This is a genomic window from Lentzea sp. NPDC058450, from assembly GCF_042721395.1.
Lineage (GTDB): Bacteria > Actinomycetota > Actinomycetes > Mycobacteriales > Pseudonocardiaceae > Lentzea.
Genome location: NZ_JBHXLO010000006.1, coordinates 281,806 through 327,677, shown reverse-complemented (window position 1 = coordinate 327,677; position 45,872 = coordinate 281,806). Strand labels below are relative to the sequence as shown.

Below are 45,872 nucleotides of genomic sequence, written 5' to 3'. Positions count from 1 at the left end.
TCTCGGGGCGGGGGCGCCGGGGTCTTCGCCGGCGGGGGGGCCTCCGTCGTCCGACGCGCCCGGGGGGGCCGAGCCCGGGGGGCGCGCTTCTCTCCCCTCTTACTGGCCGGCGCGACTTCCGTCGGCCTTGGTAGCCCACCACTTTCCGCCAACGCCCTGCCCGTTGGCTTCACCGCAGATCTTGTCCCCTGCGAACAGGTACTGCGGCCACCCCGCGATGGTGAGCTGCTTCTTCCCGTCCCGCTCGATCGTCCCCACGAGCGAGGCGTCCACGCCCTGCACCTGGAAGCCCTCGTCGACGAAGGCGGGCGGCCATTGCGTCGCACACTGGTCGAGGCAGTTGCTCTTCGACGGGTCGGCGCTGTCGTCGTCGAACCGGTAGAGCGTCATGCCGTCCTTGTCGGTGGCGACGACACCGAGGTTGCCGACGGTCGCGCTGGTGAGTGCGATCGCCTTGTTCTGCTGGGCCTTCTTGCCGTCGGTGGCCGTGGCGAACCACTTCGCGACCGTGACGCCCTTGGCCTCACCTGGCTTGGTGTCGTTCTTGAACGTGTACTGCGGCCAGTTCGCGACCGTCAGCTGCTTCTTGCCGTCGGCGCGGGTGATCGTGCCGAGCAGCTTCGAGTCGATGCCCTTCACGCGGGGCGTGTCGCCGTCGACGATCACCGGCGGCCAGGCCTCGGCACAGCCACCGTCGCAAGTGGACGCCGGCGGCTGGGCCGTGTCGCCGTCGAACCGGTAGAGCGTGAGGCCCGCGTTGTTGGTCAGCACCGCGCCGAGCCCCGTGACGACACCGGTGCGAGCCGTGAGCTGGGTGCGCGCGCCGTCCTTGGCGGTGGCGAACCACTTGCCCTGCAGGCCCTGGCCCTTGGTCTCACCCGGCTTGGTGTCCTTGGCGAACCGGTACTGCGGCATGCCGTCGACGGTGAGCTGGCGGCTGCCGTCCTTGCGGACGATCGAGCCGACGAGCGTGCGGTCGACGCCTTCGAGGGCGAAGTCCTCGCCGGACACCGTGGCGGGAGGCCAGGTAGCGGCGCATTCACCGTCGCAAGTGGACTCGTTCGGCTTGTCGCCGTCGAAGCGGTAGAGGGTGAAGCCCTGGTCGTCGGTGATGATCTCGCCGAGGTCCTGGATGCCGGCGGTCCTGAGCGCCACCGCCCCCTGCGGTTGTTGCTGTGCGACCGGCTTCGTCTCCGGTGTGGCCGCGCAGGCGGTCAGTGCGATCAACCCCAGCGCGACGACCGCAACGGTCTTGCGGATCATCATGAACCTCCTGGCTCGTGCCCTCCAACGCCACTCACACGTAGGGGCAGCCAGAACGGTTCAATCTTTTTTCTCAGAACATCGCACGCTTGAGCGCGGGCACGGCCGCGGCGGTCCTGAGCACGGTCTTGAAGATCGTCCGCGCGACCGGTCCACCGTCCGCGAACTGGCGTGCCGCCTTCAACGAGTCGCGCACGGCCGCGAAGCCGTAGTCGTACATCTCCTTCTCGTAGCGGGCGATCGCGTCACCGCCCTCGGCGATGCAGCGCGCCAGGAGTCGCGCGTCCTTCAGCGCGATGTTCGCCCCGATGCCCCGCATGGGCGTCATCGCGTGGATGGCGTCGCCGAGCACCGTGACGTTCGTGGGCCGCCAGCGGTCGATCGGCTTCGACGACCGAAGCCTCCACTCGCTGACCGTCTCCCGCGGCGACGCCTCGACGATCCTGGTCAGGTCCGGGCTCCACTTCGCGATCCGGCGCAGCACCTCGGCCTTCAGGTCCTGTCCACCGTGGACGGTCATGTCGGCCGCCGCGTAGGCCCACATCAGGTAGGGACGCACGTTGTCGAACAACAGGTCGTCCTCGTCCGTGACGCCCAGCCCGTCGTGCGCGGCGAGGAACATGCCGGCCCTGGTGGTCGGGATGATCGTGTTGGCGCGGTCGACGAGCTCGCGAGGCACCCAGTCGTTGTCGTCGAGGAACAGCTTGCCCGCGATCGCCGTGACACCGATCTTCTCCGTGCCGGCGTGCGGGAGGTACTGCTGCCGCACCCGTGACCTGATGCCGTCCGCGCCCACCAGCAGGTCGCACGACTCGATGGAGCCGTCCTCGAAGTGCAGCTTGATGTCGTCGCCCTGCTCGTAGCGCTCGAACCGCCGGCCGAACCGCACGTCCAGGCCGTCGAGCAACACCTGCCGGAGCGTGATCCTGCTGGCCGAGTAGTGCTTCTCCTCCTCCGGGTCGAGCACGAGCAACGGCCGCAGCCGCTGGTCCAGGAACCCGAACCCGTTGCCGCCCGACCCCGCTCCCTGCTCGAACCGCTCCCAGCTCGCCGCCGGCAAGCACTCCCTCAACGCCGCCGCGCCGTCCGGGTTGATGTGCACCCGGTACCCCTGCAGACGGTCCGTGCGCGACAGATCGCGCTCGTACACCGCCACGTCCACGCCGGCCTTGCGCAACCCGTGCGCCAGGCACAGCCCGCCGATTCCCCCACCGATCACCGCGATTCGCATGACCTGAAGTTTCAACCGCACGGTTGATTAAGTCAACCCAATGGTTGATAAAGCCGGTCGGCTACCGTGTCGACGTGGATCAACGCCGCTCTCCCAGCGCCTCGGAGCGCAAGCGCGACCCGGAACGCACGCGGGCCCTGCTCCTCGAAGCGGCCGCGGCGGAGTTCGGCGCGAAGGGCTACGCCGCCACGCGCACCACGGACATCGCGGCGCGGGCAGGCGTGAACAAGCAGCTGATCTCGTACTACTTCGGCGGCAAGGAAGGCCTGTACAAGGAGCTCGCGACGAGCTGGCACGGCTCGGCGGAGGAACTGGCGAGCCGCAGCCAGTCACTCGACGAGGTCGTGTCCGGGTTCGTGATGACGACGCTCACCGACCACGGCCGCATGTGGGCGTGGGCGAACCTCGCCGGGGACAGCCCGCCCACCGACGAGGAGTTCTTCCAGCGCCAGGTCGAGGAGATGCGCAAGCGTCAGGAGGCCGGCGAACTGCCCGCCGGGATGGAGCCCGCGTTCCTGCTGCTGGCCCTGATGGCGGCGGCGTCAGCGCCGTTGACGTTGCGGCAGAGCGCGGGCCAGATCACCGGTCAGGACCCCGCGACGCCCGAGTTCGCCGCGAAGTACGCGGAACAGCTCGGGATTCTGGTGAGGCACCTGTCCGGCCGCTGACAGCTCAGGACTCGCGGCGGGCGGCCGCCTTGGCTTCGAGGACCTGCTTCAGGCCCTTGAAGCCGCCGCGCATCATCATGTCGTGGTTGCCGCGGAAGAACGGCTTGGCGATCAGCACCAGCCGGCGCAGCAACGCCTTGTTGACCACGACCTCCTGGTCGAACATGAGGTCGGTGCCGCCGTCGCGGCCGGTGATCTCCCAGCTCGCGTAGCCCTCGAGATCGCCCGACAACGTCGCGCGCAACAGGCCTGCCTGCTGGTTCCTGATGCTGTGCTTCACCTGGACGACGAGGGCGAACGGCAGGAACGACCGGCAGTAGAGCACGCCGGACTCGTCATCGATCTTCGTGGCCTTGCGGATCTCACGCCACCACAGCGGGTAGTTCGCGATGTCCGACAGAACCTCGTACACGAGGTCCGGAGGCGCGTCGACGTGCCACACGCTGCGGAAGCGATAGCGGTTGAGTGACACGGCCGCCATCATCCCGGATCCCTCGTCAGAGTGACAGGTCCTGGGCAAAAGTCACAGCGGACCGGGAATTCCTCACCGCGTGTCATATGGCTCTAGTGGGACTCAAGCGCCCCACTAGGCCACACGGGTTCACTTGTCGACTAGATGAGGAAGCCGTTCCAGGGTCCGCACCCAGCTGACAGCCGCGACGCGACGGAGTGCCTGCTCCGACGAGTCGAGCGCCTCGACGAGGCTGAAGGGGTACACCACGGGCTCCCCGCGCGACGCCTGAAGGGCGCGCTCGCGGTGGGCCAGCGCATCGAGTGGAATCATCACCCTGCTGCCGACACCTCCTCGTTTTCGAGCACCTGCAGCAAGAACTGCCCCGTGTAGCTCTCCTTGACCTGCGAGACCTGCTCGGGCGTGCCCTCTGCTACGACCATACCTCCGCCTGAGCCCCCTTCGGGACCCATGTCGACGATCCAGTCGGACGTCTTGATGACGTCGAGGTTGTGCTCGATGACGATGACGCTGTTCCCCTTGTCCACCAGGCCGTTGATGACGCCCAGCAGCTTGCGGATGTCCTCGAAGTGCAGGCCCGTGGTGGGCTCGTCGAGGATGTACACCGTCTTGCCCGTCGAGCGCTTCTGCAGCTCCGACGCGAGCTTCACGCGCTGCGCCTCACCACCGGAGAGCGTCGGCGCCGGCTGGCCGAGCCGCACGTAGCCCAGACCGACCTCGACCAGCGTCTTCAGGTGGCGGTAGATCGCGTTGATGGGCTCGAAGAACGTGGCCGCCTCCTCGATCGGCATGTCGAGGATCTCGGAGATCGTCTTGCCCTTGTAGTGCACTTCCAGCGTCTCGCGGTTGTACCGCGCGCCCTTGCAGACCTCGCAGGGCACATACACGTCCGGCAGGAAGTTCATCTCGATCTTGATCGTGCCGTCGCCGGCGCACGCCTCGCAGCGGCCGCCCTTGACGTTGAACGAGAAGCGGCCCGGCTGGTAGCCGCGGACCTTCGCCTCCGTGGTCGCCGCGAACAGCTTGCGGACGTGGTCGAACACGCCGGTGTAGGTGGCCGGGTTCGACCGCGGGGTGCGGCCGATCGGCGACTGGTCGACCCGCACCAGCTTGTCGACCTCGTTCAGGCCGTTGATGCGGGTGTGGCGGCCCGGCACCTGGCGCGCGCCGTTGAGCTTGTTCGCGAGGACCGTCGCGAGGATGTCGTTGACCAGCGTCGACTTGCCCGAGCCGGACACGCCCGTGACCGAGGTGAGGGTGCCGAGCGGGAACGACACGTCGATGCCACGCAGGTTGTGCTCGCGCGCGCCGACGACCGTGAGCTGGCGCTTCTTGTCGATCTTGCGGCGCTTCGCGGGCATCGGGATCGACTTGCGGCCCGACAGGTACGCGCCGGTGATCGACTCCTTGTTGCTCAGCAGCTTCTTGTACGGGCCGCTGTGCACGACCTTGCCGCCGTGCTCACCGGCGCCGGGGCCGATGTCGACCACCCAGTCCGACGTGCGGATGGTGTCCTCGTCGTGCTCGACGACGATCAGCGTGTTGCCGAGGTCGCGCAGCCTCGTCAGCGTCTCGATCAGGCGGTGGTTGTCGCGCTGGTGCAGGCCGATCGACGGTTCGTCCAGCACGTACAGCACGCCGACCAGGCCCGAGCCGATCTGGGTGGCGAGCCGGATGCGCTGCGCCTCGCCGCCGGACAACGTGCCGGACGCGCGGTCGAGCGACAGGTAGTCGAGGCCGACGTCCAGCAGGAAGTGCAGGCGGGCCTGGATCTCCTTGAGCACGGCGCCCGCGATCATCGACTCGCGCTTGGCGAGCTTGAGGCCGTCAAGGAACTCCGAGCACTCGGAGACGCTCATCGCGCAGACCTCGGCGATGGAGCGGTCGCCCTTCTTGCCGTGGTGCAGCGTGACGGCGAGGATCTCGGGCTTCAGGCGGGTACCGGAGCACGCGGGGCACGGGACCTCGCGCATGTAGCCCTCGTACTTCTCCCGCATGTACTCGGACTCGGTCTGCTCCTGGCGCCGTTCGAGGAACGGGATGACGCCCTCGTAGTTGGCGTAGTAGGAGCGCTCACGGCCGTAGCGGTTCTTGTAGCGGACGTGCACCTGCTCGTCGATGCCGTGCAGGATCGCCTTCTGCGCCTTGGCGGGCAGGTGCCGCCACTGCGTGTCCATGCGGTAGCCGATGGTCTCGCCGAGCGACTGGAGCAGGCGGATGAAGTACTCCGCGGTCTGCCCGCCGGCCCACGGCGCGATGGCGCCCTCTTCGAGGCTCAGCTCGTCGTCCGGGACCACGAGCTCCGGGTCAACCTCCTTCTTGACGCCGATGCCCGTGCAGACCACGCACGCGCCGTAGGGCGAGTTGAAGGAGAACGACCGCGGCTCCAGGTCCTCGATCGCGAGCGGGTGGCCGTTGGGGCACGCCAGGTTCTCGGAGAAGCCCCTGATCCGCTTCGGGTCCGTCTCCGGGAGGTCGACGAACTCGAGCTCGACCAGGCCGTCCGCGAGCCGCAGGGCCGTCTCGACCGAGTCGGTGAGGCGCTGCTTCTGCGCGGCCTTGACGCTCAGGCGGTCGATGACGACCGCGATGTGGTGCTTCTCCTGCTTCTTGAGCTTGGGCACCTCGGCGAGCGTGTAGACGACACCGTCGACCTTCGCGCGCGAGTAGCCCTGCGTCTGCAGGTTCTGGAACAGGTCGACGTACTCGCCCTTGCGCCCGCGGATGACCGGGGCGAGCACCTGGAACTTGGTGCCCTGCTCCATGGCGAGCACCTGGTCGACGATCTCCTGCGGCGTCTGCTTGCCGATCGCCTCGCCGCACTGCGGGCAGTGCGGCTTGCCGGCGCGGGCGTAGAGCAGGCGCAGGTAGTCGTAGACCTCGGTGATCGTGCCGACGGTCGAACGGGGGTTGCGGCTCGTCGACTTCTGGTCGATCGAGACAGCGGGTGAGAGGCCTTCGATGAAGTCGACGTCGGGCTTGTCCATCTGCCCGAGGAACTGGCGTGCGTACGCGGAGAGCGACTCGACGTAGCGCCGCTGGCCCTCGGCGAAGATGGTGTCGAAAGCCAGGCTCGACTTGCCGGAGCCGGACAGCCCCGTGAAGACGATCAGGCTGTCCCTCGGCAGGTCGAGATCGACGCCGCGCAGGTTGTGCTCGCGGGCGCCGCGAACAACAAGACGGTCTGCCACTGGGGTCCCTTCGGCTGCGATTGGCGGGTCACTCACGCCACACTCTTCCGAACAAGCGTTCGAAGAGTACTAGCATCGGATTGGAGGCTGCGACCGACCCGCCGACCATGCTAGGACGCACCCCTGACAAAAACGGTTCGGGTCGCTATCGCATTCCCCTGAGCTGGGATTACCCATAGGCTGGTCACTTCGATCAGAAGCCTCAACGTCGGGGAGAGGCAGCACATGACCTACACGCCGTCCACTGAGCAGACGTCCGTACCCGCCCCGCGAGGTGTGCCCGACCGGCACATCACCGCGGTGCGCGAGGCGACGGACGTGCTCTACGAGGTCGTCGAGGAGCTGGACGAGGCCGCCGTGCGCGGCGCGTCGCTGCTCCCCGGATGGACCCGCGGACACGTCATCACACACCTGGCGCGCAACGCGGACGCGCTGGTGAACCTGCTCACCTGGGCGCGCACCGGGGTCGAGCACCAGGCCTACGCCTCGCGGGCGGACCGCGACGCGGACATCGAGGAGGGGTCGCACCGGCTGCTGCAGGTGATCAAGGCCGACCTCGACTCCGCGTGCCAGCGGTTCGAGGTCGCGTGCCGCGAGTTCCCGCAGCACGCGTGGCGTTCGGAGGTCACCGCGCCCAAGGGCCAGACGATCCTCGCGTCCACCGTGCCGTTGTTCCGGCTGCGGGAGATCTGGATCCACCTGATCGACCTGAACGCTGGCGTCGGGTTCGACGACCTGCCCGCGGCGTTCGTGGAGGAGTTCCTCGACGACGCCGTGCGGCAGTTCGAGGGCAGGGTCGATCCGTTCGAGATCGAGGTGACCCTGCCCGGCGGCGGTCAGCGCAGGTGGGCCGTGAACGGTCCGGCGAGCCGCAGTTCGGTGAGCGGGTCCGCGAGTGCCGTCCTGGCGTGGCTGACGGGCCGTTCCGACGGTGCGGGCCTGCGCGGTGAGCTGCCGGAACTGCCCGACTGGATCTGAGTGAGCAGCCTGTAGGCGGGCTTCTCGACGAACTTCGTCATCGCCCAGCCGAGCACGAACGCCGAGGTGAGGAAGCCCGCGAGGAGCCACCAGGACCGCAGCCCAACGGCGTGCATGCGGTCCATCACCACGGTGCCGATCTGCTGGTGCACGAGGTAGACCCCGTACGAGATGCCCGCGAGCCACGTGATCGGCCGTGCGATCGGGCTGAAGAACACCCAGTCGGGTCCGGCGGCCGCCGCGCACACCATCAGTAGCAGTACGGCGAAGCCGAGCGTCGATCCGTACTCGGTCGTGTGAATCGCCTGCGCGATCAGGGTGGCCGTGAGGAGCGCGGCGAGGTGCGGGGTCTTCAGCCGGTCCTTGTGCCACAGCCAGATCGCGATGCCGGCGGCGAACAGCTGCGCCCTGTGCAGCGCGAACCCGTTGTAGACGACGAACAACGTGTGCGAGTGGTCCAGCAACGGCCTGAGCAGCAGCGGCGTGACGATGAGCGCCCACAGGAAGACGCGCAGCTGCGTGCCTCTCAGGAACTTCACCAGCACCGCTCCCGCGATGAACGCCGCGATCTGCACCGGCACCGTCCAGTAGGCGAAGTCGACGATGTTGACGTCCGGCATCCACTGGTTGATCAGCAGCAGGTTGTAGACGACGTCCCTGCCGTCGAGCTGGCTCCACCCCTCCGGTGCGATCCATCTCTGCACCGCGTAGGTGAGCAGCACCGCCGCCATGTACGCGGGCAGCAGTCTGGCGAGTCTTCTCCACAGGAACTGCCCTGGCTTGCCGCTGTTGAGCGAGGCACAGGCGAAGAAAGCCGAGACGACCATCAGCGTGCTGGCGCCCATCGACATCGGAAACGTGAACGGCAGCGGCCCGAGATCGGGGTGGCTGCTGACGCTCGTGAGCGTGGCGTGGTGGAGCAACACGCACCCGATGGCGACGACGCGGAGGACGTCCCAGCTGACCCTGCGGGCCTTCTGGGGCTTCTGTCGTTGCGCTGGAATCACGAGAGGCGGGGACCTGTTCGTTGATGCGTTCGGAGTACTGCGGGCTCGGAGCTTGATCCTTACTTACCCTATGAGTGAGACCTGTATGCAACCTGAAGGTGTGCGTCTCGCCGCATCGAGCGACTACCGTCTGCCACCGTGGACGTACACGAGAACTACACCGGTCACGTCGATCCAGACGGCCCCGCCGCCCGCCGCACGCTGGCCGCGCTGACCATCACGAAGATCTCCGTCGGCCCGATGGACAACAACGCCTACCTGCTGGTTTGCCGGTCCACGAACGAAGCGTTGCTGATCGACGCGGCCAACGACTACGAGCGTCTCTCCGACCTGCTGGGCCACCTCCCGGAGCGCCCGAGGCTGCGCACGATCGTGACCACGCACCAGCACGCCGATCACTGGCAGGCACTGGGCGCCCTGGCCGGAGCGCACGGCTCGAACACCGCGGCCCACGAACTGGACGCGGCGGTCCTCCCGGTCCCCCCGGACGTCCTCGTGGACCACGGCGACACCATCAACGTGGGAGAAGTCCCGCTGTCGATCATCCACCTGCGGGGCCACACGCCGGGCTCGATCGCCGTCCTCTACGACGACCCGGACGGCCACCAGCACCTCTTCACCGGAGATTCACTCTTTCCGGGTGGTGTGGGCAAAACCACGTCGGCGGACAACTTCGCGTCGCTCATCAACGACGTGGAGGACCGCCTGTTCGCCGTCCTGCCCGACGACACCTGGTTCTACCCGGGCCACGGCGACGACTCGACGCTGGGCAAGGAGCGCCCGTCGCTCGCGGAGTGGCGTTCACGCGGCTGGTGAGCCCGGCCGCTCGGGGAGCCTGACGACGCGGGCTCCCCATCGGACCGCGACCAGGGCCAGTGCGGCGAGCACGAGCAGCACGACCCACACCGAGACGTAGTACCCCTCGGGGAACTGGGTCGGGCTCTTCTCGTAGGCGAGCCACGGCTGGATCAGCTGGCGGAACCCCAGCAGGAAGCCGGTCAGCAACGGCACGAGTGCGACGGGCAGCGCGCGGAGGTCCGCGAGCGCGGGAGTGGCGGCGGCGACCGCGCAGGTCATGGCGAGCACGCCGAGCACGATGATCAGCTCGCCGAGGCCGCGCTGCGTCAGGTCGACGTACTGGCCGGTGACGTCGACGACGAGTCCCATGATCGCGGCGAGTGCGGCACAGGCGCCGGCACCCACCGCGGCCTCGTGGCCGGACCACGCGGCGACGATCCCGGCGGCCAGGCCCACCAGGGCCGCCGGCGCGGACACCACGACCCCGCCCGCGCTGAAGTAGAGCCCGAAGTTGAGCGGGGCGGAGACGGCGAGCAGGACGACACCGGCGGTCGCCGTCCCGAGGAACGCTCCCCTGCCCAGCACGAGGGTCAGCACCACCGCGCAGAGCAGCACCGCGACGCCCGCTCCCGCCCTGGCGAGCGGCAGCACCAGGTACGGCAGCAACAGCAGACCGGTGCCGAGGAGCACGAGCGGCAGCAACGCCGCCAAGGTTCCCGCGACCGCCGCCCGCGTGCTGACGCGGTCGGATCGCGGAGCTCTGCCGGTGCGCACGGCGTGGACCGCGAGAACGGCCCCGAGCACCCCGAGTCCCGCCAGCGCGAACACGACGGGTGGCGGCACGATCCTGCTGTTCAGCCAGTCCAGCCCGAGGAACAGCGTGGCCAGCAACGGGACCACGACGACCGTCGCGGCCAGCGCGGCGTCACGGGTGACCGCGAGCGCGCCGAGGACGATCAGCACCGCCCCGGCGGCGCCCACCGCGTCGATGATGGCCGACGTGCCCGGCCGCAGACTGAAGAAGTGCGCCTGCGACTCGACCGAGGCGATCAGGACCCCGGTGGTGCCCGCCAGGAGCAGCCATTGCCAGTGCCTCGTGAGCCACACGCCGGCGATCACCGTGAGCAGCGGGACGCCCAGCGTCGCGAAGGAGTACTTGCTGACCCCGAAGTGCGCGCCGTACTGCGCCAGGAGGTCGTACTTCGCGACGGTGAAGAGCGAGAGGAGAGCCAGCGCCACCGGGCCCCAGAGCCACGCGGGCTCGTGGCGTACGTTCTGCACGGCGCGCAAACTAGCGCGGCCCGCACCCCGTCCGTGCCGGTTTCGGGATCAGTTGACCACGTCCAGCAGGTCCAGGTAGCCGGTGGTCGTGCGCCACAACGCGTCCGAGTGCGGGGTGAGCTTGCCGGGGCTCCAGCGGTGGTCGGTGTACTCCTGGTTCGCGCGGCGCAGCGCCCGCAGGCTCACGTCGAGCTCGTCGGCGACGCGCCTCCTGAGCTCGTCCGGCTCCGGCGCGGCGGTCCTGACCAGCTCGGCCGTGCCGTCGCCGACGGCGACGAGCGCCTCCTCGTTGACGCCGTCGGCGGCACTCCAGACCAGCGCCGGGCGTTCGATGCGGTGGTTCCACACCGGTGCGTCCCGGGAGCGCCAGCGTGCATCGAACGGGTTGCGCGACAGCCTGGTCGAGTTGGCCCAGTGCTCGGCGCCCACCGGTTCGGTCAGCCACGGCACGTCGTCGACCGGCAGGTCGGTGACCAGGGCGACCTGGATGACGTCGACGTCGCGCGGCACGTCGACCAGGCCGCCGAAGACCCACAGCTCGACCACCTGGAACCGGAAGAAGCCGGTGGACAGCCCGCCGCACTTCTCGGCGAGCTCGGTCAGGTGGTGCACCGCACGGGACCATTTCACGGGGTGGATCATGCCTGACCGGGTGGCGGAGGCGTTGGCGCGGCTCGACGCCGTGGAGCCGGTGCTGTGTGCGTTCCACGAGGTGTTCCGCGAGCCCCGTGTCGAGGTCGACCCCTCGCTGCCGTTCGCGGGCATGCCCATCGCGGTGAAACGCGGCGAACGGCGAAGCCACCGTGACGCACTCACGGCCAGAGGGTGTGTGCCGATCGGACTGACCACCACGCCCGATGGCAGCACCCCCTGGCAGACGTGGGGCCGCAACTCTCGTGGCCTTACACGCAATCCGTGGAACCTCGACCGCACGCCAGGCGGTTCGTCCGCGGGATCCGCGGTGGCCGTGGCGGCGGGCGTGGTGCCGCTCGCGACGGGCGTGGACGGCGCCGGCTCGATCCGCATCCCGGCGGCGTGGTGCGGCGTGTACGGGCTGAAGACCACGTCGTCCGAACGCGCGGCGGTCGGCGTCTTCACCCGCGACCCGGACCTGCTCGCCACCTACCTGGACATCACCGAGACCCCGACGCCCACCACCGTCTGGTCCACCGACCTCGGGTTCGCCGAGGTGGACGACGAGCAGGCGTCGATCGCCTGGAGCGCCGCCTCCGCGCTGAACCCGCGTCCGGCCGACCTCGTGCTGCGCGACCCCGCCGCCGACTGGTTCACCGGGCGGTGCGGCCCGAACCCGGCGCTGGACGCGCTGTTCGAGACCGCCGACGTCCTGCTGACCCCCACCACCCCCGGCCCACCGCACGGCCACGACGGCCCCGGCGAGCGCATCAACACCGCACTGACCTGGGCGTTCAACCTCAGCGGACATCCGGCGATCAGCATCCCCGCCGGGTTCGACGCGGACGGCCTGCCGGTCGGGGTGCAGGCCGTGGCGCGGCACGGCCGGGAGGCTGATCTGGTCGCCGTCGCCCGGTCGATCGGCAAGGTCGAAATGCCACCCGATCGTGTGCTTTGACCCCATTCCACCACGCTGACCTGGTCACGTGCGGTGTCCTCGTCCCCCGAAGGAGGGGACTCGAATGGCGCGAAGAATCGGTGGAGCGGGCGGCGGGTCGGATCCCGGCAGCAAGGCGGGCGTGGTGGTGGTCGCCGGCGCGCTGGCGCTGTCGGTCGCCGCGGGTGGCGGCTTGTCCGGCGGTGGCGCGGCGATCGAGTCGACGGGCGTGAACCTCGCCAAGGCCAGGTCCGATGGCAAGAAGTCCGCCCGCAACGGTGATGTGGACGGCGCCTGGCGTCAGCTGAACATGCGCACGCTGAGACGCACGGCCAAACCGGCGCTTGAGTGCGTGTCGCACTCCCACGGCCAAGTGCGCGACCACCTCGCCCGCAACCCCTGCAAGTCACTCGACCGCACCCTGTTCGCTGTCGGAGACGACAACAACAACGTCGCCGTCGTGTCCGTAGCGTGGGTTGGTTTCAAGAACCGGAGCGACGCCGCCGCGTTCAAGAAGCTGATCGACGTCCACGGCACCGGGGACGTCATCCCACTGGCCACGCCGCTGCTCGACATGGCCGACATCAGCTTCAGCGGCCTGCACTACGCGTCCCGCTCGGACGGCACCACGATCGTGATCGCCGAGACGGAGCCGGCATCCGGCCGGGTGAGCGGCGAGACCCTGGACGCCATCGCCGACATCGCGAGCTGGCTGCCGCGTTAGGCCGCCACGGCGCGCACGGAACGCAACGCCGAAGCCCACGCCACCAGCTCGTCGAGCATCGCGTGCAACGTCTCGTGGTGCTCCGGTTCCCCCTGCAGGTCCCCACGCCCGAACGCGACCTGTGTGCGCACGGTCGCCACCTTCAGTTCGGCCAGCACGAGCCGTAGCTGTTCCACGGCACGCAACCCGCCCGTGCCACCGACGCCCACGAAGCCCGCGGCCTTGTCGTTCCACTCCGCGTACAGGTAGTCGAGCGCGTTCTTCAGTGCCGCGGAGAACGAGTGGTTGTACTCGGGCGTGATGAACACGAAGCCGTCGTACGACGCGATGACGGACGACCACTCGCGTGTGTGTGCGTGCGCGTACTCCCCGAACAGTGCGGGCACGGGCTCGTCGAGCAACGGCAGGTTCACCTCCGCGAGGTCGATGAGGTCGAACGACGCGTCACCACGGGTGCCGGCGACGTTCATGACCCACCGCGCCACCTCCTCCGAACGACGGCCAGGACGGGTGCTTCCCAAGATCACTGCGATGCGCATGCCGCCAAAGTACAACGATCGCTGTACTTAGTGCAACGCTCGTTGCACTAAGCTGCGGACCATGCGACCGGACAAGCGGCAGGCGATCCTGCACGGGGCGTTGAACGTGTTCGCGCGCGACGGCTACTCGCGGGCGAGCATCGACGCCATCGCGAAGGAGGCCGAGGTGTCGACCCGCACGCTCTACAACCACTTCGCGGACAAGGCCGACCTCTTCCGCCACGTCATCCAGGCCAGCGCCGACGCGGCCGCGCGCGAGCAGATCGCGATCATCGAGCGGCACTTCCACAAGGTCACGAACCTGGAGAAGGACCTCACTGCGTTCGGCAGGGCCATGTGCACCGAGCTCGGCAACGCCACGCACTTCGCGCTGGTCCGGCAGATCAACGCCGAGCTCGGCCACATCCCCGACGACGCGATCGAGGCGTGGCAGGAGACCGGGCCGCGCAAGGTCCGCGCCACGCTCGCGCACGAGCTCGCCCGGCTCGGGTTCAAGGACTCGGCGCGCGCCGCGGTGCACCTGATGATGCTCACGATGACCGGCGATCCGAGCATCCGAGGCTCACGACCGAGTGATGACGACATCAGAGCAGGGGTGCGCGTGTTCCTGCACGGGCAGGATGTCGAGAAACGGCGCGAGGCGACGACATAGGGCTATGGACACTCGTATCGACGACTACATCGCAACGTTGCCCGAGTGGCAGCAGGACGTCTGCCGCCAGGTGCGCGCGCTCGTACACGAGGCCGACCCGGACGTCGAGGAGACCATCAAGTTCACGAACCGGCCGTACTTCGTGCTGGACGGCAACATCTGCGCGTTGCTCGGCACCAAGGACCACGTGAACGTGATGCTGTACGACAAGGCGATCGTGCCGGACCCGCACAACATCATCACGAGCGGCCACGGCAACAAGACCGCGCGCATGATCTCCGTCTACCGCGACCAGCCGATCAACGCGCCGGCGCTCGTCGAGATGTTCCGCCACATCATCGCGAACAACCGTCAGCGCAGGAGTGTCAGAGGCCGTCGGTAGCCTCAGCACGCATGGAGGTCGAGATCTACACCGACGGCGCGTGCAGCCCCAATCCCGGACCGGGTGGCTGGGGTGCCGTGCTGCGCTACGGCGAGCACGAGAAGGACATGTACGGCGGTGACATCGGCCCGACGACGAACAACCGCATGGAACTGATGGCGCCCATCATGGCGTTGGAGAGCCTCACGCGCCCGTCCGTCGTGAAGCTCTGGACGGACAGCACCTACGTGCGGAACGGCATCACGTCGTGGGTGCACGGCTGGAAGGCCAACGGCTGGCTCACGAAGGCCCGTGAGCCCGTCAAGAACGCGGACCTGTGGCGCCGCCTGGAAGAGGCCGCCAACCGGCACGACGTCGAGTGGCACTGGGTCAAGGGCCACGCGGGTCACCCGGAGAACGAACGCGCGGACCGCCTCGCCGTGCGCGGCGTCGAGGAGGTCACGGGCCGCACGGTCGAGCAACCCGGCGCGAAGCCGAAGAAGCCCGCGAAGCCCAGGCAGGCGCGCGAACTGAGCGGTGAGGCGTGCGGCGCGCCCACGAAGAAGGGCACGCCCTGCCCGATCACCGCGGGCACCAACGGCCTGTGCCACATCCACGACCCGGCGTTGCAGTGCGGCGCGCTGACCAAGAAGGGGTCGCCCTGCACCATCGCGACGGGAGGCGGCCGCTGCGAGCACCACCAGGAAGCGCTCGAACTGTTCAGCTGAGCGGACCGGCGTAGCGTCCCCGCCATGCTCCCCGAATCCGCCAGATCAGTGCTGGAGTCGAACGCGCTGGGCCACCTCGTGACGCTCGGCCCGGACGGCTCCCCGCAGGTCACCATCGTCTGGGTGGGGCTCGACGGCGACGAGATCGTCTCCGGCCACCTCGCGTCGCACCAGAAGGTCCGCAACATCCGCAACGACGGGCGCGTCGTGCTCTCGATCGAGACGCCCATCGTCAACGACCACGGCCTGCAGGAGTACCTGGTCGTCTACGGCACGGCCCGCATCACCGAGGGCGGGGCGCCGGAACTGCTCCAGCGCCTCGCGCACACGTACCTCGGCCCGGACGTGAAGTTCCCGGCGATGGACAACCCGCCGCCAGGGTTCGTCACGCGCATCAGCGTCGACCGCGTGGCGGGCGTCGGCCCCTGGGCGTCATAGGGCCTCGTAGCAGGAGTGGACCGCGGGCTGGCCCGTGTAGTTGGGGCCGGCCCGGTCGTCGGCGCCGAGGTAGGCGAACGGCAGCCGCGGCGTGCCAGGCCCCTCGTAGCCGACCAGCCGCCGCCGGCTGTCGTAGGTGAACCCGTTGTCGCGCAACGCCGTGGTCAACTCGCGTCCGAACGGGCTGCCGTCGGGGCGACGCACGCCGGCGACGTCGAAGTTCGCCGCGAACCGGCCGCCGGGCGCGAGCCACGACGCCACCCGCTCGAGCAGGCCGAGCTTGTCGCCGACGTAGTGCAGGCCGTGCACACAGGTCACCAGGTCGACCGGCCCGGCGGGCGCCCACTGGTCCACGGGCGCGACGACGAAGCTCAGCCCGTCCCGCGCGGGCACGTGCCGGTCGACCAGGTCCACCCCGATGATCGTCAGGTCCGGACGCGCCGCCTCGGCCAGCGCCTTTCCGCTGCCACAGCACAGATCCACCCACACCCCGGACGCCGGCGGCAGCTCCACCCCGAGCTCACGGCCGTAGCTCGCCAGGCCGCGTTCGCGGTTCATCGCGCAGTTCGCGACGACCGACGAGCCCCACAGCGCCTCGTCGTCGAGCAGGCTCACCCGAGCACCTTCGCGAGGCGCGCCATGCCTTCCGCGATCTCGTCCACCGTGTTGGAGGTGAACGACATCCGCAGCGTGGAGTGGTCCGGCGTCGTCGCGAAGAACGGCGCACCGGGCACGAACGCGACGTCGTGCCGTAGCGCTTCCTTCAGCAGCACGGCGCTGTCCACGTCGCCGGGCAGTCGCAGCCACACGAACATGCCACCGTCCGGATCGCTCCACGTCGTGCCGTCGGGCACGGCGGACGGCAGTGCGGCGATCATCGCGTCCCGGCGCAGACCGTACTCGGCGCGCAGACGGGTGATGTGGGCGTCGAGGTCGTTGTGCGCCAGGTACGAGGCCGCGGCGGCCTGGTCCACTGTGGACGTGTGGAGGTCGGCGGCCTGCTTGACGATCGTCAGCGTGCGCAGCAGGTCGGCGGGCGCACGCAGCCAGCCCAGGCGCATGCCGGGCGCGCCGACCTTCGAGAAGCTGCCCAGGTAGATGGTCGTGTCGCTGATCGATGCGAGCGCGGGCACGGCGGAGCCGCGGTAGCGGAGTTCGCCGTAGGGGTCGTCCTCCACGATCCACAGGTCGCGCGCGGCGGCGATGTCGGCGATCTCCGCACGGCGCGCCGCGGTGAGCGTGCGGCCGGTCGGGTTCGCGAAAGTCGGCACCAGGTAGAGCAATGCGGGCTTCTCCGCCGCCACGACCTCGCGCAGAGAGGACGGAACCAGTCCGTCCGCGTCACTCGCGACGGGCACGACGCGGGCACCGGTCATCTGGAAGCACTGGAGCGCGGCGAGGTACGTCGGTTCCTCGACCGCCACCACGGCGCCGGGGCCGAGCATCGCGGTGGCCACGAGGGCCAGAGCCTGCTGGGAGCCGGTGGTGATCAGGACGTCCGGGGTGGGCAGGCCGCGGCCCGTCAGACGGGCGGAGATGAGCGCGCGAAGTGCCGGATTTCCTTCCGTGGGCGCGTATTGCAGCACGGACCGGTCACGCAGGGCGAGGTCGTAGGCGGCACGCACACCGTCCAGGTCGAACAGTTCGGGGGCGGGAAGCCCACCGGCGAAGGAGATCACCTCGGGGCGGGACGTCAGCGCGAGCAGGTCGCGCACCGGAGAACTGGCCACGGGGAGGGTGCGGTGCATGAACCGCACGGTAGTCGGGGCCGCCCAGAAAGTGGACGCCGTTTCCCGACCCTTGGTATGACTTGGCGCTTATATGCCGCTGTAGCTATATTGCCAACATGGCATCTACATTCGCTGTGCTGGCGGATCCGAGCCGCCGGGAGATCCTCGACCTGCTGCGCGAACGCGAGCGGCCGGTCGGTGACCTCGTCGGTCGGCTGACCCTCACCCAGCCGACCGTCTCGAAGCACCTCAAGGTGTTGCGGGAGGCGGGCCTGGTCGAGGTGCGCGTGGACGCGCAGAAGCGCTTCTACCGGGTGTCGCCGGGGCCGCTGGCGGAGATCGACTCCTGGCTCGCGCCGTACCGGCGGATGTGGGAAAAGAGCCTGGACGCACTGGAACGCCGACTCGACGAGATCGAAGGGGACTGACCCGTGGACGCCGAACTGCAGATGATCGAAGGCAAGCCCGTGCTGCGCTTCGAGCGCGCGCTGCGGCACTCGCCGGAGAAGGTCTGGCGGGTCGTCACCGAACCCGCCGAGATGAAGCACTGGTTCCCCGCCGAGGTCGAGATCGAAGGCAGGAAGCTGCGCTTCACGTTCCCCGACGCGGCCCCGGTGGACGCCGACGGCGGCGAGGGCGAACTGCTGGAATCCGACCCGCCGAAGGTGTTCGCCTTCCGCTGGGCGGGCGATGTGCTGCGCTTCGAGATCCTGCCGCGCGACGAGGGCTGCCTGCTGGTCTTCACCGCCGTCGTGAGCAGCAAGCTCTCGGTGGGCCGCGACGTCCCGGGCTGGATCACCTGCCTCGACGCCCTGGTGGCCCACGCCGACGGCACCGAGTTCGAGCCACCGACTGAGTGGCTCTCCCGCATCGAGCACTACATCAGGGAGTTCGGGCTCGACGAGGGCACCGACGAACCCGAGGGTGTGCGCTTCGTGCGGGACCTGGTGTGGGCGCCGCTGGACGACGTCTGGCAACTCCTCACCGAAGGCACCGAGGACGGCGTGCCCGTCCGAGCCGCGCACCCCGGCCTCACGCCGGGCGAAGTCGTCACGGCGGAGGCGCCGCGCGTGCTGGAGTACGAGTGGCTGCGGGAAGGCGAGCCGCAGGGCAAGGTGCGCTGGGAGTTCGACCACGTCCCGTTGCAGGGCACCACGGTGACGCTGACGCAGGAGAACGCGCACGGCCCCGAGGCGCTCGCGGCGTGGCACGTGCACCTGGAGCTGTTCTTCGCGGCCACGCAGGGCGAGATCCACTGCCCGTGGCCCGCGGAGAGGGAAGAGGAACTGGCCAAGCGCTACGCCGACCGCTGATCACCAGAACACCGGACCCCGGACGCGGCCGTCGCGCAACGGCCGCGCCGCCGGGGTCATGCGTGTTGCACTCGGTCGACCAGGCAGGCCCAGTCGGGCACGCAGCGCCTGCCCAGGCGTTTCGCCGCGCGGAGTTCGTGGGCGAGCACGGCCAGGCGGCGGTCGCGCGGGTCGGGCGCGAGGTCTTCCAGCCGTTGCACGTCGGCCGTGCTGAGGCGGAAGCCGACGAGCTTGGTCGAGTCGATCCTCGCGATCGTCCACCAGCAGGTGGCGGCCGCGTAGTCGCAGCCCAGCGTTCTGAACTGCGCCTCGGCAACGAGGAGGTCGCGCAGCGCCTCCGGTTTCTCGCGGGTGGCCAGAAAAAGGTCGGCGCGGACCTGGAGGGACCTGGCCACCACCTCGGGGTAGTCCGCGGTGGCGATGACGCTGGTGACGAACTCCTTGCCCTCGTTGTACTTCCGCGCCGCGAGGCACAGGCGTGCCTGCAGGACGGTGAGCCAGTGGTACGGCTCGGTGCCCGGGGTCAGGAGGCCCTCCGCTATGCCCGCGCTCTCCCAGGCGGCGGCGAGCAGGTCGCGTTCGCCGATCATCTCGTACAGCAGCAGCTGCTTCTCCGCGTGCAGCGAGGCGCACACCCCGACCTCCTCGCTGGTGGGTCCGCAGATGGAGCGGTAGAGCGTCGTCGCGAGGATCAGCAGGTGCTCGCAGTTGCGCAGGTAGAAATCGCGGTCGTACGGCATCGCCTCCATCGCCATGTGCAGGAAGACGCGGGCGTGGGCGCGCTGGCCGCGGGCGGCCGTGGTCAGGTCGCGGTACTTCTTCGCGATCTGCGTACCTTCCTCGGCCACGGACGCCGCCTGACTGAACCTGTGCTCCCGCAACAGGTGCCACGCCTTGCCGGAGACGAGGACCTTCGCCATCAGGGCGCCCTCCCCCTTCAACGGCAGCGTCGACGAGAGCGTCTTCAGGCACACCTGCGACAGCCTGCTGACCAGCGGGACGTCCCCGTGCGCCTTGGCGACGGCGACGACCGAGTCGAACGCCCTGGCGAGTTCGAGATCGCCCTCCCCCTGCTCCACCAGGTCGTGCGCGAGCCGGTAGGCCAGCTCGGACGACGGCGGCTTCGCCTCCAGAGCCGCCAGCATCACGCGACTTCGGTGCACCCCCTGTTCGACTTGCACGACTTCACCCCCGTTCGCCACGACTTCGAGCGCGCCGAGACTGCGCACCAGTTCCTCCTCGCCGTACAGCGTGCTGGGATCGAACCGGTGGATCACCAGCTGTTGCAGGACGGACGGCAGCGCGTTCGCTTCGACGTCGGGCGGCACCACCGGCACCACGGCGCAGCCGTTCGCGCCGCCGTGGTGGTAGATCTTCTGCCGCACCAGGTCCACCTCGTAGCGCACTCCCCTGCGCTCGAGGAAGTCGTTCGACAGCAACGCCTTCAGGTAGTCGTCCGACACGATCACGAGGACCGTTCGATCCCGGACCGCGGTCTCCATCCAGGCCTGAATGGACAGTGGATGGATGATCGTGAGATCGCCGTCCCACAGCACGTCGAACCCGCGAGAGCGCAACGCCCCCACCACCGCGGAGGCGGCCGGGCCTCCATCGCTACTGCTGTAGCTAACGAATATGGCCATCGCAGCGACCTCTCCCGTGATGGACAACGAGGGGGTGGGTGCGATTTCTGGTGTCACTGCACATGGTGCGCCTCCTGCGGGTGTGGTCGCGCGCCGGTCGGCGAAGACCGGTGTGGCGAGGAGCAATCACCCGAACGGGACCTGGATGGCGGCACTCATCAGGGGTCGAACGTCATAGGCTTGCCTACGGCGACATTGCCTCGCCTCATTGGACTGGGGTTCGGTTGTGGGTTGCCATCGGACGGGTGGCTGTTGGCGCAGCCACCCGCCCGGCCATTGCGATTCAGGCCCCTCCTAGCTCCTTGAGTCGTCGGTCGATCACGTCAGGCGTCTTCTCCGCCGGCAGCGCGAAGCCCTCCAGCTGGATGAAGTAGTTCAGGAACTCCTTGAGCTCCGGTCCGGACGTCAACAGCTCGTCACGGCCGGGATGTTCGAGCAGCAGAGCGAAGTCCTCCTCCCCTTCGGAGAACTCCAGGATCGAGAACGAGCCCTTCATCGCCGGGTGGATGCCGGCGGAGAAGGGCAGGATCTGGACGGTCACGTGGTCCAGCGCCGCGACCTCCCTGATCCGCACCAGTTGGCGGCGGAGGATGCCCTCGTTGCCGATCACCCGGTGCAGCACGGACTCATCCAGGATGATCGCGATCTCCGGACCATCCGGGTCCAGCACCGACTGGCGGTGCATGCGGATCTCGACGCCTCGTTCGACAACCGGATCCGGGTTTCCGTAGCTCTTGACCAGTGCGTGCGCGTAGTCCGGAGTCTGCAACAGTCCGGAAACCACGTTGAGCTGGCTCTGCCGGATGCGGACGGCGGCGGTCTCCAGCTCGACGAACTTCGCGAACTGCTCGGTGAACGAGCCCCGGTACTTCTCCATCCACGCCGACTTCGACTGCCGGATCGCCCTGGCCATGCTCACCAGTTCGGCGACCCGCCCGTCGTCACGCACCCCGTAGTGGAACAGGAGCGCCTGCACGTCAGTGACGGAGATCTTGTTCTCCCCCTTTTCGATCCTGATCAGTTTCGAAACAGACCAGTCCATCGCGTCGGCAACAACCTGCTGACTGAGGCCGAGCTCGTCCCGCGTCTGCTTCAACTCGTTGAGCAGGCGCTTCTGCAGCACCACGGGACTTTCCTTGCCAGGCAACGCCACTCCTCAATCTGCTACGTAGCAGAATGGTAACCCTCAATTGGAGGGGCTCCACAATGGTTGACCCCCATTTGACCACTTTCAGACGGAAAGGATGCAGAAAGCAGCCACGCAGATCAACTCGCGGACTCCGTCCGGGTGGACGACGTCACCCGTTCGGCGAACTCACGAACGAGCGAAGAGGAGGAACGCGTACCAGCCCGCCGGCGAGACCTTCAGGCGCTCACCGTCATGGTCCTTCGAGTCCCTCAGCCAGATGGCACGACCGTCACTTGCGAACTCGACGCAGTCATTGCTGGAAGTACCGCTGTACGTACTGCGTTTCCACGTGAGCTCCGCCGCCATCGTCGCCCTCCCGGCAAGGTCCCCGACCCGACAAGGCCACACCTGAGCCTAATTCCGGCAAGTTGATCGAGACACCGCCAGAGGTGCGCCATCCAGTAGACAGAAAAGAGCCAATTCAAGGACAAGCGCACGGAGAACCTGTTGATATGACATGGAATCAGAGCGTGGCGAAGCGGTCAACGCCCACGCCGCTGATCAGCAGGCGCTCCTTGCAGTTGCCCGTCAGGCGCTGGGTCCAGTCGACGAACCCGCCGTCGCCGATCTCCACTCCGTCGCGGAACACCTTGAAGCACAAGCCTTTGTAGTACCCGGTCCGCCGGGAAGGATCGGCAGGCAACGAACCTCGCACCACCTCGAACCGCGGATCCAGCACCGTCACGCGGAATTCCACGTCACCGCAGGCAACACGGAGGTACTCGACGTGCTCGGCGAAGTGCTCGCGTTCGAACGCCAGCGAGCCGCGGTCACGGCCGGCGGACACCGCGGCGAACAACGTGAAGTGCGCGAACCTCCCGGCACCGTTGAAGAGTTGCGCGCGGACCACCCGTTGCACCGCCGCGAGCCGCACGTCGTCCGTGCCGGTTTGCCGTCGCAGTGCGGCTTCCAGCGCGAGGGCGTTGGTCGGGTCGGCCGCTACCTCGGTGCCGCGCACGGTCGACACGACGTTGTTCTGGTCCATCTCGGCCACCGCGGAGCACGTGCCGAGCGGCGCCAGCGGGGCGAGGCCCAGCACCGAGAACGACGGCGGCAGCGCGGCCAGCAGCTGGTCCTCCGCCTTGCGCAGCACGGCGAACGGCACCTCGGCCGGCGCGACGAAGCGGTCGGAACGGTACTGCCGCAACACGTCCGGCCCCGACCGCGAACCGGCCCGCCGCCGGGCCAGCGCGAGCAGCAGGGTCGTGAGGTCGCTGCCGGACAGGCCGGAAAGACGGTCCAGCACCTCTTCGCCACCCACCGACCGCAGCACCCGCGCCAGAACGCTCATGCCTTCCATGATCCGCGCGACCGCCACCGGATTTCGGCGGGCACGCGAGTGGATCACCTAAGGTCGGCTCCATGACCGAGCAGAAGTCCGCGCAGGAGCTGGAAGGCGAGTTGTGGGGCCGCAAAGCCGCGCAACGAGCGGCGCTGGGCGCGCCGATGTCCATGCCCGCCTGGAAGACCGCGATCGAACACACCGGCATCTCGCGCGGCACGAGTGTGCTCGACCTCGCGTGCGGTAGCGGCGAGTTCTGTGCCGCCGCAACGGAAGCAGGCGCGACGGCGACCGGCATCGACATCTCGCCGGCCATGATCGCGCTGGCCCGGCAGGCGAGCACCGCGACGTTCGTCGAGCTCGCGCTCGGCCCGCTTCCCTGGCAGGACAACACCTTCGACGTCGTCACGGCGTTCAACGCGCTGTTCTTCGCGAAGGATCCCGACGAGGCGTTCGCCGAGGCGGTCAGGGTCAGCGGGGACTACGTGGTCGTGTGCGAGTGGCATCCCGAGCTGCCAAGCGATCTGCTCGTGGTCGGACGTGCCGTGCGCGGGGACAGCGGCCGCACGCGCGCGAAGTTGCCCGAGGCACAGGAGAGAATCACGATCGACATTCCGCAGCACCATCCCGACGAGGCCACGATGCTGCGCAGCTTCCTGAGCGTGGGCAGCTATCAGCGCATCATCGAAAGGGAGGGTGAGGAGGAAGTCGCGCGGAAAATCAAGGTCGCGGCCGAGCCGTACCGAACCGAGGACGGTGTTTACAGGTTCTCGAACAAGTACCTGATGTCGGTGTTCCGCAAAGGTCAGGCGGCGAGCACGTCGTAGCCCGCGTCGGTCAGCGCGGCGGGGCCGGGACGGGTGCTGATCAGGCCCGCGGTGCGCAGGCGGAGGCCCGCGAACTGGTCGGCGCAGCACAGTCCGTCGACGAGCAGGGCGGTTCCGGCGATCTCGCAACGGCCGTCCGCGACGGCTCTGAGAACGGCGCGGTCGCGGTGAGTCAGTGAGTCGGTCATCTTCTTCTCCTAGCGGTGAATCCTCTACTTACTAGTACGTCGAAGAAGAAGACTTCGGTTCGACATCATCGTCAGAGAATTCCGCGCGCACCCCCAGAAGGCGTACCGCCCGGCCGTGTTCGAAGCGGTCGAGGACGACCAGGGCTGCGGCCGCCAGCTCGTCGGCGGAGGAGGTCGGCGCGGGCAGCTTCATCAGCCGCACCTTGGTGAAGAACGGCACGAACCGCACCTTCACGCCCACCCGCACGACCGGGCGTCCCTCGGCCACGACGTCGAGAGCCACCTGGTGCGCCAGCGCCACGACCTCGCGCCGGATGTCCTCCAACGCCGAGAGGTCCTGCTGGAACGTCTTCTCGTGCGAACGGGACTTCACGACCCACGGCGTCGAGCTCACGACCGTGTCACCCGCACCGAGCGCGACGGTCCGGAAGTACGGGCCCATCCGCGGTCCGAACCGCGCGGCCAGGACGTCCGGGGACGCCGCCGCCAGGTCCGTCACGGTCTCCAGGCCCAGCTCGGCGAGCTTCTTCGACGTCTTCGCGCCGATCCCCCACAGCGCGGACGTCGGCCGGTGCCCCATCACCTCGACCCAGTTCGCCCTGGTCAGCTCGAACACCCCGGCGGGCTTGCCGAACTCGGTCGCGATCTTGGCGCGCAGCTTGTTGTCGCCGATGCCGACCGAGCAGTGCAGCCCGGTCGCCGCCAGCACCGACTCCTGCAGCGACCGCGCGAACGCCACGGGGTCGTCCACCGTCACGCCGACGAACGCCTCGTCCCACCCCATCACCTCGACGACCACGGGGAACGACCGCAGCACGGCCATGACGTCCGCCGACGCCGCCTCGTACAGGGCGTGGTCCACGGGGAGGTAGACGGCGTCCGGGAGCTTCTTGAACGCCGTGCGCAGCGGCAGGCCCGACCGCACGCCGAACTCCCGCGCCTCGTAGGACGCCGTGGCCACGACCGCGCGTTCGGTCGGGTCACCGTTGCCGCCCACCACCACGGGCTTGCCACGCAACGAGGGGTCGCGCAGCACCTCGACCGCCGCGATGAACTGGTCGAGGTCCACGTGCAGGACCCAGTCCGCCATGCTGGACAGTATGAAACGGTCGGCCGGAATCCTGCTGTTCAGAAACACGACCCAGCTCGAGGTGCTGCTCGGGCACATGGGCGGCCCGTTCTGGGCCCGCAAGGACGCCGGCGCGTGGTCCGTGCCGAAGGGCGAGTACACCGACGACGAGACGCCCGAGGCGGCCGCGCGCAGGGAGTTCGAGGAGGAGCTCGGCCTGCCGGTGCCGGACGGCGAGCTGATCCCGCTCGGCGAGGCCAAGGGCTCCGGCAAGGTCATCACGGTGTGGGCGCTCGAAGGCGACCTGGACCCCGAGGCGGTCACGCCCGGCACGTTCGAGATGGAGTGGCCGCCGAAGTCGGGGCAGAAGAAGACGTTCCCGGAAGTCGACCGGGTCGAGTGGTTCAGCGTGGAAGAGGCGAGCGCGAAGATCGTCTCCGCGCAACGCCCCTTCCTCGAGCGACTCACGGCCAGATAGAGCCGACCCACTCCGGGTGGTCGATGAACGGGTTCCGGTTCTTCTGGAACCGGTCGAAGATCAGCTGGTTGCGGTTGCGCTCGTTCGCGTCCGGCGGGTCCTGCTGGTTCCACTGCTTCAGCACCGAAAGCTTGCCGATGTAGGGCGCCGAGCCGTTGGCCACCGAGTTGTTGACCTCCAGGTTCACGTAGCCGTCGTTGCCCTCGTAGCGCACGGCCATGTAGAAGATCATCCGCGCGACGTCGCCCTTCACGGCGTTGCGCGGCTCGAACGAGTCGCCGTCGGCGAGGCTGCCCGGCGCCTGGGCCACGGCCGAACCACCGAGGTCGAAGTCCAGGTTGCCGCGGGCGGAGTTCACCGAGACGTCCTCCGCGCGCAGGTGGTGCACGTCGGTGCCAGGACCGGTGGCCGTGCCGAAGTCACCGTGGGACTTGGCCCAGACGTGCTCGCGGTTCCACTGGTCGGCGCCGCCGCCGTTGTCCGACTTCGGCATGGACCTGCCGCTGTAGAGCCCGATCACGTTGGACGAGTTGCCCGGGTCCTGGTCGGTGACCTTCAGCGCCTCCCAGACCGCGTCGTAGCTGAGCTTGGTCTGGTTGCGGATGATCGAGTTCAACGACGACTTCAGCGCCGCGCCCGTCTTGCCGCAGGCAGAGGCGTAGTAGGTCTCGCAGTTCGACGGACCGGACGTGGTGGTGGTCGTCGTCGGAGGCGTGGTCGTGGTGCTGGTCGGCGGCGTCGTGCCGGAGAACGCGAACGCCGTCGGCGAGGTCAGGCCGGCGTGCGAGAAGTACGCGCCGAGCGGACCGGTCACGTCGATCTTGCGGCCCTTGAGCGACGGGTTCGTCCTCAGGCCCCACTGCGTGCGGAACGACGTGGTGATCTGCACGTAGAGCATCCGCGAGGTGCTGGTCTCGGACGCCGAGTCCGCGAGCGCCAGCGCGTAGTCGTTCGGGTAGTTCGACGTCACGACGGTGTTCGTCGCCGTCGGCTGACCGACGACGTACCCCGACACCGTCGCGGTGCTCCCCTGCTGGGCGATCGCCTGGGCGACCGTGAGCGGTGCGGCTGCGACAGCGGCGGTCGACCCGTACAGGCCGACCGCCGCCAACAGAGCGATGACTAACGCAAGTGGACTCCACCGTGCCATGAGCACTCCCCGATCGTGTGGATGTTTCGCACACGATCGGTGTACATGGTCAACGCACGGTTAACGAGTGGTCACGGCACCAGGACGACCTTGCCCGTCGTCCGGCCCGAAGAGACGAGCTCGTGCGCCTTCGCGGCCTCCGCCAGCGGCACTGTGTGCTCGATCTGCACCTTGAGCTGCGGCAACGCGGCCAGATCGGCGCCGGAAGCGGCCACTCCCATGAACAACTCGAACCGGATGCCGAGCGCGGAAGCTCGGTCAACGTCAAAACCCGGGTTGCCGGGAATGATCGACACCAGCACGCCGCCCTGCTTCAGGACGCGCGCGGACCGCTCGGCGTACTCTCCCCCGATCGTGTCCAGCACGACGTCGACGGGCTCGATCTCGGTGAAGTCCTGGGTGCGGTAGTCGATGACCTCGTCCACGCCCAGCGAGCGCAGGAAGTCGTGCTTGCCGGCCGACGCCGTGCCGATCACGTACGCGCCGCGCGCCTTGGCGATCTGCACCGCCACGTGCCCGACGCCCCCGGCCGCCGCGTGCACCAGCACGCGCTGACCAGCGGAAACGCCACCCCGGCCGACGAGCGCCTGCCAGGCCGTCAGCGCCACCATCGGCGTCGCGCCCGCCTGCTCGACGGTCAGCCACGACGGACGGCGCACCACGTCGGCGGCGTTCAGCACGGCGTACTCGGCGTAGCCACCGCCGGTGCCCGGGAACGTGAGCAGGCCGTAGACCTCGTCACCGGCCCGGAACCCCTCGGCGTCCTGCTCGACGGTGCCCGCCACGTCCCAGCCCAGCGTGAACGGCGGCTCGCCCAGCGCGGGGAACCCGCCGGAGCGGATGTAGGTGTCGACCGGGTTCACGCCCGCCGCACCCACCTTGACCAGCACCTGACCAGGTCCGGCCACCGGCGTCGCCACCTCCGCGACCTCCAGCACGGACGCGTCGCCAACGGTCTTCTGCGTGATGACTCGCATGATGATGATCCCCTTCGAAGCTCTCGATGGACACCATCTTGCAGTTAGCGCCAACTTCCGGAAAGTAGGCACTAATTAGTGACTAACTCTCCCTCAGGTAGAGGTCCCGGAGCAAGGCGACCTCGGCGAGGTGGTGAATGACCTCGCGGTTGATGTGCAGCACCAGCGTCGCCATCGGTTCCTCGGCGAACGGCCCCTCGGCCGGCCCCACCGCCTTCGCGAGATCCGCCGTGCGCACCCCGGCCATCCACGTCTCGTAGGCCTCGTCGAGCTGCTTCAGCGCCTCGTCGGCGCTCTGCGCGAACGGCCAGGTCGCGTAGTCGGCGGGCGGGCCGCCGAAGTGCGACGCCGACCGCATCGCGAACACTCCCACCACGACGTGCGCCAGCCGCCACGCGATCGTGGTGACCGGTGCGGGCTCGGGCGGCGGGTACTGCCAGTCGATCTCGTTGCCCCGCACGGTCCACGTGTCGGCCACCGGCTCCCAGAAGTACTCGGCGTCGGTCAGGCCTGCGAGCCGCGGCCGCGCCGCCACGTTCCAGTGGAATTCGAGCTGGTCGGCCAACTGCTTGTTCCAGTCCATGCCCCCGACCGTAAATCCGTTTGCGGACAACCACCGCCCTGGAAACACTCCGGCCGTGGAGATTCGCCCCTCGCGCCCCGAAGACGTGGACCAGGTCGAGAAGCTCGTCGTCTCTCGCCACGACCCCAGCGACGGCGTCGACGCCCGCCTGCTGATGACCGACCCGGAGGCGGGGTGCGACTGGGTCGGGGTCGCCGACGACGGCGGCCGGATCGTCTCCACGGCCACACTGATGGACGAGACGCTGACGCTCGCGGGCCTCGACATCCCGGCCGGCCAGATCGAACAGGTCGCCACCGACACCGACTACGAGGGCCAGGGCCTGGTGCGGCAGCTGATGGGCTGGGCGCACGACAGGTCGGCCGAGCGCGGCCACCTGCTCCAGCTCGTGATGGGCGTCCCGTACTTCTACCGCCAGTTCGGCTACGCCTACTCGATCCCGGTCAGGCAGAACCGCGGCCTCGCCAGCCGGCCCGAACCCGTTGCGGGACACACGATCCGGCGCGCCACCGAGGCGGACATCCCCGCCCTGCAACGCCTTCAGGACGAGGCTCAGCGGAACGCGGACCTGCGCATGGGCCACACCACGCCGTGCTGGCGCTGGCTGCTGAACCGCACCGGCTCCATCACGTGGATCGCCGAACGCGCCGGCGTGCCGGTCGCCACGGGCCGCAGCACGCCCGAGGAAGAAGGCGACGTCGTGCTCGGCGAGCTCGCGGGCGACGACGACGGTGTCAAAGCGCTGGTGGCGCACCTGAACCCGGCCGAGGTCGGCGAACGCCACCCCGCACTGGAGCAGCACCTCGCGCCGGGGAACCCGGAGCTGGACCAGGTCATGGTCCGCATCCCCGGCGTCCCGGCCCTGCTGGAGCACCTGCGACCGGTCTTCGCCGAACGCCTGCGCGGGCACGAACCGGACGACGTCCTGCTCAGCTTCTACCGCTCACACGTCCGCTTCCGCTGGGACGGCGAGGAGCTCGGTCCGTCCGAGTGGGGCGGCACGATGCAGGGTCCCGGCGCGCAGGGCGGCGCGGGCATCGCCCCGGACCTGCTCGCGCCACTGCTGTTCGGCCCGCACGGCATGGACGGCCTGCGCCGGATCTTCCCCGACGTCTACCCCGGCCCCAAGAAGGACCTGATGCTGAAGCTGTTCCCGCCGGTCACGAGCGATCTGCTGACCTTCTACCTGCCGTAACCCAGAATAAACCGAGCGCTCGGTCTAGTATTGGGCGCATGACGACTGTGCAGGAGAGCGCGGCGGTCCGCTACGGCATCTGGGTCGCGTGCCCGGTCGCCGGCGCCGCCACGGCGTGGGGGCTCACGCTGGCAGCCGGGTGGATCACGACGCTGAAGTGGTTCCCGTTCCAGGGGATCTTCGAGACGGTGGCCGAGCTCCCGCAGCCGTGGGTGACACTCGGCGCGCTCGTCGTCGGCGCGGTCGCGGGCTTCATACTCGCGCTGGTCTGGGCGAGCGAGATGATGTCCGTCGAGGTCTCGGCCGGGCGGGTCACGCTGCGCAAGGACGACAAGACGTTCGACTTCGGCCGGGACGAGGTCGAGTCGGCGTTCGCGGACGGCAAGCAGCTCGTCCTGCTCTCCCGCGACGGCACCGAACTGGCCCGCGAGACGTCGGACCTGAGCAGGGCGCGGCTCGAACAGGCCTTCACCGAGCAGGGCTACCGGTGGCGGAGCGCCGACCCGTTCGCGGCCGAGTTCCGGATGTGGGTCGAGCACGCGCCCGACCTGCCGTCCGACGTGAACGCCCTGTTCACCGCCCGGCGGAAGGCCATCTCGAAGTACGAGACCGAGGAGGCCGCAGAATTGGCGCGGGAGATCCGCAAACGCGGTGTCGCCGTGCGGGACGAGAAGAAGAGGCAGTACTACAGGTGCGAACGGTAGATCCGGTCAAGCACGCGGAGAAGAAGCGGCACATCACCGACACCGCCGCGGGCCTCTTCGCCCAGAAGGGGTTCGAGCGGACGACCGTCGCGGACATCTGCAAGGCCGCGGAGATCAGCACGGGCAGCCTCTTCCACTACTTCCCCACCAAGCGGGCGATCTTCCGCGAGATCTTCGTGCAGGACGCCGAGGACAACGCGGCGATGTTCGCGAAGGCGCGCGCGCTCAGTCCGTGGGAGGGCGTGCTGCTGGTGGTCAACCACCTCTGCGAGCCCGCACTCGACCGGGCCGTCGCGGGGCTCGTGCTGGAGGTCGTCGCCCAGGCGAGCCGTGACCCCGAGCTGTGGGAACTGGTCGGCCGCAACGAGCAGGCGACCCGCGACGAACTGGCCGGGCTGTTCCAGCAGGCGCACGACGCGGGCCGGATCGTGCTGCCGGTGAGCGCCCTGGACGCCGCGAGCTGGGCGCAGGGGCTGGTCGACGCGCTGTTCGGCAGGCTGATCGACCCCGACTTCGACGCGGCCGCTCAGGTGAGCACCCTCCGGTTGATCCTTTCCCGATTCGTGGGTGCTGAAGCACCATGAGGGCATGGCTTACGACGTCGCAGCGGTCCGCGCCCACTTCCCCGCGTTGCGCGAGGGTGCCGCGCACTTCGACGGTCCCGGCGGCGCGCAGGTGCCCGACGTCGTCGCCGACGCGGTCAGGGACACGCTGACCTCGGCGGTGTCCAACCGAGGCAGCGTCACGGCCTCCGAACGCCGCGCCGAGGAGATCGTGCAGACCGCACGGCGCACGATGGCGGAGTTCCTCAACGCGGGCAGCATCGTGTTCGGCCGCAGCATGACGCAGCTGACGTACGACTTCGCCCGCACGCTGTCGAAGAACTGGCGGCCGGGCGACGAGATCATCGTGACCAGGATCGACCACGACGCGAACATCAGGCCGTGGGTGCAGGCCGCCGAGGCAGCGCGCGCGACGGTGCGTTGGGCGCCGTTCGACCGCACGACCGGTGAGCTGCCGGTCGAGGCGGTGACGAAGCTGCTCTCGGACCGCACCCGCGTCGTCGCGATCACGGCGGCGTCGAACCTGCTCGGCACCCGGCCGGACGTCGCCGAGATCGCACGGGCGGCGCACGAGATGGCGGCGTTCGTGTACGTCGACGGCGTGCACTACACGCCGCACGTGCCGGTGGACGTCGAGGCGTTGGACGCGGACTTCTTCGTGTGCTCGCCGTACAAGTTCCTCGGCCCGCACCTGGGCGTGCTGGCGGCGGCGCCGGAGCTGCTGGAGACGTTGCGGCCGGACAAGCTGCTGCCGTCGACCAACGCCGTGCCGGAACGGTTCGAGCTGGGCACGCTGCCGTACGAGCTGCTGGCCGGCACGACGGCGGCGGTGGAGTTCATGCGCTCGCTCGAAGGCCTGGAGGAGTACGAGCTCGGCCTGCGCGAGAAGATGGAGACCGGGCTGAAGGAGCTCGGTGTGCGGGTCTACAGCAAGGCGGCGGTGCGCACCCCGACCGTGCTGTTCTCCGTCGACGGACTGGACCCCGCCGAGGTGTACCGGCGGCTCGGGGCCGAGGGCGTGAACGCGCCGGCGGGCCACTTCTACGCGATCGAGTGCTCGCGCTGGCTCGGCCTGGGCGACAAGGGCGCGGTGCGGGCGGGCATCGGCCCGTACACCGACGAGTCCGATGTGGACCGGCTGCTCCAGGCCGTGGCCAGGCTCAGATGAACAGGACCAGCCCGACGTAGAGGGCACCGGCCAGCACGCTGATGTTGAGCCTGCGCGTGACGCGGTCGCCCTGGTGCTCGGCGATCAACGACCGGGCGCGGGCCCACATCACCTTCTCGCCGGCCTCGCGGTCCGGCAGGTGCGGTGTGGTCAGCACGTCGCCGTGCGGCCCGAACGCGAGCATGAGCTGCGGCCCGGACCGGCGCACGCCGTGCAGCTGCGCCCACGGCACGCGGTAGGTGAAGATGCCGGTGTAGAGCACGACGGCGTTGTGGTCGAGGCGCAGCATCGGCTGGAACCGCGTGACGGCCGACAGGACGCACTGCACGCCGATCAGCCCCAGCACCAGGAACTCCGGGTAGTACTTCAACGCGATCAACGCCCCGGCGGCGCCCAGGAGCAGCAGCACGCCCTCGACGCGGCGGCGGTCACCCGGCCAGATCGCGTGCGGCAGCTCCACCGGCGCACCGGCGGTGACCGGCACGCCCGGCAGGTGTGCACTGTGGACGGTGTGCCGCGGCCGCACCCGGTTCAGCGTGCTCGTCGCCACGACCTCGCCCTCGACCAGCACCGCGACCTGCCCGCCGTGGTGCCACTCCCCCGCGACGAGCACCTCGATGGGATCGTGCTGCAACGGCGGGTCCTCCTCGCCGCGCCACACCGCCCCGAACTGCTCGGTGTCGTGGTAGAGCGGTTCCTCCAGGCCGAGGTCGGCGAGCGTGGCGATGGTCGCGATGTCGTTCTTCTGGTACCGCAACAGGATCCGGCGCGGCCCGACCGGGTGCGCCTGCAGCCGGAGCGCCTTCACCGGCACCGTCCACAACGCGCGCCGCCGCCGTTCCCGCGCGGCCAGCATGATCGCGACGAACACCGCGGCACCGCCGAGGGTCAGCCACCACGTGACGTCCTCGGGTTCGTTCTCCATCCGCACCCACGAGCCGTCCGCGAGCACCGGCACGTCGTCGCCGACCCGGTAGGTCTCCGGCGCGAGCGGCTCGAACGAGGCCCGTTGCCGGTCCGGCAACTCCACCCACACCTCGTAGGTGTTCTTCACCTCGACGACCTCGGCCTGCACGCGGCTGGAGTTCGCGACGTGCCGCTCGATCTCGTCGTTGGTGAGGCTGTACTGCACGAACGTGAGGAACCCGAACAGCACCAGCAGCACCGCGACCACGCGCAGCACCCCGCGTTGCGGCGGCAGGTCCGGCAACGACACCAGCGCCGCGCCCGCCGCGTCGTGCTGGTCGGCCCGTGACCTCAGCGTCCACGCCGCCACCAGCGCACACGCGACGGCGTACGTCCCGAACGCCACGTTGGCCACCGCTGTGTCGCCGAGCGCGATGTCCAGCACACCGAACAAGACACCCATCGCACAGCCCGTGAGCACACGGCCGAACAGGAACAGCAACGGCGTGGCCAGCAACGGCACCACCGCGAGAGAGAACATCGGATCCGGCAAACACGGCTGCACGGCCGTGCACGGCGCCACGTTCGCACTCAGCGACACGTAGAGGGCGACCATCCACCCGACGACGAGGCCGGCCTTGGTCACCCACCACGGAACCGCGGCTGCCTGCCAGCGCTGCACGTCCACGGCAGGGATCATGACACGTCCATTGCTCCGAACGGCGCGATTCCCCCTCAGTAGAACGGGTATTCGCAGGTCACTACTCAGGAGGTGGACATGCTGGCCATCATCGCGGCGGTTTCCTTCGGCCTCGCGCTGATCCTCGATCTGGCGAAGACCGGACTCGGTGACGTGATCACCACGAACACGCTGATCGTGCTCGGCCTGCTGCTGCTGGCGCTGCACCTCGCCGGCGTCGGCACCGGCGCGCGCTCCTTCGGCTGGCGCAGGTCCCGCCGGTGAGACGTGGCCCCACCAGGTTCGCCTGGTGGGGCTCAGCCCATCCGCGTGATCTCGCCCGGCAACTCGTCCGCCACGGCCGTCCACTTCCCGTCCGGCCCCGCCTCGACGCGTTCGGCACCACCGCGCGGCACGATCACCCACAGCTGGTCCTTGCCGGACAGCCACACCACGCCCACGCCGTCGCCCTCGTAGACGCGGTCGTGCTCATAGGTCTTGCGGAACACCTCGCCGCCGTCGCGGTCGGTCACCCGCACCTCGCTGTCGTTCTCGGCGTGCGCGACGAAGTTCCCGCTGGGCGACGACTGCGGGTCACCGGGGCTCACGAACTGCTGCTCGCCGCTGCACGCGCCGAGGAACAGCACCGCCGCCAGCGCCAGCACCCTCGGGCGGGAAATGCCGTGCGTCATGCCGCCCAACCTAGCTAGCGTGCTCCGCCGTGTGGGATGTACTCGAAACCTTTTACGACTCCGTGCCCCGAGCGGGCGCCCGCGTCGAGGAGCACGGCGAGCTCGTGCTGTTCCTCCAGGCGGGCGACGGCTATCCGTACTACGCGCGGCCCCGGCTGCCGGGCGGGAATCCGAGCGTCGAGGACGTGCTGACCGTGCGGGCACGGCAGCGCGAACTAGGGGTGCCCGAGGCGCTCGAGTGGGTGCACGAGACGACCCCCGGGCTGCTCGACGTCGCCCGGCAGGCCGGCATGGAGGTGCTCCAAGCGCCGTTGCTGGTGCTCGATCCCGAGAAGCTGCCCGAACGGCATCCGCACGTGCGGGTGCTCGGCACGCGGCCGGTCGAGGTGACCGTCGTGGCGGAGCTCGCGTTCGGCTCACCGGGGACGGACGCGGGCGCGATCGGCGTGGAGGAACGGGACGCGGCGCTCGCGGCGGCGATCCCCGCGGACACCCGGCACCGGCACGCGGTGGCCGACCTGCCGGGCGAGGGCGTGCTGGCGGTGGGCACGGCGCAACGGGCGGGTGACGTCGTGGAGATCGCGGGCATCGGCACGTTGCCGGCGGCACGGCGACGTGGCCTCGGTGGTGCGGTCACGGCGGAACTGGCGCGCGACGCCCTGGAACGCGGCGCCGAGCTGGTGTTCCTGTCGGCGGGGAGCCTGGAGATCGCCCGCGTCTACGAACGCGTCGGCTTCCGTCGCGTCGGAACGGCCTGCATCGCGTCCGCCTAACGCTCGTCGCGCGGCATCGGAACGCGGTACAGGCAGCCGACGCACGGCATGCCGGAGGGCTGGGCGAGCAGTTCGGCCTCGCCCTCGTGGATGAGCTCACCGCAGTAGGCGGTCAACGCGGGCAGGGTGTCGTCTTCGGGCACGGGTACGAGGTGGCACGTGCGTTGTGTCTCTCCTACGACACCCGCACGCTTGCGGACCAGCAACACAGGCATGCTCATGCCTTCACCTCGGCGTCGTCCACCACACACACGACAGCGTGTGCGGTGGCGTAGAACTTGAGCCGGTACGGGCCCGCGTTCCTCTCTGCCACAGCCGCGCAGAACCTCTCGGAGCTGACCTCGTCCGGGCGCGGCGTTCGTTCGGCCAGGTCGATCACCCCTGGATCGTGCGGGCTTCCGAGCGGAATGGGGAGGGTTCCACACGATTTGCGGGTGCCGTATGCGGAACTCGCATACAGGACCTACCGCAGCCGTTCCGTCAGCTCGGCCATCGCCGGTGTCGTGGCCCACGGCACGAGCCGCGCGAGCTCGCTGAAGATCAGCTGGGAGCCCGTCACGCGGGCCAGGTCGAGCGCGACGAGCCCGAGTTCGGCGGCCCGGTCGACGTCCCCGCTGGCCGCGTGCGCGTACGCGAGGGTGGCCGTGTGCACGCCCTGCTCCCATTGGCAGACGCTGCCCCACCGCGGCATGAGCGCCGTGTACGCGTCGATGGCACGGCGGTGGTCCGCGAGGGCGACCATCGACGCGGCCCGTTGCATCTCGACGTGCAGTTCGGTGAAGCAGTAGCCGATCGAGTACTCGTCCGTGCGCACCCGTTCGACGTCCTGCACCAACGACTGTGCGAGGTCGAACCGCGTCATGCACGCGTCCAGACCCGCGCGCGCAAGGCCTCGTGCCTCCTGACGGACCGCCATCGCGCGCACGATCGCACTCACGCCCGTCTCTCGTTGGGCCGCACGCGCCAGGCCGATCACCCGGTCGTCGTCGCCGTCCACTTCGGCCAGTTGGCTCATCCGCACGTAGCAGTACGCGACGACGTCCCGGTCGTCCGCGGCCTGCCCCTGCTCCAGCGCACGGGACGTCCACGCGCCGGCGCTGCGCATGTCGCCGACCTCCTCGTAGAGCCAGCCGTAGAACTCCGCGTACATCGCGCCCGTGCCGAGCAACCGCCGCCGAACGTCCCCACGCGCGTTGCGGCGCAACGTGTCGATGACGTCGTACATACCGCGCACGGCGGGCATCAACGCACCGGTCGCACGCCAGTTGTGCGCGTCGTTGACGATCCTCCGCAGCACGAGCAACTGACTGACCGCGTCGTCGTCACTGTCCGCGTTGAACACAGCGGAGGCGCACAACGCCATCAACGCCTTGCCCTCCAGCCCGACCACGACGTCGCCGGACCGCATCGGCACCGTGCGGTCGGTGAGCCCGAGCAGGTGCGCGGGAATGCCGAGCAGCCGTTGCAGGGTCCGCAGCACGCGCAGGTCGTAGGCGATGTTGCTGCCCGACTCCAGCCGGGAGATCGCGGACTGGGAGAACCCGGCGAGCGTGCCGAGCTCGTCCTGGCGCAGGCCGTGGGCCTTGCGGGCGATCGCGACGACCGCGCCCGGCGACTCGGCCGCGACCGCGTCCCTGACCTCCCCCGACTCCCAGGTGGACGGCGGCAGCGCGGGCAGCGGCCCGTCCGGGACCACGACAGCGTTCCTGGCCAGATCGCTCAACGTCGACGCCTCCCGTGCTCAGTCCGCCATCATGACGCTCCTCGCGAATTCACTCCACCTCGTCTCAACACGGGACGAAACCGACTATCCTGCGGCCGTGATCAAGGACTTCGGTGCCGGTGTCGGTCTTCTGCTGCGCGGGTTCAGCCTGGTTTTCAGCTCCCCCAAGCGCGTGCTGATGGGCGCGTTGCCCGCCGTCATCACGGCTGTTCTCATGATCACGGGGTGGGCGGTGCTGCTCACCAACATCGACTCCGTGGCCGACTGGCTGACCGGGTTCGCGGACTCCTGGAGCGACACCTGGAAGGGCTTCGTCGAGGTCGTCGTCGGAATTTCGGTGGTCGCCGCGATCCTCGGTTTGAGCGTGCTGCTGTTCACCGCGATCACGCTGATGATCGGCGGACCGTTCTACGAGTACATCTCCGAAGAGGTCGAGGACGAGCTCGGCGGCGTGCCGGACGCGGAGCAGATCGGCTGGTGGCGCGGGTTCGTCGTCGGGCTGCGCAGCACGCTCCTGCTCGTCGCGACGTCGATCGCGTTCGCGATCCCGTTGTTCTTCTGCGGCTTCATCCCCGTCATCGGCCAGACGGTCGTGCCGGTGCTCGCCGTGTGCATCAACGGCTACCTGCTCGGCATCGAGCTCACCGGCATCCCGTTCACCCGCCGCGGCCGGTCGTTCAAGCAGCGCAGGCAGATCCTCAAGACGCGCCGGGGCCTGGTGCTCGGGCTCGCCGTGCCGACCTACCTGCTGTGCCTGATCCCGCTGGCCGCGCTGATCGTCATCCCAGCGGCGATGGCAGGCGGCACGGTGCTCGCGCACCGCCTGCTCAACGGGGACCGCGCTCCTATCGCGTGAACGGCAGCCAGGCCTGCTGCGTCAGGCCGCTGCGGGCGTTGACCTGCACGCCGGACGCCGAGATCGACCACAGCTGGTCGCCGATGACGATCGTGCGCCGCTGCCCGCCGCCGTAGTTCGTGCCGGTCTGCGGCTCGACGATCTTGCCGCCGTCGCGCAGCTGGTCGCCGTCGACGCGCAGCACGACCGACGAGATCTCCTGATACGTCTTGTAGGCCGTCACGGGGATCACGAGCGTGCCGTCCTGCGGCCAGTACAGGAACGCGTGCGGGTCGAACTGGGCCTCGGAGTTGCTGTCCGGCAGGTGGTACTGCGCGAGCCGTTGCGGTGACGCGGGGTTGCGCACGTCGAACAGCGACACCTGGGTGCCGAGCGTGCGGCCCTGGTCGTTGGCCTCCTGGCCGACGCCGATCAGCTTCCCGTCGCCGGCAGGGTGCAGGTAGGCGGAGAAGCCGGTGATCTTCAGCTCGCCGGTCACCCTGGGTTTGCGCGGGTCGCTCAGGTCGAGTGTGTAGAGCGGGTCGGTCTGGCGGAACGTGACGACGTAGCCCATCTTGCCGATGAACCGGACGCTGTAGATCCGCTCGCCCTTGCCCAGGCCGCCGACCTCGCCGATCTTCGTCAGCTGGTTGCCGTCGCGGCGCAGGGTCGTCACGAAGCTCTCCGACGGCGGTGGCGCCGGGGTGCTCGTCTGGTCCGCCGGCATCCGCCAGCAGCACCGGATCTCCGTGCCCGTGGTGGTGGCGACGCGCAGCACGCCGTCGTGCTCCGAGAGCGAGTACTGGTTGAGCAGCGTGCCGTTCACGTCACCGGACGCCACGTGCTTCGGCGGACCGGCCTGGCTGATGTCGAACTGGTGGATCGCCGTCGTGATCGGCCGCTGCACCGGCGGCCTGGTGGGAAGTTCGGGCAGCAGGCGGTGGTCGTCGGCGACGTAGAGGCTGCGGTCCGTGCCGTACACGGTGTCGCCGTCGGCGACGATCGAGACGGGCTGGCCGGTGCCGAGCGAGCCGGACAGGTCGAACGTGAGCACGGTCAGCATCGACGTGGCACTCGGGGCCGTGGGGCGGCTGACGTTCGCGCAGTCGACCAGGGTTCCGCTCGACTTGGCGCCGTTCTCGGTGAGTTCGTAGCGCGGCAGCCACGACCCGATGGGCTCGTTCTGCAGGATCTCCCTGTTGCGGCGCAACGATCCCGCTTCGTTCGTGGTCTCGTTCGGGTAGACCCACGGCAGGCGCGGCTGCGACCGCACGACGACCCGCGCGGTGCCGCCGATCTGCCGGGCGTCGAGGTAGTAGCCGTCGGTCTTGAGGCTGCCGATCTCCTTGAGCGCCTTGAGGTCCACCAGGATCAGCTCGGTGCCGGACTCCGGCGCGAACGACGGCATGTCCTGGGGCACCACGCGCTTCTCGAGCAGCATCGGGCTGTTGGTGACCACCAGCGCGCGGTCGCCCTGCACCAGCAGCTGGTTCGCGTACCGGTCGCCGAGGTCGACCGTCCCGGTGACGGCCCGGCTCGCGACGTCGATCACGCGCAGCTTGCCGTCGGCGATGGAGACGACGCGTTTCCCGTCCGTCTTCACGATGTCCGGCTCGTCGACGCCCTGTTCGTGGACGTTCGTGGTCGAGTGTTCCTGCTGCTGCGTGGGAGGCGTGGCCGGAACGGCCTTCTCCGCGTTGCCCGCGGCGTTCATCGTCACATCGCCCGAGGCGAAGATCTGCGGCCGTCCGCCGAGTCCGTACGCGCTGACGTACGGCGACATGGCGCGGCGAAGTTCGGTCAATGCGTTGTCGCACGAGTCGAACGCGACGAGACGCACGGGCCCGTAGTCCACGATCGGTGGTGGCGCGAGGGTGTCGTCGCGCACCGCGGAGCTCACACTCACTCCGGCGACGGCCAGCACGGCGGCACCGGCCAACAGCTTCTTGCCGTTCATGCCCAGAGGACGTAAGCCGGGCCGGAAAGGGTTGCCGCCCTTTCCGGCCCGATTTCCTACAGCTGTGCCTGGATCTGCGCCGCGTAGGCGGAGACGCGCGCGTAGACGCCGGGATACCCGGCGGCCGCGCAGCCCTCGCCCCACGACGTGATGCCGATCAGCTTGCCGCCGGCCACGAGCGGGCCGCCGGAGTCGCCCTGGCAGGTGTCCGTGCCGCCCTGGGAGTAGCCGGCGCAGACCATGTGCGTCGCGTTGAAGTCGCTGCCGTACGAACTGGAGCAGCTGGAGTTGCTCGTCAGCGGAACGGTGGCGCGCAACAGGTAGCGCGACGCCGAACCACCGGACGACGTGGTGCCCCAGCCCAGGATCGTGGAGCTGGTGCCCGCGTTGTACAACGCGCTGTCCGCCGAGGTGGCGAACGGGATCGGGGTCTGCGCGAGGTTGCGGTCGAGCGTGAGCACCGAGACGTCGTAGCCGCGGGTCACGTCGCGGTAGCTCGGGTGGATCCAGATCCTCGTGACGCGCGCGACGACGCCCGCGGTGGAGTTCTTGTCGTCGCGGCCGGCCACGACCCGGACGGCGGACGCCGCGTCGCCCACGGTGCAGTGCGCCGCGGTGACGACCTTGTTGGGCGCGACGAGAGTGCCGCCGCAGTACTGGAAACCGCTGCTGGTGGCCAGGTAGACGACCCAGGGGTAGGTGGACGTGCTCGCGCGCGTGCCACCGACGATCTGGGTGCCGAACTCGCCGTCGGCGGTGGGGACAGGAGCTGCTTCGGCCACGCTGACGCAGGCCATGGACAGCGTTGCCGCCGCCAGTGCCGCGCCGAGAAGTGACCGGAGGCGGTGCAGGGTTGCCGCCATGATCGTCTCCTTCTTCTGTTGTGACCACCGGCCGCAGGGCCGTTGGTGATTAAAGAAAGCCATGGGTGCGGGTGGGCCGGGTAGGGCTGGTCCGCGTAGGCCGTTCAGCCGCGCCGGTGCCCGCGTGATTGGATCGAGCGCGAACAATCCCGTTCCGAGAGGAAGTTGTGATGGCCCCCACGAAGCCTGAGGTCGACCCGCACGACGGCCCGGCGCCCGCCGACCTGCTGATCGAGGACATCACCGTTGGCGACGGTGCGGAGGCCACGGCCGGTCAGTTCGTGTCCGTGCACTACGTCGGTGTGTCGCACTCGACCGGTGAGCAGTTCGACGCGTCCTGGGACCGCGGCGAGGCCTTCCAGTTCCCCCTCGGTGGCGGCCGCGTCATCCAGGGCTGGGACCAGGGCGTCCAGGGCATGAAGGTCGGTGGCCGCCGCAAGCTGGTCATCCCGCCGCACCTGGGCTACGGCGCGCGCGGCGCCGGTGGCGTGATCAAGCCCAACGAGACGCTGATCTTCGTCGTCGACCTGCTGGGCGTGAACTAGTCGTTGTGCTTGCGGCGTCCCACTGGTCCGATCGGGTGGGACGCCGCTGGTCTTTCCGGCCGATTTGACGTCGTGCCGGAACGGGAGCGCACCCGGCTGCGTCATCCTTGAAGTCCGCTGCTGTTGTGGGAGGGAATAACCGGTGCCCGAGGACGTCGCCGGTTCCGAGCAGATGCTCGCGAACTGGAACCAGAGCATCCAGGAACGCGCGGCCCGCTATCAGGAGATGGCGACCCGCGTGCAGGGGATGACGATCTCCGAGCGCTCCCAGGACGGCTCCATCGAGATCCTCGTCGGGTCCAACGGCATCCTGCAGAACCTCGTGATCAACGAGTCCGCCTCGACCAAGCGCATGGCCGAGGTCAGCGGCGAGATCATGAAGCTGCTGCAGCGGGCCCAGTCCCGCATCCCCGAGCTGCTGCAGTCCGCCATGGCCGAGACCATCGGCACGCAGGACGAGACGGCCAACGTGCTGTTCAACGAGGCCAAGAAGAACTTCCCGGCCCCGCCCGCCGAGGAGCCGACGCGCACGCCGTACGACCGCAACGAGATCAACTTCCGGGTCGAGGACGACGCACCGCCGCCACCTCCGTCCCGTCCGACGCCTCCGCCTCCCCCGCGCCGTCGCCCGCCGAGGGACGATGACGACGACTTCGGCGGCGAGTCCGTCCTCACCTGATCGTTCCGCCGCACGGCCCTGAGGGGAGTTCCCGATGACCGGGTTCAACGTCACGTCCGACGTCCTGGACGCGCACGCCAAGGCGTTGGAGGGCTTGCAGGGCCGCCTGCAGGGCGCTGTCGACGCGGCCAACACCGTGTCGATGCCGACCGACGCGTACGGCATCATCTGCCAGCCGTTCCGGATGCTGCTCGACCCCGTGGAGCAGTGGGGTCTCGACGCGCTGAAGGGTGCCGCGGAGGCGATGGACGCGACCGCCAAGAAGATGGCCGACACCGCCAAGCACTACCAGGAGGTCGAGGACCAGATCACGCGCGCGCTCAAGGGCGGCGCGTGACGCGTCCCTCGTTCAGGCCCGCGCGGACGGGGAACCACGAGGCCCGGTACCCACTCAGAGTTGTGTGAACGGCGTGGGACCTATGACCGTCCCGCGCCCGTCGCGGTAGCCCGATAAGATCAGCGGGCTTTCACGGGGAGAGGGGCGAGGACCACATGAGCCAGCCGGCGACACCGCTGAGCGAGCAGGACCAGCAGCAACTGGTGCGGCAGATCGGCCGTGCCATGCTGCCGGCCGTACCGCAGGGCTGGCAGCGCATCCGGGCCGAGTACCGCGCGGCCGGGCGGCACATCGAGGTCGACCTGGCGTTCGCCGGGCCCGACGGCCAGCTGCGCCCGGTGCGGCCTCCGATGGACGTCGTGCAGATGTTCGGCCACCTGCGTTCGGGCATGTACCACCCCGACCGCGGCACGTGGCTGAGCGCGACGTACGAGATCGAGGCGCCCGCGGCGTTCACGGCGGACTTCAACGCCGAGGACGAGCCGCGCTGGCGCAACGCGCCGCCGCCCATCGGGTTCCGCGACGAGCTGCAGACGTTCCCGCGGCCCGACCGGATGATCCCGGACTGGTGGCGCCAGCGCGTCGGCCTGCCGCCGCTGCCCGCGCCGGAGCCCGAGCCGCAGCAGGAGTACCAGGCCGCGCCCGCCGCGGTCCAGCAGGGCTCGGACGAGCTGCGCACGGCCCGCGTGTACGACGGCAAGAACGACGACGGCCGCATCGTGGTGAACCGCCAGCCGGTCGACCCGCAGATGGTCGACGGCCTGCTGAGCTACCTGGAGTCGGCGCCGGTCGTGCTGGCCGCGCGCAGCTACGACACCGACGAGTTCTCGCAGACCGGCGAGCAGGACGTGCCGCTCAACTTCCGCACCGACGGCACGTGGATCTGGGCCGGCGCCGTGCCGCACTACCTGCGCAAGTACGGCCTGCCGCCGGAGCCCGAACTGGTGGCGCACGCCGTGTCGCGCAACTTCCAGGTCGCCGAGGTCAACGAGCAGACGCAGGACAAGGCCGTCTCGATCATCACCGGCCAGGGCTAGGCGTTAGTCCAGGGTTCTCAGGTACGCCTCTCCTCGCGGGGAGAGGCGGTACCCGACCTCCAGGGACTCGGTGAGCCCCTTCGCTTTCAGCTTCCGGACGTCCGCCTTGAACGGCAGCTTCTCGCGGCCGACCGAGGCGGCCAGGTCCGCGGCCCGCACGCCGGGGTTCGCCGCGATCAGCCGCAGCAGCGCCAGCGCGTCCGGCTTGAGCTCGACTCCGTCCACATCGGACGACTCCCGCAGCTCGATCCGCGGATCCTCACCCACGAAACGCAGTCGGATGCGGTAAAGCGCGCCCTCGCGTCCATCCACAGAGGACTTCAGCGCGACGACGGTCGGATACCCGGCCGCCACCGCCTCCGCGCGCGTCACCCGCGACACGACGTCCACCGCGTCGATCGCCAGGACGCCCCGCGACGTCCGCAACGTCCCGCCCGCGCGCACAGTCGGCCGCTTCCAGCGCCGGAACTGCAGCGTGATCTCGCCGGACCGGATCCGTTCCCAGTCAGCCACTCGGATCAGCACCGAACGAGGGTCTCAGGTTGCCGACCTCCGCGACAGCCGAGACGATCCACGCCATGCAACGGTGGTGGCTCTTCACGGTGCGCGGAGTGTTCGCTGTCCTGTTCGGCCTGGCGGCCCTGGTCTGGCCCGGCCTCACACTGCTGGCGTTGATCATCCTGTGGGGCGCCTACGCCCTCTTCGACGGCGCGATGATGCTGTATCTGACGCTCACCCACAAGGAGTGGCCCGCTCGCTGGGCGCTCGGCCTCATCGGCGCGCTGGGCCTGGTCACGGGCTTGATCGCGTTGTTCTGGCCGGGCATCACGGCGACCGCGCTGCTGCTCCTGATCGCCGCGTGGGCGCTCGTCACCGGTGTGCTGCAGATCGTCGACGCGATCCGCCTGCGCAAGGTGATGACGAACGAGTGGTTCTACGTCGTCACGGGCGCGCTGACGGTGCTGCTGGGCATCATCCTCGTGGTGAACCCAACGGCGGGCGCGCTGGCGTTCGTGATCACGATCGGGATCTTCGCGATCCTGTGGGGCGTGGTGCTGATCCTGTTCAGCCTGCGGTTGAAGCAGCTCGACGGCGGGCTCGCACGACCCGTACCGCGAGCGTGACGAGCACGGCGACCCCGACGAACACGTAGAGGTTGCCGATCACCTGCTGCCACCACGCCCAGTCCCGTTCGACGTCGTTGTCGCGCGGGAACAGCCAGTGCGGACCGATCGCGAACACCGCCACGACCGCCCACGCGGCCCAGTGACGCCGCAGAGCGGGCCGCGACAGCAGCACGAGCGCGGGCGCGATCCACACCCAGTGGTGCCCCCACGACACGGGCGAGATCAGCAGTCCGCCGATCGCCACGACGAAGAACGCCTCGATCTCACCGACCTGCGACGCCAGCCACCACACCGTCGCCACGACCAGAAGCGCCAGCACGAGCCACACGCCGACCTGCGCGCCGTTCTCCAGCCCGAAGCGCGCGAGCGTGCCGCGGATGGCCTGGTTCGACGCGTAGGTGAGGCGTCCGACGCGGCCCGGGTCGAGCAGCGCGTGCGTCCAGTACTCCTTCGCGTCGCCGAACGAGATGAGGAACCCCAACGCACCGAAGGCGAAGAACGAGCCGATGGACACGAACACGGGCTTCCACTGCCGTCGCGCGACGAAGAACAACGCGAAGAACGCCGGCGTCAGCTTGATCGCGGCCGCCAGCCCGATCAGCGCGCCTCGCGGCCACCAGCGCGTGCGTTCGAGCAGGCAGTCGGCCATCACCAGCAGCCCCAGCAGCAGGTTGATCTGCCCGAACCACAACGTCTCGCGCAGCGGGTCGAAGATCGACGAGACCGCGGCCGCGCCGAGCCCCCACTTGACCGCGTCCGGACCCCAGCCGAGCACGCGTTGCGCCGCGATCAGGCACAACCCGGTGAGCATGGCGAGGTTCGCCACCGCCACCGCGAGGATCGCGAGCCAGAGCGGCACCAGCGCCAGCAGGCTGAACAGCACGGCGGCGATCGGCGGGTACGTGAACGGCAGGTCGGGCCCGCCGAGCGGTTTCGCGAAGCCCTCGACGTAGAGCGGCAGGTCCTGGAGGAACACCGCCCCGCCGTTGCGATAAACGCGCAGGTCGAGCGACCACCCCTCCGGGCGGTACATGACGTAGGCGAGCGTGGCCACCATGACGGCGGCCCACGCCACCACGACCCGCTTGGCGGTGCGGTCGAGCTGCATCGGGGAATGGTATCGATGTGCCAGATGTCGCCCACGTCACCACTGCGTAACCGGAAATCTCACGTAGCGTCGTCACGTGACCGCGCAACGTCGATTACTGCAGCTTGCGCCGTTCGTAGGGCGCACAAATGCGCACGCACGGGATATTCTGTGCGCATGAGTCCTGCCCTGGAGACGGTGCTGGCCAAGGCCGGCCTGCAGGTGAGTCCAGACGAGTTCCTGGCCCTCGTGACCGACGCGGCACGCAGGCTCGCCCCGCCACACCCGGAGCCGGCCACGTACTTCACGCCGGACCAGCAAGCAGCCCTGGAAGACGTCGGCCTCGACCTCTCCCCGGCAGGCCCGGCGGACGCCCGCCCGCGCACCCGCACCGTCGTCGCCCACGCGGTCCTGCGCGACTCGGCGCTGACCGTGAACGAGGCAGCCCGCCAGCTCCAGGTCGACACCAGCCGCATCCGCCACCGCCTCGGCGTCGGCAGGCTCGTCGGCTGGAAGGACAGGGGCAGCTGGCGCCTGCCCGCGTGGCAGTTCGCGGGCACCGGCGTCCTCCCCGGCCTGGAGACCGTCCTGACCGAGGTCCCGGCGGACCAGCCGGCCCTCGTCGTCGCCGCCTTCATGACCACCACCCAGGAGGACCTGCCCGTGGACGGC

53 protein-coding genes and 2 pseudogenes (1 of these 55 running past the window's edge) are annotated in these 45,872 nt (G+C 69.3%); 26 read left to right on the top strand and 29 right to left on the bottom strand.

Annotation, left to right across the window (positions count from 1 at the left end; translation table 11 throughout):
* Positions 1-99: 99 nt before the first annotated feature.
* Both ACFWNN_RS13195 and ACFWNN_RS13190 read right to left on the bottom strand, forming a co-directional pair.
* Positions 100-1,266 (bottom strand): hypothetical protein, encoded by a 1,167-nt coding sequence (locus ACFWNN_RS13195; RefSeq protein WP_382440119.1) that lies wholly within the window; start codon positions 1,264-1,266, stop codon positions 100-102.
* A 70-nt stretch (positions 1,267-1,336) separates the two neighbouring features.
* Positions 1,337-2,494 (bottom strand): FAD-dependent oxidoreductase, encoded by a 1,158-nt coding sequence (locus ACFWNN_RS13190; protein ID WP_382440118.1) that lies wholly within the window; start codon positions 2,492-2,494, stop codon positions 1,337-1,339.
* A 74-nt stretch (positions 2,495-2,568) separates the two neighbouring features.
* On the opposite strand from ACFWNN_RS13190, the gene ACFWNN_RS13185 reads away from it, so the two are divergent.
* The gene (locus ACFWNN_RS13185; RefSeq protein WP_285639304.1) at positions 2,569-3,162 is read left to right on the top strand and encodes a TetR/AcrR family transcriptional regulator; all 594 of its coding nucleotides are present in this window, start codon (positions 2,569-2,571) and stop codon (positions 3,160-3,162) included.
* A gap of 4 nt (positions 3,163-3,166) precedes the next feature.
* Here the strand turns inward: ACFWNN_RS13185 and ACFWNN_RS13180 are convergent, their stop codons facing one another.
* The 3 genes from ACFWNN_RS13180 to uvrA all read right to left on the bottom strand — a co-directional run bounded on the left by ACFWNN_RS13180 (position 3,167) and on the right by uvrA (position 6,825).
* Positions 3,167-3,634: an SRPBCC family protein gene (locus ACFWNN_RS13180; RefSeq protein ID WP_382440117.1), complete on the bottom strand. Its 468-nt coding sequence runs from the start codon at positions 3,632-3,634 to the stop codon at positions 3,167-3,169.
* 129 nt (positions 3,635-3,763) lie between these two features.
* Entirely contained in the window at positions 3,764-3,946 is a 183-nt protein-coding gene (locus ACFWNN_RS13175) for a hypothetical protein (RefSeq protein ID WP_285639302.1), read from the bottom strand.
* Positions 3,946-6,825 carry an excinuclease ABC subunit UvrA gene (uvrA, locus tag ACFWNN_RS13170; protein WP_382440116.1) on the bottom strand — a complete coding sequence of 960 codons (2,880 nt, stop codon included), beginning with the start codon at positions 6,823-6,825 and terminating at the stop codon, positions 3,946-3,948. Before uvrA ends, ACFWNN_RS13175 begins: the two co-directional genes overlap by 1 nt.
* Before the next feature lie 225 nt (positions 6,826-7,050).
* Between uvrA and ACFWNN_RS13165 the strand changes: the two genes are divergently transcribed.
* Positions 7,051-7,803 carry a maleylpyruvate isomerase family mycothiol-dependent enzyme gene (locus tag ACFWNN_RS13165; RefSeq protein ID WP_382440115.1) on the top strand — a complete coding sequence of 251 codons (753 nt, stop codon included), beginning with the start codon at positions 7,051-7,053 and terminating at the stop codon, positions 7,801-7,803.
* 47 nt (positions 7,804-7,850) lie between these two features.
* On the opposite strand, the pseudogene ACFWNN_RS13160 reads toward ACFWNN_RS13165, so the two are convergent.
* Positions 7,851-8,810: pseudogene (locus ACFWNN_RS13160) on the bottom strand (acyltransferase family protein); the annotation flags it as partial.
* Positions 8,811-8,948: 138 nt separating this feature from the next.
* On the opposite strand from ACFWNN_RS13160, the gene ACFWNN_RS13155 reads away from it, so the two are divergent.
* A complete protein-coding gene (locus ACFWNN_RS13155; protein ID WP_382440114.1) occupies positions 8,949-9,626 on the top strand; it encodes an MBL fold metallo-hydrolase in 678 nt (225 codons plus the stop codon).
* Here ACFWNN_RS13155 and ACFWNN_RS13150 read toward each other — a convergent pair.
* Complete coding sequence (locus ACFWNN_RS13150) at positions 9,612-10,889, bottom strand: hypothetical protein (RefSeq protein WP_382440113.1); 1,278 nt, start codon at positions 10,887-10,889, stop codon at positions 9,612-9,614. The two genes, ACFWNN_RS13155 and ACFWNN_RS13150, sit on opposite strands and share 15 nt — an antisense overlap.
* A 48-nt stretch (positions 10,890-10,937) precedes the next feature.
* Complete coding sequence (locus ACFWNN_RS13145) at positions 10,938-11,519, bottom strand: hypothetical protein (protein WP_382440112.1); 582 nt, start codon at positions 11,517-11,519, stop codon at positions 10,938-10,940.
* Between the two features lie 10 nt (positions 11,520-11,529).
* Here ACFWNN_RS13145 and ACFWNN_RS13140 point away from each other — a divergent pair, with 10 nt between their 5' ends.
* Together ACFWNN_RS13140 and ACFWNN_RS13135 are read left to right on the top strand one after the other, a co-directional pair.
* On the top strand, positions 11,530-12,480 hold the full coding sequence (locus tag ACFWNN_RS13140; RefSeq protein WP_382440111.1) for an amidase family protein: 951 nt from the start codon (positions 11,530-11,532) through the stop codon (positions 12,478-12,480).
* A 64-nt stretch (positions 12,481-12,544) separates the two neighbouring features.
* Positions 12,545-13,183: a hypothetical protein gene (locus ACFWNN_RS13135; RefSeq protein ID WP_382440110.1), complete on the top strand. Its 639-nt coding sequence runs from the start codon at positions 12,545-12,547 to the stop codon at positions 13,181-13,183.
* Here the strand turns inward: ACFWNN_RS13135 and ACFWNN_RS13130 are convergent.
* On the bottom strand, positions 13,180-13,722 hold the full coding sequence (locus ACFWNN_RS13130; RefSeq protein WP_382440109.1) for an NADPH-dependent FMN reductase: 543 nt from the start codon (positions 13,720-13,722) through the stop codon (positions 13,180-13,182). The genes ACFWNN_RS13135 and ACFWNN_RS13130 overlap by 4 nt on opposite strands.
* A gap of 61 nt (positions 13,723-13,783) precedes the next feature.
* Between ACFWNN_RS13130 and ACFWNN_RS13125 the strand changes: the two genes are divergently transcribed.
* From ACFWNN_RS13125 to ACFWNN_RS13110, 4 genes and pseudogenes are all read left to right on the top strand, one after another.
* Positions 13,784-14,374: a TetR/AcrR family transcriptional regulator gene (locus tag ACFWNN_RS13125; protein ID WP_382440108.1), complete on the top strand. Its 591-nt coding sequence runs from the start codon at positions 13,784-13,786 to the stop codon at positions 14,372-14,374.
* A gap of 4 nt (positions 14,375-14,378) precedes the next feature.
* Positions 14,379-14,756 (top strand): DUF1801 domain-containing protein, encoded by a 378-nt coding sequence (locus ACFWNN_RS13120; RefSeq protein ID WP_382440107.1) that lies wholly within the window; start codon positions 14,379-14,381, stop codon positions 14,754-14,756.
* 11 nt (positions 14,757-14,767) lie between these two features.
* Positions 14,768-15,211 (top strand): annotated as a pseudogene (rnhA, locus tag ACFWNN_RS13115) (ribonuclease HI); the annotation flags it as partial.
* Positions 15,212-15,487: 276 nt separating this feature from the next.
* Positions 15,488-15,901: a PPOX class F420-dependent oxidoreductase gene (locus tag ACFWNN_RS13110; RefSeq protein ID WP_382440106.1), complete on the top strand. Its 414-nt coding sequence runs from the start codon at positions 15,488-15,490 to the stop codon at positions 15,899-15,901.
* Here the strand turns inward: ACFWNN_RS13110 and ACFWNN_RS13105 are convergent.
* Both ACFWNN_RS13105 and ACFWNN_RS13100 read right to left on the bottom strand, forming a co-directional pair.
* On the bottom strand, positions 15,896-16,516 hold the full coding sequence (locus tag ACFWNN_RS13105) for a class I SAM-dependent methyltransferase (protein ID WP_382440105.1): 621 nt from the start codon (positions 16,514-16,516) through the stop codon (positions 15,896-15,898). The two genes, ACFWNN_RS13110 and ACFWNN_RS13105, sit on opposite strands and share 6 nt — an antisense overlap.
* On the bottom strand, positions 16,513-17,649 hold the full coding sequence (locus ACFWNN_RS13100) for a PLP-dependent aminotransferase family protein (protein ID WP_382440104.1): 1,137 nt from the start codon (positions 17,647-17,649) through the stop codon (positions 16,513-16,515). The genes ACFWNN_RS13105 and ACFWNN_RS13100 overlap by 4 nt, the downstream gene beginning before the upstream one ends.
* A gap of 98 nt (positions 17,650-17,747) precedes the next feature.
* Between ACFWNN_RS13100 and ACFWNN_RS13095 the strand changes: the two genes are divergently transcribed.
* Together ACFWNN_RS13095 and ACFWNN_RS13090 are read left to right on the top strand one after the other, a co-directional pair.
* Positions 17,748-18,059 (top strand): ArsR/SmtB family transcription factor, encoded by a 312-nt coding sequence (locus tag ACFWNN_RS13095; protein WP_382440103.1) that lies wholly within the window; start codon positions 17,748-17,750, stop codon positions 18,057-18,059.
* A 3-nt stretch (positions 18,060-18,062) separates the two neighbouring features.
* Positions 18,063-18,944, top strand: a complete 882-nt coding sequence (locus tag ACFWNN_RS13090; protein ID WP_382440102.1) for an SRPBCC domain-containing protein — start codon at positions 18,063-18,065, stop codon at positions 18,942-18,944.
* A 56-nt stretch (positions 18,945-19,000) separates the two neighbouring features.
* Here the strand turns inward: ACFWNN_RS13090 and ACFWNN_RS13085 are convergent, their stop codons facing one another.
* From ACFWNN_RS13085 to ACFWNN_RS13070, 4 genes are all read right to left on the bottom strand, one after another.
* Positions 19,001-20,587, bottom strand: a complete 1,587-nt coding sequence (locus tag ACFWNN_RS13085) for a TIR domain-containing protein (protein ID WP_382440101.1) — start codon at positions 20,585-20,587, stop codon at positions 19,001-19,003.
* Positions 20,588-20,870: 283 nt separating this feature from the next.
* Positions 20,871-21,713 carry a helix-turn-helix transcriptional regulator gene (locus tag ACFWNN_RS13080; protein WP_382440100.1) on the bottom strand — a complete coding sequence of 281 codons (843 nt, stop codon included), beginning with the start codon at positions 21,711-21,713 and terminating at the stop codon, positions 20,871-20,873.
* Positions 21,714-21,902: 189 nt separating this feature from the next.
* Positions 21,903-22,082, bottom strand: a complete 180-nt coding sequence (locus tag ACFWNN_RS13075; RefSeq protein WP_382440099.1) for a DUF397 domain-containing protein — start codon at positions 22,080-22,082, stop codon at positions 21,903-21,905.
* 157 nt (positions 22,083-22,239) lie between these two features.
* The gene (locus tag ACFWNN_RS13070) at positions 22,240-23,124 is read right to left on the bottom strand and encodes a hypothetical protein (protein ID WP_382440098.1); all 885 of its coding nucleotides are present in this window, start codon (positions 23,122-23,124) and stop codon (positions 22,240-22,242) included.
* Between the two features lie 14 nt (positions 23,125-23,138).
* On the opposite strand from ACFWNN_RS13070, the gene ACFWNN_RS13065 reads away from it, so the two are divergent.
* On the top strand, positions 23,139-23,885 hold the full coding sequence (locus ACFWNN_RS13065) for a class I SAM-dependent methyltransferase (protein ID WP_382440097.1): 747 nt from the start codon (positions 23,139-23,141) through the stop codon (positions 23,883-23,885).
* On the opposite strand, the gene ACFWNN_RS13060 is transcribed toward ACFWNN_RS13065, so the two are convergent.
* Both ACFWNN_RS13060 and ACFWNN_RS13055 read right to left on the bottom strand, forming a co-directional pair.
* Complete coding sequence (locus ACFWNN_RS13060) at positions 23,864-24,073, bottom strand: hypothetical protein (protein WP_382440096.1); 210 nt, start codon at positions 24,071-24,073, stop codon at positions 23,864-23,866. The genes ACFWNN_RS13065 and ACFWNN_RS13060 overlap by 22 nt on opposite strands.
* Positions 24,074-24,104: 31 nt before the next feature.
* The gene (locus ACFWNN_RS13055) at positions 24,105-25,163 is read right to left on the bottom strand and encodes a DNA polymerase IV (protein ID WP_382440095.1); all 1,059 of its coding nucleotides are present in this window, start codon (positions 25,161-25,163) and stop codon (positions 24,105-24,107) included.
* Positions 25,164-25,173: 10 nt separating this feature from the next.
* Here ACFWNN_RS13055 and ACFWNN_RS13050 point away from each other — a divergent pair, with 10 nt between their 5' ends.
* Positions 25,174-25,620, top strand: coding sequence for an NUDIX domain-containing protein (locus ACFWNN_RS13050; protein WP_382440094.1), 447 nt, complete (start codon positions 25,174-25,176; stop codon positions 25,618-25,620).
* On the opposite strand, the gene ACFWNN_RS13045 is transcribed toward ACFWNN_RS13050, so the two are convergent.
* The 3 genes from ACFWNN_RS13045 to ACFWNN_RS13035 form a co-directional block, all read right to left on the bottom strand.
* Positions 25,607-26,731 (bottom strand): endonuclease, encoded by a 1,125-nt coding sequence (locus tag ACFWNN_RS13045; RefSeq protein WP_382440093.1) that lies wholly within the window; start codon positions 26,729-26,731, stop codon positions 25,607-25,609. The genes ACFWNN_RS13050 and ACFWNN_RS13045 overlap by 14 nt on opposite strands.
* Before the next feature lie 110 nt (positions 26,732-26,841).
* Positions 26,842-27,747, bottom strand: a complete 906-nt coding sequence (locus tag ACFWNN_RS13040; protein WP_382440092.1) for an NADP-dependent oxidoreductase — start codon at positions 27,745-27,747, stop codon at positions 26,842-26,844.
* Between the two features lie 82 nt (positions 27,748-27,829).
* A complete protein-coding gene (locus tag ACFWNN_RS13035; protein WP_382440091.1) occupies positions 27,830-28,330 on the bottom strand; it encodes a DinB family protein in 501 nt (166 codons plus the stop codon).
* Between the two features lie 55 nt (positions 28,331-28,385).
* On the opposite strand from ACFWNN_RS13035, the gene ACFWNN_RS13030 reads away from it, so the two are divergent.
* The 4 genes from ACFWNN_RS13030 to ACFWNN_RS13015 are packed head-to-tail and all read left to right on the top strand — an operon-like array spanning position 28,386 to position 31,960.
* A complete protein-coding gene (locus tag ACFWNN_RS13030) occupies positions 28,386-29,525 on the top strand; it encodes a GNAT family N-acetyltransferase (protein ID WP_382440090.1) in 1,140 nt (379 codons plus the stop codon).
* Positions 29,526-29,563: 38 nt separating this feature from the next.
* Positions 29,564-30,229: a hypothetical protein gene (locus ACFWNN_RS13025; protein ID WP_382440089.1), complete on the top strand. Its 666-nt coding sequence runs from the start codon at positions 29,564-29,566 to the stop codon at positions 30,227-30,229.
* Positions 30,217-30,813 (top strand): TetR/AcrR family transcriptional regulator, encoded by a 597-nt coding sequence (locus ACFWNN_RS13020; RefSeq protein WP_382440088.1) that lies wholly within the window; start codon positions 30,217-30,219, stop codon positions 30,811-30,813. Before ACFWNN_RS13025 ends, ACFWNN_RS13020 begins: the two co-directional genes overlap by 13 nt.
* Before the next feature lie 4 nt (positions 30,814-30,817).
* Positions 30,818-31,960: a cysteine desulfurase-like protein gene (locus ACFWNN_RS13015; protein ID WP_382440087.1), complete on the top strand. Its 1,143-nt coding sequence runs from the start codon at positions 30,818-30,820 to the stop codon at positions 31,958-31,960.
* Here ACFWNN_RS13015 and ACFWNN_RS13010 read toward each other — a convergent pair.
* Positions 31,953-33,566 (bottom strand): hypothetical protein, encoded by a 1,614-nt coding sequence (locus ACFWNN_RS13010; protein ID WP_382440086.1) that lies wholly within the window; start codon positions 33,564-33,566, stop codon positions 31,953-31,955. The genes ACFWNN_RS13015 and ACFWNN_RS13010 overlap by 8 nt on opposite strands.
* A gap of 78 nt (positions 33,567-33,644) precedes the next feature.
* On the opposite strand from ACFWNN_RS13010, the gene ACFWNN_RS13005 reads away from it, so the two are divergent.
* A complete protein-coding gene (locus ACFWNN_RS13005; protein WP_382440085.1) occupies positions 33,645-33,830 on the top strand; it encodes a hypothetical protein in 186 nt (61 codons plus the stop codon).
* A gap of 32 nt (positions 33,831-33,862) precedes the next feature.
* Here the strand turns inward: ACFWNN_RS13005 and ACFWNN_RS13000 are convergent, their stop codons facing one another.
* Positions 33,863-34,237 (bottom strand): hypothetical protein, encoded by a 375-nt coding sequence (locus ACFWNN_RS13000; protein WP_382440084.1) that lies wholly within the window; start codon positions 34,235-34,237, stop codon positions 33,863-33,865.
* Positions 34,238-34,266: 29 nt separating this feature from the next.
* Between ACFWNN_RS13000 and ACFWNN_RS12995 the strand changes: the two genes are divergently transcribed.
* Positions 34,267-35,010, top strand: coding sequence for a GNAT family N-acetyltransferase (locus ACFWNN_RS12995; RefSeq protein WP_382440083.1), 744 nt, complete (start codon positions 34,267-34,269; stop codon positions 35,008-35,010).
* Here the strand turns inward: ACFWNN_RS12995 and ACFWNN_RS12990 are convergent.
* The 3 genes from ACFWNN_RS12990 to ACFWNN_RS12980 form a co-directional block, all read right to left on the bottom strand.
* On the bottom strand, positions 35,007-35,231 hold the full coding sequence (locus tag ACFWNN_RS12990; RefSeq protein ID WP_382440082.1) for a hypothetical protein: 225 nt from the start codon (positions 35,229-35,231) through the stop codon (positions 35,007-35,009). The genes ACFWNN_RS12995 and ACFWNN_RS12990 overlap by 4 nt on opposite strands.
* The gene (locus ACFWNN_RS12985; RefSeq protein ID WP_382440081.1) at positions 35,228-35,389 is read right to left on the bottom strand and encodes a hypothetical protein; all 162 of its coding nucleotides are present in this window, start codon (positions 35,387-35,389) and stop codon (positions 35,228-35,230) included. The genes ACFWNN_RS12990 and ACFWNN_RS12985 overlap by 4 nt, the downstream gene beginning before the upstream one ends.
* Positions 35,390-35,473: 84 nt before the next feature.
* Entirely contained in the window at positions 35,474-36,733 is a 1,260-nt protein-coding gene (locus ACFWNN_RS12980) for a helix-turn-helix domain-containing protein (RefSeq protein ID WP_382440080.1), read from the bottom strand.
* Between the two features lie 97 nt (positions 36,734-36,830).
* Between ACFWNN_RS12980 and ACFWNN_RS12975 the strand changes: the two genes are divergently transcribed.
* Positions 36,831-37,589: an EI24 domain-containing protein gene (locus tag ACFWNN_RS12975; RefSeq protein ID WP_382440079.1), complete on the top strand. Its 759-nt coding sequence runs from the start codon at positions 36,831-36,833 to the stop codon at positions 37,587-37,589.
* Here the strand turns inward: ACFWNN_RS12975 and ACFWNN_RS12970 are convergent.
* A complete protein-coding gene (locus ACFWNN_RS12970) occupies positions 37,579-39,525 on the bottom strand; it encodes a beta-propeller domain-containing protein (protein ID WP_382440078.1) in 1,947 nt (648 codons plus the stop codon). The genes ACFWNN_RS12975 and ACFWNN_RS12970 overlap by 11 nt on opposite strands.
* Before the next feature lie 56 nt (positions 39,526-39,581).
* Positions 39,582-40,388: a S1 family peptidase gene (locus tag ACFWNN_RS12965; protein WP_382440077.1), complete on the bottom strand. Its 807-nt coding sequence runs from the start codon at positions 40,386-40,388 to the stop codon at positions 39,582-39,584.
* A 170-nt stretch (positions 40,389-40,558) separates the two neighbouring features.
* Between ACFWNN_RS12965 and ACFWNN_RS12960 the strand changes: the two genes are divergently transcribed.
* The 4 genes from ACFWNN_RS12960 to ACFWNN_RS12945 all read left to right on the top strand — a co-directional run bounded on the left by ACFWNN_RS12960 (position 40,559) and on the right by ACFWNN_RS12945 (position 42,986).
* Positions 40,559-40,933, top strand: coding sequence for an FKBP-type peptidyl-prolyl cis-trans isomerase (locus tag ACFWNN_RS12960; protein ID WP_355303708.1), 375 nt, complete (start codon positions 40,559-40,561; stop codon positions 40,931-40,933).
* Between the two features lie 142 nt (positions 40,934-41,075).
* Entirely contained in the window at positions 41,076-41,612 is a 537-nt protein-coding gene (locus tag ACFWNN_RS12955; RefSeq protein WP_382440076.1) for a YbaB/EbfC family nucleoid-associated protein, read from the top strand.
* Positions 41,613-41,646: 34 nt separating this feature from the next.
* Positions 41,647-41,949 (top strand): type VII secretion target, encoded by a 303-nt coding sequence (locus ACFWNN_RS12950; protein WP_382440075.1) that lies wholly within the window; start codon positions 41,647-41,649, stop codon positions 41,947-41,949.
* A 155-nt stretch (positions 41,950-42,104) separates the two neighbouring features.
* Entirely contained in the window at positions 42,105-42,986 is an 882-nt protein-coding gene (locus ACFWNN_RS12945) for a hypothetical protein (protein ID WP_382440074.1), read from the top strand.
* A gap of 3 nt (positions 42,987-42,989) precedes the next feature.
* On the opposite strand, the gene ACFWNN_RS12940 is transcribed toward ACFWNN_RS12945, so the two are convergent.
* Positions 42,990-43,511: a hypothetical protein gene (locus tag ACFWNN_RS12940; protein ID WP_382440073.1), complete on the bottom strand. Its 522-nt coding sequence runs from the start codon at positions 43,509-43,511 to the stop codon at positions 42,990-42,992.
* Positions 43,512-43,564: 53 nt separating this feature from the next.
* On the opposite strand from ACFWNN_RS12940, the gene ACFWNN_RS12935 reads away from it, so the two are divergent.
* Entirely contained in the window at positions 43,565-44,110 is a 546-nt protein-coding gene (locus tag ACFWNN_RS12935) for an HdeD family acid-resistance protein (RefSeq protein ID WP_382440072.1), read from the top strand.
* On the opposite strand, the gene ACFWNN_RS12930 is transcribed toward ACFWNN_RS12935, so the two are convergent.
* Entirely contained in the window at positions 44,052-45,221 is a 1,170-nt protein-coding gene (locus ACFWNN_RS12930; protein ID WP_382440071.1) for a glycosyltransferase 87 family protein, read from the bottom strand. The two genes, ACFWNN_RS12935 and ACFWNN_RS12930, sit on opposite strands and share 59 nt — an antisense overlap.
* Before the next feature lie 156 nt (positions 45,222-45,377).
* Between ACFWNN_RS12930 and ACFWNN_RS12925 the strand changes: the two genes are divergently transcribed.
* On the top strand, positions 45,378-45,872 hold the 5' portion of the coding sequence (locus ACFWNN_RS12925; protein WP_382440070.1) for a DNA-binding protein. The gene runs 90 nt beyond the window's last position; the window shows 495 of its 585 coding nt (coding positions 1-495); the start codon lies at positions 45,378-45,380; the stop codon falls past the right edge of the window.

What these genes read in the sequence shown, in the direction of transcription:
- ACFWNN_RS13195 (WP_382440119.1), bottom strand. Translation starts at nt 1,266, where the DNA reads ATGATGATCCGCAAGACCGTTGCGGTCGTCGCGCTGGGGTTGATCGCA.
- ACFWNN_RS13190 (WP_382440118.1), bottom strand. Translation starts at nt 2,494, where the DNA reads ATGCGAATCGCGGTGATCGGTGGGGGAATCGGCGGGCTGTGCCTGGCG.
- ACFWNN_RS13175 (WP_285639302.1), bottom strand. Translation starts at nt 3,946, where the DNA reads ATGATTCCACTCGATGCGCTGGCCCACCGCGAGCGCGCCCTTCAGGCG.
- ACFWNN_RS13165 (WP_382440115.1), top strand. Translation starts at nt 7,051, where the DNA reads ATGACCTACACGCCGTCCACTGAGCAGACGTCCGTACCCGCCCCGCGA.
- ACFWNN_RS13140 (WP_382440111.1), top strand. Translation starts at nt 11,530, where the DNA reads ATGCCTGACCGGGTGGCGGAGGCGTTGGCGCGGCTCGACGCCGTGGAG.
- ACFWNN_RS13135 (WP_382440110.1), top strand. Translation starts at nt 12,545, where the DNA reads ATGGCGCGAAGAATCGGTGGAGCGGGCGGCGGGTCGGATCCCGGCAGC.
- ACFWNN_RS13130 (WP_382440109.1), bottom strand. Translation starts at nt 13,722, where the DNA reads ATGCGCATCGCAGTGATCTTGGGAAGCACCCGTCCTGGCCGTCGTTCG.
- ACFWNN_RS13125 (WP_382440108.1), top strand. Translation starts at nt 13,784, where the DNA reads ATGCGACCGGACAAGCGGCAGGCGATCCTGCACGGGGCGTTGAACGTG.
- ACFWNN_RS13120 (WP_382440107.1), top strand. Translation starts at nt 14,379, where the DNA reads ATGGACACTCGTATCGACGACTACATCGCAACGTTGCCCGAGTGGCAG.
- ACFWNN_RS13110 (WP_382440106.1), top strand. Translation starts at nt 15,488, where the DNA reads ATGCTCCCCGAATCCGCCAGATCAGTGCTGGAGTCGAACGCGCTGGGC.
- ACFWNN_RS13100 (WP_382440104.1), bottom strand. Translation starts at nt 17,649, where the DNA reads ATGCACCGCACCCTCCCCGTGGCCAGTTCTCCGGTGCGCGACCTGCTC.
- ACFWNN_RS13095 (WP_382440103.1), top strand. Translation starts at nt 17,748, where the DNA reads ATGGCATCTACATTCGCTGTGCTGGCGGATCCGAGCCGCCGGGAGATC.
- ACFWNN_RS13085 (WP_382440101.1), bottom strand. Translation starts at nt 20,587, where the DNA reads ATGGCCATATTCGTTAGCTACAGCAGTAGCGATGGAGGCCCGGCCGCC.
- ACFWNN_RS13075 (WP_382440099.1), bottom strand. Translation starts at nt 22,082, where the DNA reads ATGGCGGCGGAGCTCACGTGGAAACGCAGTACGTACAGCGGTACTTCC.
- ACFWNN_RS13065 (WP_382440097.1), top strand. Translation starts at nt 23,139, where the DNA reads ATGACCGAGCAGAAGTCCGCGCAGGAGCTGGAAGGCGAGTTGTGGGGC.
- ACFWNN_RS13060 (WP_382440096.1), bottom strand. Translation starts at nt 24,073, where the DNA reads ATGACCGACTCACTGACTCACCGCGACCGCGCCGTTCTCAGAGCCGTC.
- ACFWNN_RS13055 (WP_382440095.1), bottom strand. Translation starts at nt 25,163, where the DNA reads ATGGCGGACTGGGTCCTGCACGTGGACCTCGACCAGTTCATCGCGGCG.
- ACFWNN_RS13050 (WP_382440094.1), top strand. Translation starts at nt 25,174, where the DNA reads ATGAAACGGTCGGCCGGAATCCTGCTGTTCAGAAACACGACCCAGCTC.
- ACFWNN_RS13040 (WP_382440092.1), bottom strand. Translation starts at nt 27,747, where the DNA reads ATGCGAGTCATCACGCAGAAGACCGTTGGCGACGCGTCCGTGCTGGAG.
- ACFWNN_RS13035 (WP_382440091.1), bottom strand. Translation starts at nt 28,330, where the DNA reads ATGGACTGGAACAAGCAGTTGGCCGACCAGCTCGAATTCCACTGGAAC.
- ACFWNN_RS13025 (WP_382440089.1), top strand. Translation starts at nt 29,564, where the DNA reads ATGACGACTGTGCAGGAGAGCGCGGCGGTCCGCTACGGCATCTGGGTC.
- ACFWNN_RS13015 (WP_382440087.1), top strand. Translation starts at nt 30,818, where the DNA reads ATGGCTTACGACGTCGCAGCGGTCCGCGCCCACTTCCCCGCGTTGCGC.
- ACFWNN_RS13010 (WP_382440086.1), bottom strand. Translation starts at nt 33,566, where the DNA reads ATGATCCCTGCCGTGGACGTGCAGCGCTGGCAGGCAGCCGCGGTTCCG.
- ACFWNN_RS13005 (WP_382440085.1), top strand. Translation starts at nt 33,645, where the DNA reads ATGCTGGCCATCATCGCGGCGGTTTCCTTCGGCCTCGCGCTGATCCTC.
- ACFWNN_RS13000 (WP_382440084.1), bottom strand. Translation starts at nt 34,237, where the DNA reads ATGACGCACGGCATTTCCCGCCCGAGGGTGCTGGCGCTGGCGGCGGTG.
- ACFWNN_RS12990 (WP_382440082.1), bottom strand. Translation starts at nt 35,231, where the DNA reads ATGAGCATGCCTGTGTTGCTGGTCCGCAAGCGTGCGGGTGTCGTAGGA.
- ACFWNN_RS12970 (WP_382440078.1), bottom strand. Translation starts at nt 39,525, where the DNA reads ATGAACGGCAAGAAGCTGTTGGCCGGTGCCGCCGTGCTGGCCGTCGCC.
- ACFWNN_RS12965 (WP_382440077.1), bottom strand. Translation starts at nt 40,388, where the DNA reads ATGGCGGCAACCCTGCACCGCCTCCGGTCACTTCTCGGCGCGGCACTG.
- ACFWNN_RS12960 (WP_355303708.1), top strand. Translation starts at nt 40,559, where the DNA reads ATGGCCCCCACGAAGCCTGAGGTCGACCCGCACGACGGCCCGGCGCCC.
- ACFWNN_RS12950 (WP_382440075.1), top strand. Translation starts at nt 41,647, where the DNA reads ATGACCGGGTTCAACGTCACGTCCGACGTCCTGGACGCGCACGCCAAG.
- ACFWNN_RS12945 (WP_382440074.1), top strand. Translation starts at nt 42,105, where the DNA reads ATGAGCCAGCCGGCGACACCGCTGAGCGAGCAGGACCAGCAGCAACTG.
- ACFWNN_RS12935 (WP_382440072.1), top strand. Translation starts at nt 43,565, where the DNA reads ATGCAACGGTGGTGGCTCTTCACGGTGCGCGGAGTGTTCGCTGTCCTG.
- ACFWNN_RS12930 (WP_382440071.1), bottom strand. Translation starts at nt 45,221, where the DNA reads ATGCAGCTCGACCGCACCGCCAAGCGGGTCGTGGTGGCGTGGGCCGCC.